Source organism: Foetidibacter luteolus, from assembly GCF_009650435.1.
Classification (GTDB): domain Bacteria; phylum Bacteroidota; class Bacteroidia; order Chitinophagales; family Chitinophagaceae; genus Foetidibacter; species Foetidibacter luteolus.
This window is the reverse complement of the sequence record NZ_VVIP01000081.1, coordinates 1-57,671: the sequence shown is the minus strand read 5'-3', so window position 1 is coordinate 57,671 and position 57,671 is coordinate 1. Positions and strand designations below refer to the sequence as shown.

Here is a 57,671-nt window from a genome sequence, read left to right as displayed (position 1 = left end):
CCCCAGTAATTGCGGTGGACATCAGAATAAAAGCATACCTCGTTGTGAAATGAATAAAAGTTGGCAATGAACGTAAGCCTGTTTCCATAAGTGTTGGTGCCGGGATAATTAAATGCCAGGTCTGCATTGGACTGGTTGTAATACATTAAGCCGGAGAGGGCACTATCCGTAGGCAAAAGCTGAAGGCTGTCAGCCGAATAACTAAACAGCCATTTTCCGGAAAGGCTGTTGGTTTGCGCCATCTTTTTAATATCCACTATGTTATAAAACCTGCTTCCGTTATGCGGCAGGTAAATATTAAAAGTGGCATCTAAAACGGCCCATTGCTGCTGTTCACGCAGGTACACTTCGTTTAAAAGGTGAATGCCGTATTTCCAGTTACCGTCCGGGCCAAAGTAGTATACAACGCGGTTGGGCAGGCCGGCCAGCGTGCAGAAAAAGCTGGTAATTTGATTATAGTTGCCACAGTCCAGCCTGGCTTTATTTTGCAGGGATAGCTGTACCTGCTCCCAGGCAGTGGCGCTGTAATGTTCCCCCGGTTTTGTACCGGCATTGTTATTGGGCAGGGATGCTACCAGCCTGGCTATTTCCTTTGCCTTTTCAAGGTCAGTAGCGGCATGGGCAATACTTGTTTTGGCCGTAAGCAATTGTAAGCCTTGTTGCTGCGCTTGTTTACTGTAAGCCTGCAGGCCTTTTTGCCATAAGGTTAACGGCGAGGTTTCAATACCCGGGCCGGGTAAGTTGCAATACAGTAACTCGTTTATGTAAAAAGAGTCTGCGCTGTAATGAATATCATGGTCAATTTTTAGCTGTATTGGCAGGCTGCAGCAATTTTCACCTAACGGTTGCAGGCTGTATGTATGCAACCTGCGTTGCAAGGGCAGCACAATACTGCTTGCCCTGGGTGTTACCAGTACAGCAGCGCCACTGTCAACCGTAAGCCTGTATTGTTTTACCGGCAGCGGCACAGAGAAAGTAAGCTCCACAGAATCGTTGGTAAAGAACAGGTTATGCAGGTACAGGGATGAATCCATCACATACAGTTCGCTGTAGGTTTTATAGGGGTGATATTTATACCCGTTATTGCGGTTGAGAATAATGTACAGGTTTGCCGCCAGCAGCAGCGCCAGTAAAAACCAGTATGCATAGCGTTTTTTTGCCAAGATGGTCGGTTATGCCAGGCAATATAACAAGAAGCAGCAAAAGATTGTACAAGGGTTAGCTGCAGCTAAACATAATACCCGCTTAAATGCCGCCATGAAAAACAGAAAGTACAAGTGAGTGACACAACAGCCGATGCCATGAAAAACCAAACGCCGGTAACCAAAAAATAAAAAGCCGAAGGCAAAAGTTGCTACAGCAACAAAGCTGCCAGCAGGTAATCTGCGAACAGGATAAGTATGCAGCTTACCACAACCGATATGGTGCTGGCCCGGCCTATTTCAAGGGCGCCACCCTTAACGTGGTAGCCGTAATAAGAAGGTATGCTGCTTACAATAAAAGCGAAAGTATAAGCCTTGGTTAAGGCTACGGTAATGTTGTAAGTATTAAGGTTTTGGCGCAGGCCAATATCATAGATATCGTTGGCCAGAATACCTGCCGCCTGGCCGGCAAAACGGCCACCCCAAATGGCCAGTACGGCTGAAATAACGATGAGGCAGGGTATTACCAACAAGGCGCCGATAATTTTTGGGGCTACAAGGTATGCCCTGGTATTAATGCCCATTATCTCCAACGCATCTATTTGCTCGCTGATGCGCATATTGCCCAATTCGCTGGCTATTTTACTGCCTACTACGCCGGCCAATACAATGCTTAATACGGTAGGTGAAAGTTCGAGTATTACACTGTCACGCACAATTTGCGCTACGGTTTGCATGGGCACAAGCGGGCTTACTAACTGGTAAGCCGTTTGTACGGTGGTTACCGCCCCGAGAAATAATGATATGATAACCACGATAGGCAGGGAGCCAATGCCTATTTCCGAGCATTGGTGCATAAACTCCTTCCAATACATTTTACCATTTTCGGGCCGGGTAAACATTCGTTTAAGCATCAACAGGTACAAGCCCAAATGCCTTAAAAACCGTCCAATCATGTGTTTATTTTTTCTTTTTCTTTAACCGTTTCCACCAGGCAGACTGTTGTACTGCCATATCTGTATTATTGTTCTGGCACTTTAACTGTGCATCAACAACTGCAATAATAGCCATATTAACGATACTGCGTACAGAACTGCCCAACTGTAATACATGAACGGGCTTCTTAAGCCCCAGCAGCACAGGGCCAATGGCATCGGCGCCGCCAATGTCTTTCAGTAAATTATAGGCTACGTTGCCCGCCGCCAGGTTGGGGAATATCAGGGTATTTACATCCTCATCCACCAGGTCGCTAAAGGGATAGTTGTCCTTCATCACTTTCTGGTCAAATGCCAGCCATGCCTGCATTTCGCCATCTACCACCAGGGATGGGTTGCGCTGTTTAACAATGCGTGTAGCTTCTGCAACCAGCCGTGCTTCAGGGCTGTCGCTGCTGCCAAAGTTGCTGTAGCTAAGCATGGCAATACGCGGCACCAGGTTAAAGTTGCGCACCTCTTTGGCCGTCATTAAAGTTATTTCGGCCAGCTCTTCGGCAGTGGGGTTAAAGTTTACGGTGGTATCGGCCATAAACAGCGGGCCTTTTTTGGTAAGCAGCAGGTACATGCCCGCTATCTTTTTTACCCCTTCCTCTGTGCCAATGCACTGCAATGCCGGGCGAATGGTTTCCACGTAGTTCTTGGTAAGGCCCGATATCATCGCATCCGCATCGCCGGTTTCTACCATCATGCAGCCAAAATGGTTGCGTTCACGCATTATTTTTTTGCTTTCATAATAGTTAAGCCCCTTACGCTGCCGTTTTTTGAAGAAAAGCTCGCTGTAAAGGCTTAGTTTCTGGTCAACATCCTTGTCTTTACTTTCGGGGTCTATAATCGGCAGGTCGCTAATGTCAATAAAGTTTTCTTCCGCTATCCGCTTAATCTTTTTCTCTTCGCCCAGCAGTATGGGGTAAGCAATGCCCTCCTCATAAGTTATAGCAGCAGCCTTTATAATTTTAAGGCTGTCTGCCTCAGCAAACACAATCCGCTTGGGGTCTTTCCTGGCGGTACTGCTCAATACACGCATAATCTGGTTATCCAGTCCCAGCCTTTTATTAAGTTCTACCTGGTAAGCATCCCAGTTGGTAATGTTTTTTTGTGCCACGCCACTTTCCATAGCGGCTTTGGCAACAGCGGGGGCCACGGTTTCCAGCAGGCGGGGGTCCAGCGGTTTGGGTATAATGTACTCGGGGCCAAATGCCATGTTGCGCTGGTTATAGGCCATGTTCACAATATCCGGCACAGGTGTTTTAGCCAGGCCGGCCAGGGCTTTAACGGCAGCCAGTTTCATTTCTTCGTTTATCTGCCGGGCACGTACATCCAGCGCACCGCGAAAAATGTAGGGAAACCCTAGCACATTGTTCACCTGGTTGGGGTAATCGCTGCGGCCCGTAGCCATAATAATATCCTTGCGTGCTGCCGTAGCTGCATCGTAGGTAATCTCAGGGTCGGGGTTGGCCATAGCAAATGCAATGGGGTTTTTAGCCATGCTTTTAATCATTTCCGGCGTAACCACGTTACCAACGCTGAGGCCCAAAAAAACATCCGCACCTTTCATGGCTTCTTCCAGCGTAATTCCACCATTTTTAACAGCGAACAACTTTTTTGTTTCATCAAGGTCTGTGCGGCCCTGGTGCAACACGCCGTCTTTATCAAACAGCGTAAAATTGGCATGTTTAGCGCCCAGTTCAGCATATAGTTTCACGCAGGCCATGGCAGCGGCGCCGGCGCCGTTTACCACTATTTTTACCTTGTCAATCTTCTTTTTTTGAATTTCCAGTGCGTTCAACAGGGCTGCGCCACTTATAATGGCGGTACCATGCTGGTCATCGTGCATTACAGGTATATTACACTTTTCTCTCAGGGCCTGTTCAATGTAAAAGCATTCAGGGGCTTTAATGTCTTCCAGGTTAATGCCGCCAAAAGTTGGCTCCAGCGACTTTACAATTTCCACAAACTTCTGCGGGTCTTTTTCGTTTATCTCAATATCAAACACATCAATATCCGCGAAAATTTTAAACAATACCCCCTTCCCCTCCATTACGGGTTTGCTGGCTTCGGCGCCAATGTCGCCCAGTCCAAGTACAGCGGTACCATTGCTTATTACGGCTACCAGGTTGCCCTTGGCAGTGTATTTATATACATCTTCTTTATGCAGGGCAATATCCTTACAGGGTTCCGCTACGCCGGGGCTGTAGGCCAGCGATAAGTCGCGTTGCGTTTTAGCTTCTTTGGTAGGTATAACTTCAATTTTTCCGGGCCTGCCAGAGGCGTGGTATTCCAGTGCTTCTTCTCTTCTTAGTTTCTTGGCCATAGTATATGTGGTGTTCTTCCTTTAAGGTTTTAAAACTGTTTGCTTACACAGTTCAAAACTTAGCCGGGGCGCAAAAATACCCCGCTTTTGTGCAGCACAAAAGAAATACATTTTTTGGTACTGCCAGGTGCATTAAGTAGCCACTATTGCATACATTTTGGCATTTGCGGTGTTTTGGGGTTGCCGGTAATAGATTTCACGCAAAGCCGCAAAGACGCAAAGACAGCCTTAGTACCCGCCTGATGGACTATAAAACGAATTGTTACGGGTTGAAAGGTTTGCGCCACAACTCTAAACATTGACCCAACAAACACGCAAAGTCCCGGCTGTAAACCAGTTAGTTATCTTTGGTACAGGTAACCTGTTTCAGACGTCTTACCAATAACTTGGGATAACGGCACTGGAGCATTTGGAACAAAGCAGGTAACACGATGCAAATGTTGCTGCACAGTGCTGAGTAGAATTACCAGCCGTACAAGAGTGCGACGCAACGGCTGCCTCATAGTAGTTCACACTGCCGGGCCCATAAAAATTCTAATTAACCCGGGGTGTTGACTTAAGAAAAATACATTGCATGTTCAACAGAAAACCTATTTATAGCTAATCATGAAAAAGATCAATTGGTCAATCTTTCTTTTTGCTGCCGGTATGGTGCAGGCCAATGCCCAGCAGGCTCAAAACTTACGGGAAAAAACTTCCTTCCAGGTAAGCGCACCTTATAACCCCGCTTACGACGTACGCAGCGACATTGCTATTGTTTACGGTGTTGACAGCAGCTTTGAAACCCGCGTTAAAGACTGGCGGGGTAAGGGCTACAACGTGCAGTTTATGACGGGTATTGCCTGGGGCGAATACAAGGATTATTTTAAAGGCCGGTGGGATGGTATTAACCATATTGACGAGGAAAGCCAGGTGGAAAGGAATGGTAAAAGTATTGGGCACGGCGTTGATATTCCTTACCTGGTGCCTACGGAATCTTTTGTACGTTACTTTAAAACAGTGGTTAAACGTGCCATAGATGCAGGCGTTACCGCGGTGTATCTGGAAGAGCCGGAGTTTTGGGCAAGGGCGGGTTACAGCACGGCCTTTAAAAGAGAATGGCAAAAATACTATGGTACGTCCTGGCAGGCACAGCATGAATCGCCGGAAGCTACTTACCTGTCATCCAAGCTCAAGTATCATTTATACCATAATGCACTGAAGGAAGTGTTTAGTTATATACACGCTTACAGCGACAGTATTGGCCGTAAAGTGCAATGCTACGTGCCAACACATTCGCTGCTTAATTATTCATCGTGGAATATTGTTAGCCCGGAAGCCAGCCTTGCATCTCTGGAAGGTATGAGCGGCTATATAGCCCAGGTTTGGACAGGCACAGCAAGAGAACCTAATTTTTACAATGGCCTTGAAAAAGAACGCGTTTTTGAAACGGCTTTTCTTGAGTATGGCAGCATGCTATCTATGACGGCCCCCACCAAACGCCGCATGTATTTTTTGACTGACCCTATTGAAGACTGGCCGCGTACCTGGGATGATTACAAGCGCAATTACCAGGCTACTTTTACAGCCAAACTACTATACCCTTCTGTTACGCACTTTGAAGTGATGCCCTGGCCCAACAGGATTTACCAGGGCAAGTTTAAACTGGAGAACAGTGATGAGCGGCAGCCCATTTCCCCTGCTTATGCTACTCAAATGCAGGTAATGGTAAACGCCCTTAATAAAATGCCGGGCAGCACTACAGGCATTAATGGCAGCAAAGGCATTGGTGTGCTGGTGGGCAACTCCATGATGTTTCAGCGCTTTCCCACACACAACAGTTACGAAGACCCGCAGCTATCTAATTTTTACGGCATGATATTACCGCTGTTAAAGCTGGGCATACCGGTGGAAACAGTACACATGGAAAACCTGGCTTTTGAAGAAACACTTAAACATATTAAGGTGCTGGTGATGAGCTATGCGGGTATGAAGCCACTATCGCAGGAGGTAAATGAGCACCTGGCAAAATGGGTAAAGAATGGCGGCGTGCTTTTATATTATGGAACCGATAGTGATCCTTTTCAACAGGTGAAGGAATGGTGGAATACGCAAGGCAACAGCTACACTACGCCATCGCAACATTTGCTAAAACTGCTGAATGTAAATACTGCTGAAACCGGCAGCGGCCAGGCTATTGGCAAAGGTTGGTTTTACCTGGTGCGCAAAGACCCCAAAGAACTTGTGCTAAAACCCGATATGTCTGCAGCGTTTACCAGCATTGTGGCAGAAGGCTACGAGAAAAAAGCGCATGCGGGCAAGCTGCAAACGGGTAATTATTTCCTGGTGCGGCGCGGCCCTTATGTGGTGGCTTCGGTAATGGAGGAAAGTGTTAGCGCTGAGCCTTTGGCATTAAAGGGGAATTTTATTGACCTATTTGATCCTTTGCTGCCGTTAATAAAACAAAAGAGCATTCATGTTGGAGAACAGGGTTTTCTGTTTGATATCAACCAGGTTGCCGACAAAAAGAAGCCCCAGGTACTGGCTGCAGCCAGCCGTGAATCTGACGAAAAAATAAGCCAGGGCAGCTATTCCTTTATTACCAAAAGCCCGGAAGCCACCAATAATGTAATGCGCATATTACTGCCTGCAAAGCCTGTTGATATTAAGCTTGCGGATAGTAACGGCGTGCCTGTTACCGGGATGCAACAAGCATGGGATGAGGCCACTAAAACTTTGCTGCTGCAATTTAAAAACAGGAGTGAAGGGGTGCAGGTGAACATTCGGTGGAAATAAGAAGAACAGCAGGTATGTTTTGGTAACGGGCGACAGGATTTCATGGCATCGCCTGTTGCGTCGCATTACGTTCATCGTCCGGTTCATTGGGCGGCTTTTCAGACCCGGGTAGGTTGTCGGAACCGGGATTTTATTCTGATTTCGCTGATTGACCTGAGATTACGGGCGATACTGGTTTAATCATAACTATAAAAATTGGCTTCCCTATTTACTTTTATTATTCTGCTGGTCAGGCCACATTTTATTTTTATGAAGCTCGATAATTTTTTCTTTTAAGAGGGTCTCTATTTCATTTATTATGGTATCATCAAGAAGGTCTGGAATTATGCCGCGATATTCTTTTGCAACTTCATACGTATATTCTGAAATAGTTTTTTGTCCATCCGCAGCAATAAAAATTTTTTGAGGCCATGGATCCATCGTAATAACCCGTGGTGAATTAGGGTCACTTACAAAAATGGTCGAACTGTTCACCCATCCCCATGACGCAATACGGCGAAAGTAGTAATGCTGGTAATCATAGCTTTTGAGTCTTTCAAAAGGCGGGATTCGTTTATTTCGCTTAAAAAAACTGAACATACATTGATTTAAATGTAACCTGTGAATGAAAAGTTTAATGTTTCCGGAACCGAATTTTAAGAAAGTAAAATTATTGCTTTGCAATCGAGAGAGCTTAGTTTACAGGCACTTTACTCTTTAAGCCGCAAAAATTTTGCTGCGTTATTATAGAGTATATCGGCTTTGTCTTTTTCGGTGAGGAAGGTAAGGCTGTTGAGAAAAACAATCGACTTTTCGATAGCGTAGGGCCAGGTCATTTGATCAGAACCGAACATTACCCTGTTGAGGTATCCGGCGTGTTTGGCATTCTTCAGAAAATCGGTTATGTATCTCTGCGTATTGGGCTCAACCCATAACATTACGGCGATATCCGTATATAGTTGCGGATAGTAGGCCATAAGGCGGATGCCGTGTTCCGGCCAATCTTCTCCGCCGGCATGCATCATATAAATTCTAAGCTTAGGGTATTTTACCAGCACATCTTCAATCAAATAAGGATCGCCTAATTTAAGCCTTGCTTTGGGCGCCCATGAGTAAGTGCCGCCGGGGTCGCCACCGCCGGTATGCACTGCTACCGGGATATCATATTTTTCGCAAATGCGCAGGTAAGGCTGCCAGACAGAATCACTTAACGTTGTTCCGCTGTAATAGGCGCCGATTTCTCCAAATATTTCAATCTTTTTATCCTTCACCATTTTTTCAAACTTAACACTGTCCAGGCCATAATCATCGGGAGAAAAAATCAGGATTCCCCTGATAATCCTTTCGCTACTATCTTTTGCTACCCAGTTTTCCACGCTTTCAGGACTGCCGCTTACCACTGCTTTTACAATATTCCATTTCTTAAATGCGGCAAAAGTTTCCTGGCGATGAGTGTCAGCATTGGGAGATCCTTTTTTGCCGTAATAATCACTTGCTGGTTCCCGTTCGCCAAAATCGCTATTGCTGTACGAGTGAACATGCATGTCGATAATCTTAACCTGCGATTGTGCCGGCAAAAAATAATGAAGCAATACCAGCAACAGGATGAGGTGTTGAGTCATTGAGATTATTTATAAAGCTAAAGTTGCATTGTATACACTCTAATATAAAAATGTTTGGAAGAGTTTGCAAGGGCTTGTGGAATTGAGTATGTGTTATGAATACAAAATGCAATATGGGCGTGGTACATTTTTTTTACAAGGAAAGTTTCCGGTGCCAAAGGCGGCAGAAACAATGGCTATAAGGTGGGAAAAGCCGCCATGAAAAACCAACCGATGAAGTGCTTGCGACGCAACCGGGCCGCCATGAAATACTGCTGCCGGTATCCAAATAAAATAATAAAGCCCCGGCTTATTGCCGGGGCTTTATCATTACTTATTAATACTTCTATTTCTTTACAGAAAAGGCATATACGGTGGTGGTTTGGTAGTTTTTGCCGGGCTCCAGCACTGCCGTTGGAAAAGAAGGCGTATTGGGCGAGTTGGGGTAATGCTGTGTTTCCAGGCAAAAGGCGGTGCGGTAATCATCTTTTGTGCCATTGCCAAGTGTGTGGCTGCCATTCATAAAATTACCGCCGTAAAACTGTACACCAGGTTCGGTGGTTGAAACAGTCATTACTATGCCGCTTTGATCAGCCGTTACTTCAGCGGCTTTTGTAAGCACACCGGGTTTACTGTTATTAATGACAAAATTGTGGTCATATCCTTTGCCATACTTCATTTGAATATTGGCAGTATCGTTAATTCTTGAGCCGATGGTTTGCGCCGTGCGGAAATCCAGCGGCGTGTTAGCCACGGTCTCTATTTTTCCAAACGGTATCAGGGTAGAATCTACCGGTGTGCAGTTATCCGCGTTCAACTGCAACAGGTGGTTGTTGATGGTGCCGCTGCCCTGGCCGTTAAGGTTAAAGTAAGAGTGGTTGGTAAGGTTAAATACTGTTTTTTTGTCTGTACTGATGTCGTAATCAATTTTAAGCTCTTCGGCTGATGTTAATGTATAAGTAACTTTTGCCGTAAGTGCACCGGGGTAACCTTCTTCACCGTCTGGCGAAACGTAGGTAAGTACCAGCGAAGAATCGTTAGGTTGTTCTGCATCCCAAACAACACGGGAAAAACCTTTGGTGCCGCCGTGCAGGTGGTTGGGGCCGTTGTTGGTTACCAGCGAGTACTCCTTGCCATCCAGCTTAAACTTTCCTTTGGCAATGCGGTTGCCATAACGGCCCACTACAGCGCCAAAATAAGTATCGCCTCCATCGGCGTAAGACTGTACGTTATCATAACCCAACACTACATTGGTAGGTTTACCATCTTTATCCGGTACGGTTAAAGTAACCACCCTTGCACCGTAATTGGTAATGGTGGCTTCAATGTTTTTATTCTTCAGCGTAAACAGTTTGGTTTGCTTGCCATCTATGGTTTGTTCAAAGGCTTTCGCATCTATGGTTTTTGTGCCCGCTGCTGCAGTGGAATCCTTTTCGGCTGCTTCGCCTGTTTGGCCGCTGTCGCCACAAGATGTTAGCGATAATACCGTTACCGAAAATAAAACTGCTGATAAAAATTTCATACGGCTGTTTTGTTTTAAATGTTTGGAAGTGTTTTACTGTTGGTATAAAAGTCTAAAATACAATTATTGGCGAAATGCAAATCAATTTGTTTTGCCGGTTGTTACAGTAACGAGCTGCCGTTTTCAATTTTTGATATGTACACTTTAACATCGTTATGCATGGCGTTAGAATAGGCTTTGCTTACTTCCTGCACCAGTTCGTCTATTTTATCCTCCTGCACCAGGTTAATGGTACAGCCGCCAAAGCCGCCCCCCATCATACGGGCGCCCAATACGGCAGGGTTATCCTGCACCTGTGCAACTAAAAAGTCAAGCTCTGTACAACTAACTTCATACAGTTTGCTAAGGCCATAATGCGTTTCAAACATTTTCTTTCCAAAGGCTGCCATATCGCCATTTTCCAGGTCTTCACAGGCCTGCAGCAGCCTGTTATTCTCTTCCACCACATAACGGCAGCGCTGGTACACCAACATGTCTTCCGGCAATACATATTTTTCCAGCATGGGCATGGTAACATCCCGCAGGCTAAGTACTTCGTTATGGTGCTGCTGCACCATGGCCACACCGGTTTCGCATTGTTTGCGCCGTACATTGTATTCAGATGAGCCCAGCGAGTGTTTTACATTACTGTCGAACAGCACTACTTTAAAGCCATCCATGTTAAATGGTTCATAAGCATATTCCAGGCTGCGGCAATCCAGTCTTATCACATGGTTAAGCCTGCCGAACATGCTGGCAAACTGGTCCATAATTCCGCACTGCACACCAGCGAATTCATGCTCGGCTTTTTGAGACATTTTTACCAGCGTTAACTTATCCAGTTTGCTTTGCAGCAAGGCATCCAGCGCCAGTGCCGTAGCGCACTCCACCGCGGCGGAGGAAGACAGGCCGGCTCCAATGGGTATATCGGCGGTAAGCGCCGCATCGAACCCGGGCACCTGGTAGCCTTTTTCTTTAAATTGCTGCACAACGCCGAGTATATAGTTGGGCCAGGAATATTTTGTTTTGCCTATGTTTTCCGTTGTGGTGGTGTAAGCGGCTCCAAGGTCTATGGAGTGAAGGTGTATTTCATTATCGCTCCTTGGCGTAATGGTTATAAAGGCCGCTTTGTCAATAGCAGCGGGCAAAACATACCCCTCGTTATAATCCGTATGTTCGCCAATTAAGTTAATGCGGCCGGGTGAACGTGCTATAATAGTGCCTTCCCTAATAAAAGGCGCAAGAGCAGGCGGTATATCATATTTTGTTGTAATGCCGGTTGACTGGTCAGCTTGTATTAACACGTTGATTGAACTTGATAAATGTGAAACTAATAATTATTTCCCGGTGAGCGATTTTATCAAAGCAATTTCTTTCTCTGAAAAAGCCGAGCCGTCTTTCCTGAATATCTCGTGAAACCATACTTTAGGTTCGCTGCCATCTGGTATCGGCGTATCCCAGGCATACATGGTATTGGTTTTTCCTGCTACAAGGCCCCAGTTAATGGCGGCAATGTTTTCTTTTTTGAGTATCGGCATAATGTTATCAAAACGGCTGTTGCGTGTGCGGGCCATGTATTCTGTGCATATCAGGGGGCGGTTGTACTTCTTAAGGGTATCAATAGCCGCCTGGTGGCCTTTTTCGTCATCGTAGTTATGGTAGGTAATAACATCAGAGTTGGCTAACTGGTACACGTTCAGGTCCGTAAGTTCTTTGCTCCAAACACCGGCAGAAAGCGGTTGGTCTGGGTTAACTGTCCTGGCCCAGGTAAATGTTTTTTCCAGCAGGGGCATGCTTTTATTCTTGTAACCGCTGTTGCCGGGTTCGTTGTACAGGTCCCACAGAAGAATGCGCTTATCGCTCTTAAAGGTTGTCAGCACGTCTTTCACGTATTCTTCCAGTTTTATTATAAGGGTCGTATCATCGTAGAGCAGTTTTCCCGGGTCCCTTATCCAGCCGGAATTGTGTACGCCTGGTTTAGGTTCCGGTTGTTTGCCGGCTTTATAGTTTTCGTTCCATACGTCATCAAAAAAAACGAACATGGTAGCAATATGATGCCTGTCAGCAATGTCCAGGTATGTTTTCATGCGGTTCTTAAAGCCCTCCTTGTCCTGCTCCCATGCCAGGTGGTGCAGAAACACCCGCATCAGGTTAAGGCCAATACCTTCCGCATAGCCAAGTTCCCGGTTAATGGTGGCGGTATCAAAAGTTTCTGCCTGCCAGAATTCCAACTGGTTAATAGCCGTGCTGGGTGTAAAATTGCAACCAGCCATCCAGCCTTTGCCTTTGTACCAGTTGTTGGCTTGTTCCACAGTCCATACGGCACGGGGTTCAGTTGTAGCGGAAGAGTCTTTTTGTCCTGCTTCTTTTGTTTCGTTTGCACCTCCGGCACAAGACATCAGCACCACCGGTAAAATCCATGCGAAGAATCGTTTTTTCATTATTGTATGTTTAAAAAAGTTTTTTACAAAAAGAGGAGCCTGCTCTTTGCCATGAATGGCTAAACAGTACTCCTGTTAATTACTGCTTATGAAAACTATTTGCTTAAGAAAAGAAATTTAATGTAAGGCCTGGCCGTTTTTCTCACTATAAAGACGCTTAAAACCATTCCCGGTACTAATCTGCCCTACCCCCGCCTCTTTAAGGCTTTATGCTATTTAATAGGGGTGCCACTCGGGTCTCGTCTCGGGCAGAACTGCGTTCGCAACCTTCGTCAAAGGCAACATTTTGTTGCTTTAACTCGGTTGTGTTATTGCTCCGCACAATACTTTCCACAGTGTCCCCACCGCCTCGATCCATCACCCATTAGTAATGTACACTCAACTGGAAATCCCGCATATTTACGGATGCCTTGGGTAAGACAGGTTTAAACCCGGGCAGTACTATTATGCAATATGCAAACGTTTACATAAACAAATATAACTGGAAGGGTGGAAAGACAAAAAAGCTTTTAAATACGCTTTGCAACTGGCAGTCTTATCAGAAGCAGGCCGGCGAATAAAAGTACTTCGCAGATCCTGCTTTATCTACAGCAGCTTGCAAAAATCAGCTTGTTACACTTTCGGGTGAGGGATTGCAGCGGTTACCCCGGTGAGGCCATCGCAGCAGGGCTTTTGTGCCGGAGTAATAGCGGAAAGCCCGACCCCTTGCGTAGCTTGGGGGCACCCCCTGAAACAAGTACGATGGGTGAAGTACAAAGTACCTTTAGTATGTTAGATGTTTGATGCGGGATGTACGATGTAATTGTCATTTGATACACAATTGCCAGTATTACTTACAACAGGCTGCGAAAAAAAGTACTTCTTACTTCGTAAATCGTACGTTACTTAAAAGTGTCAGAAAAAAAATTTCAGTGGGAGTAAGGGATAGCGTTCAACTGTACGAATAAATAGTATGCAGATATCGGAAAAGCTGATAGAGGACTTTTTGAACGGCGATTGCTCTGAAGAAGAACGGCAGTTGGTGGCGGCCTGGCTGCGGGAAAACCCTGCAAGGCTGGAGCACTACCTTACGGAAAAAAGCTGGGATGAGTTTAAGCCGGTGGAACAGGATGCGGAATTATCTGCAAGAATGCTGAAGAACATTGATGCGGCCATAGATAAAAAAGTGGTGCGGTTACCGGTTCGTAAATGGTTGGCGGCGGCATCGGTTATAGTAGCAGCAGGCGTATCCATACTGTATTTTTCCGCCAACAACAAAACCCCTGCACCACTGGCAGGCAAAAGGGCGGACGTGCCGGCAGTGACGCCGGTGCTGGCAACGGTGAGGAATGCAGACGCTTTACCGAAAGAAATATCCTTGCCAGACGGAAGCGTGGTAACACTTACGGCAGGCAGCAGCATATCCTATCAAAAACCTTTTGTTAATAACCGCCGGGAAATTTATCTGGATGGCGAGGCTAAGTTTAACGTGGCCAAAGACCCGGCAAGGCCATTTACCGTACACGCTAAAAGTATTAGTACAACTGCGCTTGGCACCGTATTTACTGTGAACGGAAAGCATATGGATTTTATATCGGTAAAGCTGTTTGAAGGTAAGGTGGTAGTAAGCAACAGCAATAAAGCCGCTAATATGAAGGATGTTTACCTTACACCGGGCCAGCAACTTACTTTTAACAACCAAAGCTTTTCAGTTGCCATTCAACCCATCAGAATACCTACGCCTGTACAAAAATCCACACAGGCGGTAAAACCCGTACCTGTTGCGATTTTGCAATTTGACAATAAACCGCTGGAGGAGATTTTTACAACGCTGGAGAACACTTATAATGTAACCATACATTTTAAAAGTGAAGAACTGGCTGACATGAACTTTACCGGAATACACAAAACCAAATCAGAAACGCTTGAGGACTTTTTGAACACGATTGCAACGCTTAATGATTTAACTGTAAACAAAACTAAACGCGGCTATACTATCATCCGCACAAAGTAAACACTGATTACAAGGTTGTAAAAAAGCATGTTCAACAAAAACACATTTGTTGAAGGGCTAAATAATTGTCTGAATCTTTTAATTATACTAACACAAACAGCTTATGCAAAGAGTATTACTTTGCCTGTTGGTATTGTTTGTTACCGCCAGTTACGCAGGCGCACAGAATAATACCAACAAGGCCACGGGCATTGTTAAAAATGAAACCGGTGAAATTTTGCAAGGGGTAAGTGTAACCCTGCAAAATACAGCTTCGGGATTCTCCAAAAACACTGTTACCAACGACAAAGGCATTTTCAGTTTCAGCGATTTAGCCGCAGGTCCGGGCTACCGCTTTATCTTCAGTTACGTTGGCTACGCTACAGACACTTCGGGCGGCTATGAGCTAAAGGAAAACGGCCGGATTTCAATAAGTGTTACGTTAAAGCCGGCCAATGCCATGCTTGAAAAAGTAGTGGTGATTGGGTATGGTTCCATGAAGAAAAAAGATTTATCGGCAGCGGTATCTACCGTGCCTGACATGGCGCAGATAAAAGAGCGCCCTGTAACGGATGCCGTAAGCATGATACAAGGTAAAGTTCCCGGTGTTACGGTGGTAAGCAATGGCGGGCACCCAAACCAGTCCCCCACCCTGTTTATACGCGGCACAGGATCCCGCAATGGCGATGCTCCCTTATTTGTAGTGGACGGCGTGCCCGGCGCCCCCTATAACCCGGCTGACGTAGAATCTGTAACAATATTGAAAGATGCCGCTTCTGCTGCCATCTACGGCGCATTTTCCGGTGCGGCGGGCGTAGTACTTATTACAACACGCCAGGCTGGCAAAGGGCAGCCGAGTATTGAGTATGCCGCTTTTGCCGGCGCAAAAACTGCCTGGAGGCTGCCACAATCTTTAACTGCTGCGGATGAAGCCAAAGTATCTAACCTGGCTTTTGCCAATGCCGGTTTATCGCCGCTGGATGGATGGGACGCCGCCAAAAACCCTTATGCCCAGGTAACCCGTACAGACTGGGTGAACTCCATTTTCAGAACTGGTCTTATACAACGGCATAACATTACACTAAACGCCGGAACGGATAAATTCTCCACCCTTTTCCAGGGCAGGTACGAAGAAAACCAGGGCACGCTGTTAAACACGTATGCCAAGAATATGTCGCTGCGTTTTAATGCGGCCTACCAGTTTAACCCCAATATAAGATTCAGGCAGGAACTCTTCTTTAACAACAATGATAACCGCGGTACAGAAACAGAAAGCGGTTACACCGGCACTATCCTGTCTTCTATATACATGCCACGCTCTGCAACTGTGTATTATGAAGATGGCAGTTTTGGCGGGGTTGGGCCAAGAACCTCGGACTATCTGGGTATTCATGGCGATGTAGTAAACCCCGTAGCTACCTTACTGCGCAACCAGCCGTACAACAAATCCCAGGACATACAATCCGTATCAGAATTACGGATCACCAATATGGTTAAGGGGCTTTCGTTTCTTACCAGGTTTTCTTACAGGCAAGGCCAGTCCCTGTACAAAAATTTTCAGCCGAGAAGAACAGAGCCCGGCAAGCCCAACGACCAGAATATACTGTCTTATTCAACCAATAAAACATACAACTGGATTTGGGAGAACACACTTAACTACAGCCTTAACATAGCCAGGCACAGCATAGGCGCCATGGTATCTACAACAGCGCAGGAAAACTCTGGAAAAGGCTTTAGCGCCTCCGCAAAAACCTTTGACAATGAAGCTACCTGGGCACAGTTCTTTGTTAATGCCGGCAACTTTACCGATATACGCCCCACCGATTGGGACTGGAAGGACAAGAACTTATCTTATGTAGGCAGGATTACCTATAGCTGGGCAGACCGATATTTTGTAACCGGCAGCTACCGTTATGATAATGCCGGCAGGCTGGCCGCTGGTCACCGTACCATCGGCGTGCCTGGTGTTACCGCAGCCTGGAAAATAAGCTCGGAACCATTTTTTAACATGCAGTCGGTTGACCTGCTTAAGATAAGGGCAAGCTGGGGCCGCATCGGCAACCTTAGCTCCATACCGGTAAACTATGGTTACCCGCTGCTTAATTCTGATAATACTTACCAGGTTGGTTACGGCGCTCCCCAAACCCCGGCTGTATATGTTGGCAGTTTCAACAATCCCAAACTTACATGGGAAACTGCCGAGCAAAAAGATATCGGTTTGGACGTGAGCCTGATCAAAGATAAATTGTCTTTTACTTTTGATTATTTTGATAAGCTTACCTATAACCTGATCACCACACAAACCGCCAACTGGCCCAACACATACGGCTTTGGTGCGCCGCTGATAAACCAGGGCAAAATAAAAAATACAGGCTTTGAGTTTTCTGCCACCTGGCAGGATAAAACCGGCAACGTTAACTACCAGTTAAGCGGCAACTTTGCTACCCTTAAAAACCGGGTAGCCTACATAGATGAAAACCCAGCTTCTTACTGGCCCGATGGCAGCACATGGAGGGGCACACTTTCTCCATACCGGTCTACTGTTGGGCAGCCCTATCTTTCTTACTGGCTTATAAAAACAGCAGGCATTTTTCAAAGCGATGCGGATGCCCAGAACTATGTAGGAAAAGATGGCGCCAGAATTCAGCCAAATGCCAAAGCCGGAGACCTGAAATTTGTTGATGAGAACAATGATGGCAAGATTGATGACAACGACAGGGTGTATATGGGCAACTCCTTTCCAAAACTTACTTACGGTTTTACCGCCAATGTAAGCTGGAAACGTTTTGACCTCAGCATGTTCTGGCAGGGCGTTTCAGGCGTTAAACTGTTTCATGCATTTAAAGAGTCTACCCTCAATGCGTCTGAGCAGGGCTACAACAGGTGGGATAAAATACTGGATGCCTGGTCTCCCACCAACACCGGCTCTGATATTCCCATCATTTCTGCAAGCGATGCCAATAAAAACTTTCAAACACCTTCCGACTGGTACCTTGAAAGCGGAAGCTACCTGCGCCTTAAAAGCCTGGTTATCGGTTACAATTTCCCCACTTTTCTTAATAACAAAACACTGCGTGTTTACATAAGTGGCGATAACCTTATCACCATTACAAAATATTCGGGTATGGACCCCGAAGTTGGCGGGATTGGTTTTGATGGCGGACAGTTCCCCATTTCAAGGGTGTTTGCCGCCGGTGTAAAACTTACTTTATAATTCTTAAAATATTCTCTGATGAAACAGGTGAAATCTTTCTATATATTATTGCTGGCCGGGCTTTGGTTCAGTTCCTGCAAAAAAGACTGGGTTGATACCAAGCCAAACGGAACGCCTACCGCTGCCTACCAATGGAATGGGGCAGACATGGTAACCAAATCCATTGCAGCACTGTATGTACCGTTACGGTACGAGTCAACATGGGGCAGGAACCTTTTCTGGATGCAAAACGCCAGCGACGACCTGATTGTGGGCAGGTCTAAAGCCGATGCTGAAAACATTAAAAATTTTATCTGCACCGGCCGCGAAGGTTACATGACCGGTGGCTGGACTGACCTCTATTTTATGGTTAATAAGGCCAACCAGGCAATAGCCGGCCTTGCAACCGCCACCAACATAACAGACGAACTAAAGAACCGCTCACTGGGCGAGGCGTATTTTGTAAGAGGTTTTGCCCATTTTTGGATAGCTTACCTGTGGGGCCACAAAGACCTGGGCGTACCTTATGATGGTGTAGAAAATGCAGAGTTTGGCTACCGCATCCCTCCTCAACTGGCATCTGTTACTGACAACTACGCCATCATTGCCGGCGATTTCCAGAAAGCCGCAGACCTGCTTCCTTTATTCAGCACCTATGGCGCTGCAGACCAGGGCCGTGCCCATAAGGCAGCGGCATTAGGATACCTGGTTAAAACCTATGCTTACTGGGCTCAATTTGACAACAGCAAATGGGCGCTCATTCCTGAGATATGCGACAAAATAAAAAATGAATGTGGCAGGGCTCTAATAACAGGCCAGGCTACCCCAGCGGAAAATTATAAAGCTGTTTTCAAAATAGACAATAACTGGAGTTCAGAATACATCTGGTCTGTTACTTCCGGCACACAGGGCGGTTCTGAATTTATGGGCGTTGTTTTAGAAAATAAAGGCTGGGGCATCTACAACGGCTGGGGCTACTTTCAGCCAACAGAAGAGCTGTATGAAGAGTATGAAGCCAATGACCCCCGCCGCGAAGCCACCATCCTGAAATTTGGAGATAAGTTTACGTTCTTTGGAGTAGAAAGAAGCTACTACTCCACCAACAGCCTTTCCGGTTTCCAGATTAACAAATACATGGAGCCTTACACTTACGGCAGCAACTCCGAGGCTGGCTCCAACCAAATGATTAACCAGAATGGCGATTACCCCACCACCATGCTTAACCTGCCCCTGATGCGTTATGCGGAAATCCTGCTTTTTAAAGCAGAAGCGTTGATACAGCAGGGCAAAAACGGCGAAGCCGCTGCACCGTTAAACGAAGTAAGGGCGAGGGTTGGCCTTAAAGCTATTGCAAGCCCTACACTAAACGACCTTAAACATGAACGCCGCTGCGAGCTGGCCTGCGAATGGACAGACCGTTTTGCAGACCTGAAAAGATGGGGCGATTACGCTAAAATTAATGCGCCGCTGCATGGCCGCATTCACGACAACAAAACCGATCCTTCATCCGGTTACACACTTCAAACCGTTTGGCCGGCACGCAGTTTCGATGCCGCTAAACACATGGCCTGGCCCATCAGCCCAGACGTTATTTCGGCCAGCAATAATGTTTACAGGCAAACACCGGGTTGGTAATTTTTATACAACACTTTACAACAGGCCCCGCTGCAAAAGCGGGGCCTGTTTTTGTATCCCTGTGCATTTATTTTTGTTCAAAAAAAAATTTGGATACCAGCTACATCTTTTTATAGCAGCATCGTTGCGTCGCAATCCGTTCATCGTTCGGTTCATTGTAGAGACGCGATGCATTGCGTCTCTACCGGGTGAGGGATTGCAGCGGTTACCCCGGTGAGGCCATCGCAGCAGTGCCTTGTGCCGGAGTAATAGCGGAAAGCCCGACCCCTTGCCCAGCTTGGGGGCACCCCCAAAAGCCAAGTACGAAGTTTGAAGTACGAAGTACCTTTTCTATGTAAGATGTTAAATGTAGGGTGTACAGAGTATGATGCAGAACCAAGAATTGTCCGAAAGTACCTGGTAAGTTCTCTCCTACCCGCCATTTACCACTACCCGCTTGCCCGGTTTATGGATGTTGCTTCTCCATAATCTCGAAACTTCTTATAACAGATTCACCACTTTCATCCACAATGGTTAACACATGTTTGCCGGGAACAGGGTTTACAGCTATTTGATGAAATTGTACGGTTTCACCAATGAATTCATCATCAAGGTGCCAAAAAAGTTTGCCTTTGCTGTTACGATGGGTGGCAGTAAAAACTGTTTTGCCTTTTTCGCCGGAAAGATCTACCGGCACATACAACCTGGCCCCTTCTCCGGGATAAACAATGTCTAAAGGTTTCATGGTTTCGTTGGCACAGCCAGGCATAAAAGGGGGTAAGGTTTTGTATTCCGCATGCTTTTGTTTGTAATAGTATTCAATAGTTGGTGGCAGCACAAACCACGGCTGGTGAATCATGGCTGCCGGCGATTCGCAGTTTTCCGTTACGCGATAAGCACCCGATCTATCGAGGTGTACAACCCTGTGGTAAGGACATAGAGGGGCATTTTTTGCATTCTCTGACACTATCATGGTGTAGGCGACGGGGCAATCGGCACCAGCTTTATAGCCTGACTGCCTGCATACCTGTACCGCCGCAAAACCTGTGGCAGGCTCGTTAAACCATTTGGCCGAAGGTAACAGCCGGAATATTTCGAACATTACCGGCGCCGCGGTATTGATGCCTGTTAAGCCGGGCCGGCCTTCGCCACTGGTATTGCCAACCCACACCACCACGCAGTATTTGCTGGTAAAGCCTATGGCCCACCCATCCCTGAAGCCAAAACTGGTACCCGTTTTCCAGGCAATGCGTTGTGCGGAGGAGAACAAACCCCAGAGCCCTTCTTCGCCCGGCCGCATAACCTCATTCATCGCCATAAAAGTGTGGTAAAGAGAGGGGTAATCAAACAGTGCGTTTGCCGGCCGCCGGTTACTGATTTCCGTTTGCCGTACTATGCCATCTTCAGCCTGTTGTTTTTTATTAATGTATTGCGGCATGTGCCAGTCTGCGCTGTTCCATAATCCTTTATTCTGCTTTTCATGCAGGTACATCCTGGCCATGCTGCTGTACACACCGGCCAGCTCAAAAGGAGATATTTCGCAGCCGCCGAGTATCAGGCTCATACCGTAGTAATGAGCAGGTTTGCTTAACGTGCTTAAGCCACATTGCTTTAGTACTTCATAAAAACGCTGGTATTTGTACTGCTGTAACATTTTTACGGCAGGTATGTTTAGGCTCCTGGCCAGCGCCCGGTTGGCGGGCACGGCGCCATCGTAACCCAGGTCAAAATTCTCCGGCATGTAGCCGTTAATCTGCGTTGGTATGTCTGGCACCAACTGATTGGGCAAAAACTTACCTTCTGTTAGCAGCGCCGCATACAGTAAAGGCTTTAAGGTGCTGCCCGGACTGCGTTTGCTGGCCAGTACATCTACATGGCTTTCTATGGATGAATCTCCGGGCTGGTACACATTACCCACATAAGCCAGCACATTACCAGTCTCTATATCCAGTACCATAGCCGCGGCATTGTTTACCTGGTTGGCCTTTAACTGGCGGTGGTGCTGCAGTATAATGTCGTTTACCTGCCGCTGTATGCCAATATCAATGGTTGTGGTTATGCCTGTGCTTGCCAGGTCTTCATCATCTTTTTTAAAACTGCTGTAATCTTTTTTAAACCTTTCCAGCAAATGCGGCGCTAACTGCGGCAAAGGTTTAGGGGCGCCGGGCAGGGGTTCCAGTTTAGCCAGCTCGCAAACAGAGGCATCAATGGTTTTATTGGCCTGTAGTTTATCCAGAAGCTCATTTCGCTTACGCAAAAGTTCGGCAGTGTTTTTACCGGGGTGCACCAGCGAAGGCGCATTGGGCAATACTGCCAGGGCAGCCATTTCGCCCCAGCTTAACTGTTGCGGGCCACGGCCGTAATAGCGCCAGGCCGCTGCATCCAGCCCCACCACGTTGCTGCCAAATGGCGCATTGGATGCATAAAGCGCCAGTATGGATTTTTTCCTGTAACTGCATTCCAGTCTCACAGCCAACACAGCCTCAATCATTTTATTCCAGATGTTGCGGCTTTTGCTGCCCCGGCTCATCCTTATAACCTGCATGGTTAACGTACTGCCGCCGCTTACAACCGTTTTATTACGTATATTTTGCCATACAGCCCTGCCCATGGCCATCGGGTCAACACCGGGGTGATAAAAAAAACGCTTGTCTTCAAAAGTGGTAATGCATTTGGCAAACTTGTCAGGCACCTGCCTGTTGTAAGGAAAACGCCATTGGCCATCCCTTGCAATAGAGGCGTTTAACAGGTTGCCATCTTTATCGGTAATAACAAAACTGGTGGGCGTTTCAAACAAATGGCGAGGGAGGGATAACCAGAAAATTATCAGCAAAACAATAAACAAGCCCCATTTTATTTTTGATTTAAGGGACAGATGGGTGAAGTAGCGGGCGATATTAGAAGCTGCTTTTTTCAAAACGGAATGCGTGTGCATCTTTGGGTGGTTAGGATAAACAAGCACGTTTAAAAATACAGTTGAAATTTACTACGGCAACGTTAAAATCACTCTTGCTGTAAAAACAGCTTTCCTGCATTACTTTTTGTAGAGCTCTATTTTCCTGCCGTCGGGGTCGCTTATTACAGCCATATAACCAAAATCCGTTTCACAAGGTTCTGATGCAAATACAACCTGGTTGCTTTGCAAAGTTTTTATGACTGTGTCAAAATTATCAATACCAAAGCCAAGCCTTAGGCTGCCATCCGCACCATCCTGGTTTTTCTGCAAAGGATACACTTCAAAAACAGTATTATCTACAATAGCCGAATAATGATACGGTGAATTTCCATGTTTGTGATAAGAAAACACAAACCCAAGCAGGCTGTAAAACGAGGCCACAGCGGAGGGGTTGCCTGTACGAATAACGATTAGTTTTAGCTCCATTCGGTTTGGTTTTCGGGATTTATTTTTTCAATCAAGAATCTCCGCAAGTGATTTTTGAGCTTTGTAGAAAGCCCCGTTCTTACCTCTCTCAAAACTAAAAACCCCGCTTATGCAGCGGGGCCTGTTTTTTGACATAGCAATCGAAGAGGACCGTTATTTAAATCCAATGTTACCAGAGGATGAAAAAGTTGTTAAATGTATATAAATAAATTAAACGACTACCGGTTGCGAAATAAAAATTTCATTAGAAACGCCACGGGCATATTTCTCAAAATTGCTGATGAACATCTTTGCCAGCATATTGGCCTGGTTATCATAGGCTTGCCGGCTGGGCCAGGTATTGGCCGGGTTTAACAATTCTGCCGGAACGCCAGGACATTGGGCGGGCATTTCAAACCCAAAAACGGGGTGTTTAATGAAATTTTTATCTTCAAGCTGGCCTTTCAGTGCCGCAGAAATCATGGCACGGGTATAGCACAACTTAATCCTGCTACCGGTTCCGTAGACGCCGCCCGTCCAGCCGGTGTTGATTAGCCATACATTTACGGCATGCTGCCGCATCTTATCGCCCAGCATTTGTGCATATTTACCTGGGTGCAAAGGCATAAAAGGCGCACCAAAGCAGGCGCTGAAGGTTGCTTTAGGCTCTTTTACCCCAGCCTCGGTACCGGCAACCCTTGCGGTATAACCGCTGATAAAGTGGTACATGGCCTGGCCGGGTGTTAACCTGCTTATAGGCGGCAACACGCCATACGCATCGCAGGTAAGGTAAAAAATGTTCTGGGGCATGCCGCCGCTGGCGGGCTCAATGCTGTTAGGTATAAAATGCAGCGGGTAGCTAACACGTGTATTTTCGGTTATTATCCTGCTGCTAAAATCAATCTCGGGGCTGTTGTTATAAAAACCCACGTTTTCTACCAGTGCGCCGGGGCGTACGGCGTTAAAAATATCTGGTTCCCTGTCCCCGCTCAAGTCAATGCACTTTGCATAGCAGCCGCCTTCAAAATTAAAAACCCCTTCATCGTTCCAGCCATGTTCGTCATCGCCAATAAGGTAACGTCCAGGATCAGCGCTGAGAGTAGTTTTACCAGTACCGCTTAGCCCGAAGAATATGGCTACATCGCCATCTTTACCCATATTGGCACTGCAATGCATACTAAGCACATTATCATTATGGGGCATTAAAAAATTAAGGATGGTAAAAACACCCTTTTTCATTTCGCCGGTATAACCGGTGCCTCCAACAAGCACAGTTTTATGCTTAAAGGAAATAACAGCAAAGTTGTGCTGGCGGGTACCGTGTGTGGCGGGGCACGCATTAAAACCGGGCGCTTGTATAATATGCCATTCGGGTTTAAAGTTTTCCAGTTCCTCTTCCGTTGGGCGCAGGAACATATTATAAGCAAATAAGTTGCTCCAGGGGTTTTCATTTACCACCCGTATATTAAGGCGGTAATCCGGGTGGTCGCAGGCATAGGCGTCCCTTATCCACACTTCTTCCCTGGCGTCCAGGTAGTCCAGCAGGTCAGACTTTAAGCGGTGAAAATATTTTTCTTCAATGGGCTGGTTAAAATTGTTCCAGTCTATAGCGTCAGCAGTTATCTCATCCTTCACTATAAATTTGTCCTGCGGGCTGCGGCCGGTAAACTCCCCGGTATTAATGCAAAGGGCGCCTGTACTGTTTAAAACACCTTCTTTGCGTCGCAGGGTTTGGCGGGTAAGTTCTCCAGGGCTTAACTGGTAATGTATCATGTCAAAGGTTGAAAGACCGAGCTGTATCAGCTCTTCGGGTGGGAACATAGTATCTGTATACGGCATAGCAAGAAGTAGTTTAGAGGGCAAAATTAAGCCTCGAATACTTACTAATGTTAGTTTATAATTCGGAAAAAATAGATTCTCTTTCCTCAAACCGGGCAATTATTAGATAATTGGCAAAGCATGCCGTATAAATTTTACCGGCTGCAATTCTTTTATGCTAAACGCTGAATTATTTAAAAAAATACAGACTTTTTACAGGGCGCCTGCGCCTGAAGGGCGCACCGGGCTATCCGTTACAACTCCGCCACAAAGCCACGGCACAAAACCTTCAGCGGGGTTTTCACTGCTATCCCTGGCGCGGTGGTGACACAGCGTAATTATTTACGTAAAGGCTGCCGTGCATAGCTATTACTTCCGGCGCCGCAGGCGGCATAAACGGTTATAGTATCTACAGGCTGCCATTATTATGTCGTAGGCACTACCTGTTTGTAGAATAAAAAATATGGAATGGTATGCCCCGTAGGGGCTACCCCGATGTGTTTAAAAAGGGCAGCCCTTACGGGGCAATAAAATCCGTGGGTTTCAATTAAGCTACAAACATTTAGCCTCTACGAGGCATATTGTGGTATCTATTCAAACAGGCTGCTATTATTGTGCCGTAGGCACTACCTGTTTGTAGAATAAAAAGATATGGAATGGTATGCCCCATAGGGGCTACCCTGGTGTGTTTAAAAAGGGCAGCCCTTACAGGGCAATAAAATCCGTGGGCTTCATTTTAAGCTACAAACATTAAGCCTCTACGGGGCATATTGTAGTATCTACAGGATAAAAATGTTCAATAGCCCGAAAGGCTGAATGTAAATAGCCCGGATAAAACTCCGGAGTTGGCATTTGATAATGGCCTGCCAACCCAATGCGGTTGAACAATGCTATTGCACATTTTTATACTGCTTGTGGTATGGCAATTGCACTACAGCCTGCCTGCAAAAGCAGCGGCCTGTTACACCTGCGGGTGAGGGATTGAAGCGGTTACCCCGGTGAGGCCATGGCAGCACGGCTTTTGCGCCGGAGTAATAGCGGAAAGCCCGACCCCTTGCGATAGCTTGGGGGCACCCCCTGAACCTTTAATAAACTAAGGGCAGCAGCTTAACCCAAACCATATTGGGCGCAGCCGCCGCCCAAGGTTGTAAAGGCTTTAAATTAAAAAAGCCCGGAATGCCCGTATTTGGTGGCATTCCCTTACCTTTGCGCTCCAAAATTTATTTTTAAACCTAAAACAGGGAAAATGAACAATTACGAATTGATGGTGATTTTTACCCCTGTGCTTTCTGAAGACGAGTTTAAAGCGGCTCAGAAAAAGTACACCGACTTTATAGTTGAAAACGGTGGAACTGTAGTGCACAGCAATCCCTGGGGACTAAAATCACTGGCGTATCCTGTACAGAAAAAAACCACAGGTATTTACTGGGTTTTAGAGTACACAGCGCCATCCAGCTTCAATGAGAAACTGAAGATTCAGATTCTCCGTGACGACAACATTATGCGTCACATGGCTACAGCACTCGACAAATACGCCGTTGAGTACAATGCAAAAAAGAGAAGTGGCGTACCTACCGGAACCGAAAAAGCGGAGATTTAAACCATGGCAAAAGCAAATGAAATTAAATACCTGACCGCGATTAAAACGGAAAAGCCCAAGAAGAAATTCTGCCGCTTTAAAAAATACGGTATCAGGTACGTAGATTACAAAGACACTGAATTTTTGAAAAAATTTGTGAACGAGCAGGGCAAACTGTTACCCCGCCGTTTAACAGGTAACTCCTTAAAATACCAGCGCAAAGTAAGCGATGCCGTTAAAAAAGCACGCCAGATGGCTTTGTTGCCGTATGTAACGGATTTATTGAAGTAGAAATTAGTGAATAGCGAGTGGTGAGTGGGAAAACACCCCACTCGCCTTTTATCACTGGCTACTCCCCTCTTATTAGTAACCATCCCTAATCCTGCTGCATGGCGGGAGACAGTCACAATCTAAGATTGGGCGCCGGGAACTAAAACAAACAACATGCAGGTAATATTAATTCAGGATGTAGATAACCTGGGTCTGAAAAACGAACTGGTTCCGGTACGTAACGGTTATGCCCGTAACTATCTTATTCCACAGAAATTCGCGGTAGAAGCCAATCCTTCTAACCTGAAACAACTGGAAGAAAAACTGAAAGTTAAGGCTAAGAAAGAAGCCGCTATGCTGGCTGAAATTAAGAGCGTAATTGCAGTACTGAAAGAGTCTGCCATTAAAATTGGCGCTAAGACCGGTACCAGCGGTAAAATTTTTGGCAGCGTTACATCTTTACAAATTGCACGTGCCATCCGCGACCAGAAAGGTTATGAGATTGACCGCAAGCGCATTTCTATTGTAGATGAAGTGAAAGAACTGGGCACTTACAAAGCTTCTATTGATTTTGGCGGTGGCAACACTACCGAAATTGAATTTGAAGTAGTAGGCGAATAAGTTTCTACCACTTTAAAATAGCAAAGCCACCTTTTACGGGTGGCTTTTTTGTTGTTGCCTGGAACAAAAGAAATTTTTACCGTATCTAAACGTTTTATACCATACATATAACTTCCCTTCTCATTTTCATTTTGTTATCGGAATAATTATACCTTAGGTTTATCACCCCTTTTTGATAAATTAAACAAAGCATGCAAAACGTACTACAGCTTAACGGGATCACTAAATACTACGGCAATATCCTGGCCCTCAACAATGTTTCCTTCGGCGTGCCTGCAGGCAGCGTGTTTGGTATCCTGGGGCCCAACGGGAGTGGCAAAACAACCATGCTGGGTATTGTGATGAACATACTGCGGGCCAGCTCCGGCAGCTTTGAATTTTACGGACAGCCTTCTTCAGCCGAAATGCGCAAGAAAATTGGCACGCTGTTGGAAACGCCTAACTTTTACCATTACCTGTCTGCTGATAAAAACCTGCGCATTGCCGCTGAAATTAAAGGCAAAGGATTTGACCAGGTTGATGATGTACTGAAAAAAGTAAACCTGTACGAAAGAAAAAGCAGCAAGTTCAGCACCTATTCCCTGGGTATGAAACAACGCCTGGCCATTGCATCCTGCCTGCTGGGCAACCCTGATGTATTGATATTTGACGAACCCACCAATGGCCTTGACCCGGTTGGCATAGCAGAAATAAGAGACCTGATTAAACGCCTGGCTACTGAAGGAAAAACGATTATTATGGCCAGCCACCTGCTGGATGAAGTGGAGAAAGTTTGCACCCATGTAGCCATACTAAAAAGGGGCAACCTGCTTACTGCCGGTAAGGTAAGCGAGGTACTGGTAAATGAAGATATTGTAGAGGTTGGCGCCGCTAACATGGATGGGCTGGAAACAGCGTTACAATCACTTAACGGTTACACCTCCCTTACCAAAACAGATACTGTTATACAGTTGCATTACGGCGGCATTGCTGGCAGCCTTGAAAACATTAACCGCCATTGTTTTGATAACGGCATTGTGCTTAACCACCTGCAGTTAAAAAAGAAAAGCCTGGAAGCCATGTTTCTTGAACTTACCGGTAATTAATAACCATCCAACCACATTATATGTTACACCTGCTTAAAATAGAATGGCTTAAAGTAAAAAACTACAAAGCTTTCTGGATTTTTCTTGGCCTTTACCTCGTTGGCCTGTTTAGCATTAACTACATACTACATTATTTTCAGGACGAGATACATAAAGAAGGCATACCGTTTGAATTACTGCCTTACCATTACCCGAAGATTTATCAAACCATTGCTTGGGTAAGCAGTTGGCTTATGTACTTTCCGGGAATGCTGATGATACTGATAATCTCCAATGAATATACATTTAAAACACACCGGCAAAATATTATTGACGGCTACGAAAGAAGACAATTTATTATTGCCAAAATACTGTTCGGTTTAGTGCTTGCATTACTCACAACAATATTCTGCCTTATTATAGCAATTATCTACGGTGTTTCTTCCAATGGATACTTTTCAGCAGATGGCATCCATTTTATAGGTTATTGCTTTATACAGGCCTGTTGCTATTTATTTTTCGCCATGATACTCGCTGTGCTACTACGCAGAAGTGGATTAGCATTAGCTATTTTCTTTTTATACGGAATTATTTTTGAACAACTGCTGGGCCTTTGGATTGATAACAAATTGCTTGACAGCCATAGTTTCTTTTATTACATGCCGCTTGAAGCCAGCGATGTACTGATTCCTGACACTGTATTTAAGAATATTCTTTATAAAGAGTCTCCTTCAGAAATAACATTGCTTATTGTATGCCTTTTGTACATTGGCCTTTACTGCTTTTTTGCAATACGCAAATTTGAAAAAGATGATTTGTAATCTTTACCTCCGTTAGTTAATTAGCTGTTGAAGGATATATTGTTCTGCTTGTTATAAACAGTATGCGTAGAGATTGGCATTCCCCTGCCCGGTATAGCGGTGCAGTACAAATGTTCTCCCGTAATAACGGCACTGCTTTTACACGCCAGATTGCGCAACCGGCATTGATAGTCTCTTAGCCAAGTAGATAATATTATTCTATTTATTGCGCAGCAATTCATTTAATGCCGCTTCTAAGGATGGATACAAAAAACGGAAGCCCGTGGCCCTTATTTTACTATCGCTTACAGTGGCGCTTTTTAATACTTCTATGCTCATTTCGCCCAGTATTAGCTTTAACACAAAAGAGGGAACATAAATGGGTATAAAACGTTTGCCCCGCATGGTACGGGCTGTTTGCAAGGTTAGCTCTTTGTTGGTAACCGGTGTGGGGGCAACAGCATTGTAGGCGCCGCTTACTTGTTCATTTTGTAAGGCGTACAGGTACATGCGGCAAATGTCGTCAATATGTATCCAGCTCATCACCTGGTCGCCACCACCCAGTATTCCGGCTATACCAAATTTTAAAGGTTTCTTAAACTCTGCCAAAGCGCCACCATCGTTGCTCAGTACAAGGCCCGTTCTCATTTTTACCAGCCTTATGCCCGATGATTGCACTGGCTCTATACTCTGCTCCCACAGCCGGCACGTCTCACCCAGGAAATCTTTGTCGGGTTCTGCTTCCTCGGTAAAACCTTTAACGCGGCTGGCATCATTATCTCCGCCATACCAGCCAATGCCGGAAGCACTAACCGTTGCCTTTACGTGGTGCTGGTTTTCCTGTAAGGTTTTTACCAGCAATTCGCTGCTTTTAACACGGCTGTCAACTATTTCCTGCTTTCTTTTGGCAGACCATCTTTCATCAGCTACGCCGGCACCCGCCAGGTGGATAATATAGTCACTTTTCATGACAGCATCTTTATCTATCAAGCCCCGGCTTACATCCCACTCCGCATACGTAATGTTGGGTGTTGCATGCCCTGGTTTCTTCCTGGTTAAAATAATTATGCTGTACCCCTTTTGCAATAAAAGGTGCGATAAATGCCTGCCTATTAACCCTGTGCCGCCAGTTACAAGAACGGTTGCCATAGCTGTTGTTTTTTCCTTTAACAAATATCAATATAAAAGGTTACACCCCTGTGCGAATTTAAAAGGCCTATGGAAAGGCCGGGCTGTCGCATTGCACAATGCAGGAAACTACAGAGGCGTCCCAAAGCTACGCAAATGGGCCGGGCAGAACTGCGTCCGCAACCATCACAAAAGCAACTGAATGTTGCTTTTGCTCGCTTGTACTCCAGCACAAGCAGCGCCGGCCCTCCACCTTCAGGGGGAGTTGGAGGGGGTTTCTTCACCTGGTAGCCGCTTCAATCCCTCACCCGCCGGTGTAACCGGTTGTTTCTTATGCCGGCAATTATAACAATAGAAAAGGGGGCCGGCGGCCCCCTGTGTTCTTTTCTTGTTATCGGTGTGTTTTTTTAAGGTTATAAAGTTTTCTATGGTTAGGGTTGTTATATATTGATGTATAGTTTTTCTGCATTTTTTCCTTTACCTACCAGGCTGCCATTGTACCTTTCAACTATGCTTCCCTTAGATTCGTAAACCAGGGTATACGTTACTATCAATTGCTCCTTTTTATCAAATACATTGCTGATGCGTACTTCCTGAGACAAAGCATTACTGCAATCGGGAAGTTCTTTTAATTCCATCGCATCAAAGGATTTTTGCCAAACGATACTTTCCTTTTTGCCACGTACTTTATAAACAGTTACATGCAGTTTTGCAACAGACTCATCGTAAATTTTTGAGTTGTAATTGCTGCCGGCATATACTGCCAGGCTGATGTCTTTTGTAACAGGTTTTTCGGGGTTGATTAGTTCGCCGACCTGTTGCTGGTAAGATGCCGCTATAACCAGGGCGAACATCACCGATAACCATAACAAGTGCTTTTTCATAATTGTTTATTTTCTTTTGATAAGGCAAAGTTCGTGACGGCCTGCGTTAATGAATACTAAACGACTGATGAGTGGTTAAAGCGTTTGTATGATTGGTTATTAGAAATGATAATCCCCTGAAACCCTTACTGGGGTTGAATTACAGGAAAAATAAGAGTGTACGGTAGCGATACAGTTTATCGTAAAATTGTACCATTCCGCACAGTAAAACACGCAATTCACTAAGTATGGGTTTTTTATAACCGTGCGCCATGTTTATATTTGGCCTTGTTGTGATTTATCACAGAACCTTCTCTTTTTTTCACAGCATGTAAACCCGCCCGGGTATATTTCCGTAATTAATCTTCAGCAAACCTTTCATAAAATGTCAACCAACGAGTACCATTTTATTACCCGCTGGCGGGTGGCCGCCACCTGCCGTGAAGTATATGATATTTTAAGTGCAGCCGAAAATCTACCACGCTGGTGGCCTTCCGTTTACCTGGATGTAACTGTTACAGATAAAGGCGATGAAAACAGTATTGGCAAAAAAGCCAGCCTTTACACAAAGGGTTGGCTGCCTTATACCCTGCGCTGGAATTTTGAAGTATATGAATGCCATAAATACACCGGGTTTTCTATTAAAGCTTTCGGAGATTTTGAAGGCCGTGGCATCTGGCATTTTGAACAGGATGGGGATTATTGCAATATCATCTTCGACTGGAAGCTGGAAGCAGAAAAACCTTTGCTAAAGCGATTCTCATTTTTAATGAAACCAATTTTCTCCGCCAACCATCGGTGGGCTATGGCACAGGGCGAAAAAAGCCTTTTGCTGGAGCTGCGCAGAACCCGCGGAGAGGAAAATGTTCCGCCTCCGCCGCCGCCTACCTTTGCGCATAACTTAAAAAAACAGGATGCACGGTTTAGCAGAAAACGCCAGTAACCAGCAACCAGCATCCTGCATCTTACAACCCCCACCCGTTCAAACCTCTTTTTTGCCCAATCGCTTCCAGCCGTTACTTTCGCTGCTTAAAATAAGGCAACAGCTATGAATATTCTCCTTTTGGGGTCCGGCGGCAGGGAGCATGCACTGGCGTGGAAAATGACGCAGAGTAAACAGTGTTCCCAACTCTACATAGCCCCGGGCAATGCGGGTACCAGCCGGCATGGAATTAATGTAAGCATAGGCGTGAACGACTTTGAAGCGCAAAAAAACTTTTGCCTGGCCAATAATATAACCCTGGTAGTAGTTGGCCCGGAGGAGCCGCTTGTAAAAGGTGTGTATGATTTTTACAAACAGGATGAAGCGTTGAAGCATATCATCGTTATTGGCCCTTCCGCCTATGGCGCCCAACTGGAAGGCAGCAAAGCTTTTTCCAAAAAGTTCATGCAGCGACACAACATTCCAACAGCCGCTTATGCGGAGTTTGATGAAACCAATTTTGAAGATGGGCGGAAGTATATACAACAACACAGCCTTCCCATTGTGCTGAAAGCCGATGGACTCGCTGCCGGCAAAGGTGTGGTTATCTGTTACTCCCGTGATGAAGCGCTGAAGGTTTTTGAAGAAATGATTGTACACAAACAGTTTGGGGATGCCTCTGCCAAAGTGGTGATAGAACAGTTTTTAAGCGGTATAGAAGTAAGCGTTTTTGTTCTTACCAATGGTAAAGATTATAAGATCATCGGCCACGCTAAAGACTACAAGCGCATTGGCGAAGGTGATACCGGCCCTAATACCGGTGGCATGGGTTGTGTAAGCCCCGTACCTTTTGTAACGCCGGGCTTTTTGGCCAAAGTGGAAGAAACCATTATTAAACCTACTGTTGATGGCTTGCATAAAGAAGGGGTTGTTTACAATGGCTTTATCTTTTTTGGACTGATAAAAGTGGAAAACGAGCCTTATGTAATTGAGTACAACTGCCGCATGGGCGATCCCGAAACTGAAGTGGTAATGCCGCTGCTGCAGAATGACCTGGTAGCACTTTTCCTGGCATTAGATAATGATACGTTAAAAAATACCACCATTGATTTTGATACAAGAGCTTGTTGTACTGTTGTAGCGGTTAGCGGCGGCTATCCTGGAGATTATGAGAAGAACAAAACAATTACCGGGCTGGCTTCATCGTTTGAGGAAGACACCCTTGTTTTTCATGCAGGCACCCTACAGCAAAACGAAGCAGTAGTTACGAATGGCGGAAGGGTATTAGCTGTAAGCGCTTATGGAAAGGATATACAGCAGGCTGTTACCACTTCTAAAAAGGCTTTGGAACAAATCAGTTTTGAGGGCATGTATTTCAGGCGTGATATTGGCTATGAGTTTGAATAGCAGGCACCGCATTATATGAAAAAACTTATTTCATACATTCTTTCTTTTCTTTCGGTGGCGGCATTGCATGCGCAGGATAATGAGGCAGCCCGTTTTTTGGAAAGGGCCAAAACCGAAATGAAGCGTAACCGTTTTGATTTTGCGCCTGATTACACCCAGGCCGTTAGCCTGTTACAAAAAGTGGTAGCGGTTGATTCATTAAACGCCGAAGCCTGGTATTACTACGGCTATGCGCTGGACAGGATGAACTCTTTTGACGGCGAAACCATGCTGGATGTTGAACTAAGGCAAACCACCAGGGCCAGCCTGGCATTTGAAAAATGCATTGCACTAAGCAACGACGTTTACAAGGGCGAAATACTGTTGCTTGATCCGCATACAAAGATTTTGTCTGTTTGGGGTACTCAGGCTTACCGATACCTCTACGAAAACAAAAGAGATTCAGCGGAATGGTGCATGAGGCAGGCTTTTCAACGGGGCGGCATTAACAAAACAGTGGTACAGTATTTTACGCAGGTGCTGGATGAGTGTACACCCGGCGCTTACCTGTTTACCAATGGAGACATGTACCTGTATTACCTGCTGTACCTTCAAATGGTTGACCGTTACCGTGTTGACATTCGCTACATTGACCTTAACCTGCTCAATACCCGCTGGTACCCGGGATGGCTGCAAACAAAAGGCCTGCTGCAGGTTTCCTTATCGGCTGATGACCTGCAAAAGGTAGCGGCCGATAAATGGGTGGCGCAAAAGGTTACGGTTATTAACAGGAACGAAAAATATACCGATACGGCCATTACCTGGAACCTGCCCCCTACTTACGCCAACAAGTTTTTATTGCGCAGCGACAGGATTATCCTTAACCTGCTGCAGCAAAACAAGTTTGACAGGGATGTGTTCTTTGCAGGCGATGTACCCAGCAATATGCGCCTGTTCCTGGATGATTACCTGCAATCCAAAGGGCTTACATCAAAAGTGGTTACGCTGGCAAAAACAGATAACACGAACGAACTTGAAATAAGGCTGAAAAAATTGCAGCATATTTATCCTGATTCCAAATCCTACCTGAACAACCGTGACAATATCCAATTGCTGAACAATTACCGGTTTGCGTACACCACGGCGGCCTTTATTGCATCGCAAAATAATCAGCCGCAAAAAGCGTTAGAGTTCATTGAATCGGCAGAGCGCAAGTACACCGAAGAAGTGCTTCCATTTTTTGCTGAAGAAACCAAAACATGGTTTTTGCAGTTAAAGCAAAAAGCGCTGAATGGGGAGAAGCTGTAAAGCAAGTACGGGTTATGAAGTACAAAGTACTTATTGAAACAGCTTTCATTCTTAGTTAGTTTCTCAATCAACAGGTAAAGAAAAGTACTTCGTACTTTTTTGTTTTGAGTTAGTGTGAGACGAACAGCATTGCTACTATCATCGCCTGTTGTGTCACTCACTTGTACGTTCTGTTCTTTACGCGGCATTGTGCAGCAGGTTGTATATTACGGCACAGCCTGCAGGTGTTTGCAGACAGAACTTAGGTGAACCATTGAAATCAGCCGAAAATCGTGAGACGGATGTTCGCTGCCCAACGAACCGGACGATGAAAGGATTGCGACGCAACGATGCCGCCATGAAAAACCGGACGCTGGTATCATAGTCGTGAATGGTGAATCGTGAGTGGTGAGTGGGGAATCGTGAATGAAACCAGAGCCAGCAAACCTGTAACCGGCTACCGGTAACTGGTAACTGGTAACTGGTGACCAGAAACCGGCAACTTGCAACCTGAAACCGGAAACCACCCTAAAACCTGTAAAAAATGTGAAATCACCGCTTTGTTTATTCAGTTTAATTACATGAATTTTGCAGGCATTTAAAATAATTTTAAGGAAACCGAGATAATGGGACTGTTTAACTTTTTTACACAGGAAATAGCAATGGACCTGGGTACCGCAAATACCCTGATTATACATAACGATGAGATAGTTGTTAACGAACCTTCTATAGTAGCGTTAAACCGCAACAACCCCAAAGAGGTGCTTGCGGTGGGCAAAAGGGCACTGCTGATGCACGAAAAAACGCATGAAAGCATACGCACTGTACGCCCCCTGAAAGACGGTGTTATTGCCGACTTTAACGCGGCGGAACTGATGATACGGGAAATGATCAAGATGATCTACTCTAAAAAGCCCATCTTTCCGCCAAGCTGGCGTATGATGATCTGCATACCCAGCAGCATTACCGAAGTAGAAAAACGTGCCGTACGCGACAGTGCTGAACAGGCCGGCGCCAAGGAAGTGTACCTGATACATGAGCCCATGGCTGCTGCCCTGGGTATTGGCATTGATGTGGAAGAACCCGTGGGCAACATGATTATTGATATAGGCGGCGGCACCACCGGCATTACGGTAATAGCCCTTGCCGGTATTGTTTGCGACCAAAGCATTCGTATTGCCGGCGACGAATTTACCGCCGATATTATGGAAGCCCTGCGCCGCTATCACAGCCTGCTGATTGGTGAGAGGACTGCCGAACAGATAAAAATACAGATTGGCGCGGCCATGAAAGACCTGGAAACACCGCCCGACGATATACCGGTTAACGGCCGCGACCTGGTTACAGGCATACCCAAACAGATTATGGTAAGCTTCCAGGAAATTGCCGAAGCGTTGGATAAAAGCATCTTTAAAATTGAAGAAGCCATTCTTAAAGCCCTGGAAACCACCCCGCCGGAACTGGCTGCAGATATTTACCGCCGCGGCCTTTACCTTACCGGCGGAGGCGCTTTGTTAAGAGGCCTTGATAAAAGATTAAGCCAAAAAATTAAATTGCCCGTACACATAGCCGACGACCCGCTGAAAAGCGTGGTACGCGGCACAGGTATTGCACTCAAGAATTACCAACGTTATCCGTTTGTAATGCGATAAATAATAGTTGCTTGTTGCCGGTTGCCAGTAACTGGTTACCGGTAACCGGCAACTGGTAACTTTGCCTTCATGCGAAATATCATTCTCTTTATCCGGCGTTTCTTTACCTTTTTCATGTTCCTTGTATTGCAGGGGATAAGCTGGGCTATACTGGTAAAATACAGCAAAAGTCACCAGGCTGTTTTTGCGGAGGCGGCCAACGAGGTTACTGGTAAGGTTAGTAAGCAATACAATACGGTAGAATATTATTTTGAATTGAAGAAAACCAACGAGCAGCTTGTTGCCGAAATTAAGCGATTGTATGACGAGCGGCGCAGCAGTTTTGAAGGCGCTGACAGCAGCACCCAGGTAAAACTTGATTCTATGCTGCGGGATTCTACCCACAAAGGCTTTCGCCGATTTACCTACCTGCCAGCCAAAGTGGTAAACAATTCTGTTACCAACGAAAATAACTACATCACCTTATACCGCGGCAGGCTGCAGGGCGTACACCCCGATATGGCCGTAGTTGGCCCCGATGGCATTGTGGGCAGGGTGATACTGGCGTCAGACAATTACAGCCGTGTAATGAGCCTGTTAAACCATAAATCCAACGTAAATGCTATGCTGAAGAAGGGTTATGTAAGCGGCATCGTGGAGTGGGATGGCAAAGACCCTTCTTACGTAACACTGCGCAACATACCTAAAAGCGCCGATGTTAAACGTGGCGATACGGTATTAACCAGCAATATCTCAGAACAGTTAAGTTACCCGCCCGGTATTATGGTAGGCACGGTTACCAATGTTGCCGCCGATAATGCCGCCAGTAATTTCTTCACCATCAGGGTAAAAACATCCACCAATTTTTATTCGCTGCAGTATGCTTATGTTGTGCAGGATGCATCCTGGGCAGAGCAAAAAAAGCTGGAAGCGCAAACCCCTAAGAATTAATGAGCAGCTTAGTAAAAAATATTATCCGCTTTGTGTTGTTTATACTGGTACAGGCTTTTGTGCTGGATAAAGTGCCGCAGTTGCACCAGTATGTTAAGCCCTGGCTGTATTTTTTATTTGTGCTGTGGCTGCCTTTTAATTTATCACGCATCAGCATCATGATCATTGCCTTTATGTTCGGCCTGTGCATGGATTACTTCAGCGGCTGGCCGGGCTTGCATGCGGCCCCCTGTGTGCTGATAGCCTATGTAAGGCCATTTCTGTTAAACGTGTTATTGCCGCAGGAAAAAACGGAGTTCAGCTATGCTGAGCCGAGCATCAAAAGCCTTGGCTTTGCACCCTACAGCGTGTATGTACTCATCCTTACCTTTCTGCACCATGCTTACCTGGTGCTGCTGGAAGCGCTCAGTCTGCAGAGTGGGGAGTTCCTGTACTTCATTGGCAAAGTAACCGCCGCTACTGCTATCAGTATGTTGCTTATTTATCTTTCAGAATTACTTTTTCAGCGCAAAGCCAGGTACAGAACTAATGCTGCCTAATATTGCTGCACAGTTTTTTCACTGTTCCGGGAAAGCAATAATATAAGCATCCGGGTCGGTAACATAAAATTCCTTTCCATAAGGCATGTGCCGCAATGGCTGAATAATGATGCCAGCAGATCTGCCGGAGATTTCGTCATACATGTCTTCAATTCCATCAACAGAAAAAACAATATCCAGGTCTTCGTTGTTTCTTTTGCTTTGCCGTTCTTCAGAAAAAGGATTGCCGGTTTTAAGGTGGATGGAAAAGTAATATAAGAACCGCAAGCTAACTTTTGAGATAGCGGATCTAACGGGTAACTTACCGATAAAAGATGTTATGGACTTTTATTAACCATAAATAAAATTGGGTATTTAACTGTCTATTACCGAATGAATCCGATTAAAAATGAACTACAACATCTCATTCTCAGAAATGGAGAAGCTGGCAAAACAAGCACTCTCAAAAAAACACAAAACTTCCTTAGAGGATATGCGAAAGCAGGCTTCGGATTTAAAGAACCGGAGTAACTCAAAGCTGAAGAAGAAACAAGCCTGATAGAATTTGCTGTTCAAGAAAATCTTATTTATGAAGGCGAGGTTTAGGGGGACAACTTCATAAGTGCAGGCACCGAACAAAGGGTGTATTCACTGGATGGCTACCATGTAATAAAACTGAACGACAGTATATTTTATGCGTTTTGGCTGGACTATTTTAACAGTCTCATTATTCATAATTACTTTTTCCCATCAACACGGTACGATTTTCTTGGTTTCAAAGCAATCAACGGCAAACTCTTTGCCGTAGTGAAACAAGTTTTCATTACCGCCACGGAAGCAACGGATTTGCAACATGTAAAGAAGTTTTTGGCATTTAATCATTTTGCACACAAACGAAACAACGATTACTACAATGAGGACTTAGGAATAATTTCAGAAGACCTCCACGACGAAAACGTATTATCAAACAATGGCGTTTTGTTTTTCATAGATACAGTGTTTTACCTGACAAAAGATTTTTATTCTAATAGTTGAGTTTCATCCTAAAATTCACATCTCGCCTGCCAAAAACGTAGTTGCAGGCATGGGTAGAATACTGGACTCTATACACAATCCCCTACCCGGGTCAGAAAAGCCGCATAGAGAACAGAACGTACAAGTGAGTGACACAACGAAGCTTCATAGCAGCACTTCACCCTGGTACATGAAATTGATTTTATGTTGCCGCCGCAGGCGGAAATGGCAAACTGGCGCCAGCGCTTATCTTTGCCGCATGCATTACGTATCAGCAGAAGGATTAACCAAGAGTTACGGCATTACCGCTTTATTCAGGAATATTTCTTTTAACATTAACGAGGGCGATAAAATAGCATTGATTGCCCGCAATGGCGTGGGCAAAAGCACATTGCTGCGCATACTGACGGGCAGGGAAACGCCGGACGAAGGAAAACTCTGGATTAACAAGGATGTAACCGTGGCGCTTTTTGAACAAGACCCGCGTTTTGATGAAAGCAAAACCGTACTGGAAAATATTTTCTCCTCCTCTCACCCCGTTATGCAGGCCATACAGGCTTACGAGGCCGCCGAAGAAAGCGGCGACGGCATTGCGTTGGCCGCTGCCATTACACGCATGGATGAACTGGGCGCCTGGAACTTTGAGGCCAAAGTAAAACAGGTATTGGGCAAGCTGAACATTCACCATTTACAAAATATCATAAATACGTTAAGCGGGGGCCAGCGCAAACGTGTGGCTTTGGCCAAAACATTAATTGATATTGGCTTTGATCACAAGCATACCCTGCTGATGATGGACGAACCTACCAACCACCTGGATGTGGAAATGATTGAGTGGATGGAGCATTACCTTAACCAGGAAAACGTTACCCTTTTACTGGTAACGCACGACCGCTATTTTCTGGATGCGGTTTGCGATGAGATATGGGAACTGGAACGGGAGAACATGTTTGTTTACAAGGGCGATTACGAAAATTACATGGAGAAAAAAGCAGCCCGTATTGAAAATAGCCTGGCCAGTATTGACAAAGCAAAAAACGAATACCGCAAGGAGCTGGAATGGATGCGCAAGCAACCGAAGGCAAGAACTACCAAGAGCAAGTCGAGGCAAGACAATTTTTATGAAGTGGAAGCCAAAGCCAAACAAAAAATTGAAGATGCCCAACTGCAACTGCAGGTTAAAATGAACCGCCTTGGCGGCAAAGTGGCAGAGATGAAAAAGGTGTACAAAAGCTATGGCGAAAAGCCTATTTTAAAAGGTTTTGACTACACGTTTAACAAGGGCGAACGTGCCGGCATAATCGGCAAAAACGGGGTTGGCAAAAGTACTTTTTTAAACATACTGCAGGGCATTGAAAATGCAGACAGCGGTAAGGTAAACATTGGCGATACGGTGGTGTTCGGCTATTTCTCCCAGCAGGGGCTGGAAATAAAAGACAACATGCGTGTAATTGAATATGTAAAAACCTTTGCAGAAAGTTTTCCGCTGGCAAAGGGCGGCAGCCTTAGTGCCTCGCAGTTTTTAGAGCTCTTCCTTTTCCCCGGGGAAAAGCAGTACACCTATCTTACTTCGCTAAGTGGTGGCGAAAAAAAGAGGCTGCAATTGCTTACCATACTTTTTCGCAACCCCAACTTTTTAATACTGGATGAGCCTACCAACGACCTTGACCTGCCCACGCTGGCTGTGCTCGAAAACTTTTTAAGCGAATACCAGGGTTGTGTATTAATAGTTTCTCACGACCGCTATTTTATGGACCGCCTGGTTGACCACCTTTTTGTTTTTGAAGGCGAAGGAACCGTAAGGGACTTTCCGGGTAACTACACACAGTACCGGATATGGCAAAAAGACGAAGAAAGCAAAAAGCAAACAGAAGAAATTAAGGTAGCCACAAAGCCGGTGCAGGATAATGCTGGGCCTGCCGCCGCGGCAAAAAAGAAACTTTCTTTTAAAGAAAAACGTGAGTTTGAGCAACTGGAAAAAGAGATTCCCGCATTGGAAGAAGAAAAGAAATTGATTGCCGAAAAAATGAGCGGCAGCATTGGCTATGATGAAATGACAAAGCTGAGCGAACGCATTACGGCCATAACTACAGAACTGGAAGATAAAGAAATGCGCTGGCTGGAGTTGAGCGAAATGGCATAAGCCATTAGGAATTTTTATGGGCCCGGCAGCAGGATTACCATGAGGCTTTACTTGCGTCGCACTCTTGTACGCTTTGTCCGCTATGCGGCTTTTCCCGCAGGATAGTTTTGTTGCCGCATCTATGAGACTTTGAAGATCGGCCGGAAACAAAAGGCGCCCCTTCAAGCCACTAACCTGGCTTTGATAATCGCCGCAAGCCACCAAACCTGCAACCGGCGGCCCTTTACTTCTCCCTAAACTGCCTGGGCGATACACCGGCGTATTTGCTGAAGAACCTGGAAAAATAAGCGGGGTCTTCAAAATTTAGCCGGTAAGCAATTTCAGAAACGCTGTAATCTGTATGCTTCAGGTATTTTTCAGCTTCCAGTATCAGGAAATCGTGTATTACATGCAGGGCCGATTTACCCACGGTAGATTGGCAAATGCGGTTAAGGTGTACGCTGGTAATGTTCAACTCCTGTGCATATTGTTTTACCGGCTTCATAGGGGTGTAAGATTGCTTTACCATTTTCTGAAAGCTGGCAAAATATCGTATCTCCCTTTTTTCCGGCAAAGCAATTTTTTCTGATGTACCGCTATTGCTGATAAGGCGGTAAACCAGCCCAAGCAACAGGTTAAAATAGCCGTGCAGCACAAGTTTTTTCTCAGGCAGTTCTTCTTTCATTTCCCGGCAAAGGCTGTTGACAAAATGAATGATTGCCATAAAAGAGGGCATGTCCTGCAGTTCAGATACAACACGGGTTACGTTCAGTTCCAGCAAAGCCTGTGGCGAGTTACTGAAAAAATTTTCCAGCACGGAGGTAGAAAGCGTAAGCACTTTCCCTTTCAGCCCGGCAAACTCGTGCATGCCATGCACCGTATTTTCAGGAATGGTTATAATGGCAGGGCTCACCACCAAACGTTTTTCGCCTTCTACCACCAGTTCCAGCTTACCTTCTTCAATTAAAAAAACCTGGAAAAGTGTGGTATGTATATGCTCTTTTACAATACCGTCCCGGTCGTCGGAGTAGGCGCCCATTGGCTCGCAATGCATAAAATCGGGCAGCAAAAAATCCTGTCTTCCATACAGGCCATAGCGCAGGGGTTTGCTTTTCAGGGAAGTCATAAGCAGGTGTTTTGGCAAGCGTTGTCGTGTTTATAAATGGTTATAGTGTGGGCCTGAAAATATGGTGACTATCATATCCAGTGCCGGGTATTTTTCTCAGAATGTTTCAATTGTCCAAAGAATATTCCGAATATCCAAATGTAGAAAAAAAATCAAATTTAATTTTAGTTTAACAAACAGGGGATGGTACCCAACAGAAGAAATGTATAAAAAAAGTTGATTTTCAGAGCCAAACGCCTTATTTAACTTCTTCGGAAACCTGGAAAAAACTTTACATACAAAATGCCAAACCCGGTTTGCAGAATGATTGCTTAATGCTAAAACACAAATAATTAATAGTCACATAAGAAAATCAGGTCAAATGCTCTAAATGGCCAGCCACCTGCCCAGGCAGTTATTGGTTTGCCAAGACCTGTTGCTTATAAACAAAACAGTTTACCGCCACATTTAAAGTTTAAAGATTGCAATTGCTGAGCTGCACTGTAAATGCGGGAGCCTGTATCTGATTTTCTCCAAACCTGTAGCTTAAAAGAATTGTGTGCACAACAAGGCAGTAATGCTGCTGTTGCTATGTATTACATAGCAAAATACTTGTCGCACTTACAAAGAAAAAAGTGGGTGTAAAGCTGCCTTAAAACCAAAAAATGCAAAAAACATAGCCTCCCCACGGAGGGTTCAAATAGCTATTTTTTTATAACCAATTCCAACTGCGTTGTTGTATGAAGCAAAAATTTCTAACCCGCAAGGCGAAGCTATTACCCCTTATGCTTGCTTGCCTCATGTTAAGTACTGTTGCCCTGGCGCAAAAGAAAATAACCGGAAAGGTTACACATGCGTCTGACAACCAACCCATACCAGGGGCTACTATTACTGCCCTCGGTACCAAGATAGCCACTGTTGCCGAAGCAGATGGCTCATTTTCCATTACTGTTCCACCCGATGTAAAGTCACTTGTGGTTTCATTCATCGGCTTTGAAGAAGTGGTAGTGGATGTAACCAATACTACTTCAGTAACGGTAGCTATGAAAGAAAGGGCCGGCGGCCTTAGCGAAGTAGTGATCACAGGCTACTCTTCCCAGCGCAAAAAAGACATCATTGGCGCTGTAGCGGTAGTAGATGTGGCCGAATTAAAATCTACGCCTGCCGCCAACCTCGGTGCCCAGTTGCAGGGCCGTGCTACCGGCGTTACGGTAAGCGGCAGTGGCGCCCCGGGCTCTCCTGCCGTGGTGCGTATCCGTGGTTTTCAATCAGGCGGCAGTAACGAGCCGTTGTATGTAATTGATGGGGTGCCTACTTCCGACCCGTCTAATGTTAACCCCCAGGATGTGGCTTCCATGCAGATATTGAAGGATGGTACTTCATCTGCTATCTATGGTACACGTGCCGCCAATGGCGTGGTAATCATTACCACCAAACAGGGCAGGGCAGGCAGAACGGAAGTAAATTATGAAGGTTATGTTGGCGTACAGTCTGTTACCAATAACATGATACCCAAAATGTTGGATAACCAGGAGTACGTTCAGTACCTTAACAGGAGCGGCGCAGGCAGCCATCCTGTTTTTGGTGCTCCCGGCAGTTTTAGTGTACCGGATTACATTGTGGTCAGCAGCGATTTTAAAGGCGGTGTTTCTGCCAGTGACCCCAGGGCAAACCCCGATTTATACTCGTTAAGCCCGCTGTACCAGATTTTAAAAACCAGTCCATCAGGTACCGATTGGTTTAAAGAAATATTGCAGAAAGGGTTGATGCAAAGCCACCAGGTGACTGCGTCCGGCGGTAATGAAAGGGCCACCTACTCCCTGGGTATGAACTATTTTGACCAGCAGGGTACCATTGTAAAAACCAATTTCAGGCGTTACCTGGTACGTTTCAATACGTCTTTTAAACCTACCCCATGGCTTCGTTTAGGAGAAAACGCACAGCTTAGCTACCAAACAAGGCTTGGCGGCGAACAAAGGGGCGAAGGCGGCGCATGGTCTTGGGCTTACCGCATGGTGCCTTACATTCCGGTTTATGATATTAAGGGTGGTTTTGGCGGTAACGGTGTTGGCCAGTCGGGCAACGGTTCTAACCCGGTTGCTAACCTTATAAGGGACCAGGATGATAAGAATATTACCACCCGCCTGTTTGGTAACGTATTTGCGGAACTGCAGCCGGTAAAATGGGCCACATTAAAGACTTCTTTTGGTGCAGACATCTTTGACAACTTTGGCAAAGACATATCAAGGAAAACTTATGAAAGGTCAGAAAACCAGGGCACTACCCAATTAACGGAAAGGACTATCAATGGTATTGACTGGACCTGGACCAACACACTTACTTTTCAAAAAACCATAGCCGACGACCATGATATTAAGTTGCTGCTTGGTACCGAAGCCATCAGAAGATATTACAAAGAAATAACCGCATTTGGCCAGAATTTCGATTTGGATAATGCTGACTTTATCTCCCTCAGTAATGCAGGCACTGCCGCTGGCGACAGGAATGTTAGCCAGGTAAGGGAAGATGTAGTAACTATTTTTTCCCAGTTCGGGCGTTTGGATTACTCTTTCAGAAGCAAATACCTGCTTAATGCAACTTTAAGAAGGGATGAAGCTTCTGTATTCGGCATTGCCAACAGGGCCGGCTATTTTCCCTCCGTTGGTTTCGGCTGGAGGTTATCAGAAGAAACTTTCATGAAATCCATAAGCTGGATTACCGACTTTAAAATAAGGGGCGGTTATGGCCAGGTAGGAAATATATCCAACAACGGCGCCTTTAATCCTTACTCAACTTTCCGCACAGGCCCCGGTTTTGGCAACTACGACCTTAATGGAACAAACACATCGGCCCTGCTGGGTTACCGGCAAGGCACCCTGGGCAATGACTCCACAAAATGGGAAACCACCGTTTCCAAGAATATCGGTTTCGACCTTACCATACTCAACGGTAAATGGGCATTCGATTTCAACGTTTACCAGAACGATACCAAGGACCTGTTGATACCCCGTAACAGGATTAACACAGAACCTACTGTAACACAGCCAAACGAAAACATAGGCACGATGCGCAATACAGGTATTGAGTTCTCTGTAACCAACAGGGGCAATATTACCGGCGATCTTTCTTACGATGTACAGGTAAACTTCTCCCGCTATAAAAACGAGGTAGTGAAGCTTAACGATGCGGGCAATCCCTTTTACTACGGGCTTGACAGGTTCTCCAACGCCATTAAAATTGACAAAGGCTTACCTATTTCAACCTACTGGGGTTACCAGGTAATTGGCTTTTACAATACAGAAGATGATGTAGCGAAAGGCACAAAATTAGCAGGACAGTCTGCCAAAGTGGGTACCTGGCGTTATCTTGACAGGAACGGGGATGGTAACATCAATGCGGACGATGCAGGTGTTATCGGCAACCCGCACCCCAAATTTCAAATGGGCTTTAACATAGGGCTTAACTACAAGCTATTCGATTTCAGTGCCTTCTTCTACTGGAACTATGGCAACGATATCTACAACTATACCAAGTGGTACACCGACATGCGGGGTTTTGTGGGCGGTGTTAGCGACAGGGTTTTGTACGACTCCTGGACCAGCAGCAACACCAACGCCAAACTGCCTTTGCTGCAGGAAGGTTTTAACGTCCCCGGTGGCTTTGTAACAAACGAATCCAACTCATACTATGTTGAAAAGGGTTCTTATTTCCGGGCCAGGAACCTCCAGTTGGGCTACACCATACCGGCCAACGTTATGAACAAAATAAAGTTGCAAAAGGCCAGGCTTTACATACAGGCACAAAACCTGTTTACCATTACCAATTATACCGGGGCCGACCCAGACCTTAACGTACAGCGTGCCCAGCGTAATGCAGGCAGCGCAGGGGATTATGTTTTAGGTGTTGACCAAAGCGGCTTCCCTAACCCCAAACAATTTTTATTTGGCCTTAATGTTACTTTCTGATTTTTAAAAAGCTATGATTATGAAACTTAAAAATATAATTTACCTGTTGTTGTGCATTGCCGCGGTATCCGTTGTTGCTGCATGCAAGGAGTTTCTTAACCCGCCTTTAAGGGGTGTTTACGACCTAAGCCAGCTTACCAACAAAAAAGGCGTTAATGGCCTGCTGGTTAATGCCTATGCCACGCTGGATGGCCGCGAAGGCGCCATATCCGAAGGCGCCAGCAACTGGGAGTGGGGCAGCATGGCTGGTGGCGATGCTTACAAGGGCACAGAGTTTACTGACCGTGTGGATGATAACCCCGTTATGCGTTTTGAACTTACGCCTGCCAATGTGTTGGTTTTGGCCAAATGGGATGGTACTTACGATGGCATTGGCCAGGCCAATAATGTATTGAAAGTGCTGGCAAATGTTACAGACATGACCGACGCTGAAAAAATACAGGTGGAAGCCGAGGCAAGGTTCATAAGGGCTCACCACCATTTTGAAGCCAAAAAAATGTGGAACAACGTGCCGTTTATTGATGAGAACACCACTGACCATAAAGGTGGCACCAACACAGAAGATATATGGCCTAAAATTGAAGCTGACTTTAAATTCGCTTACGATAACCTGGATGAAACAAAACAATACCGGGGCAGTGCAAACAAATGGGCTGCCGCCTCCTTCCTGGCAAAAGCTTATATGTTTCAAAAAAAATATGCAGATGCCAAAGCCTTGTTTACTACCATCATAGCCAGCGGTAAAAACTCCCAGGGCGTTAAATATGCCTTAACTGATAACTATCACGACAACTTCAGGGTAAATAAAGAGAATAATTCAGAAACCATATTTGCCATACAGTCTTCTTACGGCGATGGCTCCACCACCAATGCCAACTACGATAACATTCTTAACTATCCTCATGGCGGGGGCAGCAAACCCGGTGGTTGCTGTGGTTTCTTCCAGCCTTCGCAAAACATGGTCAATTCTTTTAAAACAGATGCAACCGGCCTGCCGATGCCCGATACATACAATGCCGCCAATGTTACATCGGATGAAGCCTTCCTTTCCAACGACGCTTCTTTTGTGATGTACACCGGTAATCTTGACCCGCGGCTTGACTGGACAGTAGGCAGAAGGGGTGTTCCTTATTTCGACTGGGGTAACCATCCCGGCAGGGACTGGATCCGCGATGTTACTTACGGCGGTCCCTACAGCCCCAAGAAAAATACTTATTACAAGGCCGATGAAGGCAGCACTGCCGGCAAGGTTGGCTGGGGCTACAGCTCCAACGCCTTAAATTACACCATTATGCGCTACGCGGATGTACTGCTGATGGCGGCCGAAGCCGAAATTGAAACCAACAACCTGGAAATGGCCAGAACTTACATTAACATGGTGAGGGAACGTGCCGGCAAGTACGCCCCATCCAATGCAGGTCCTTATTTTGATGCCGCTTCCGCTGCTTCTTATGCCACGTACAAAGTAGGTTTATATACAACCGCATTTGCCAGCCAGGATGCAGCCCGCAAAGCCGTTAGGTTCGAAAGAAAGCTGGAACTGGGTATGGAAGGCATACGCTTTTTCGACCTGGTGCGCTGGGGCATTGCGGCTACAGAAATAAACGCCTACCTTACTGTAGAAGCAGTAAGGCGGCCAACTACACTTAAAGATGCAAAATTTACCGCGGGCAAGCACGAATATTACCCCATTCCTTCCGCGGTAATCACCAACATTCCCGGTATAGAGCAAAACCCGGGTTACTGATATAATAAGCAGAATAAGCAGGTTTCATGAGAAAACAAATAAGGCGTTTGTGGCTATCAACCCAAACGCCTTATCTTATGCCTGCAAATGCAGGCATAAGCAGAAGAATGATTATGGGCCCGGCAGTATTACTGCTATGAGGCATCGTTGCGTCGCACTCTTGTACGCTTTGCCCGTTATGCAGCATGGTGCAGCAGCATAACGGTTAGCAAACCCTTTATAAGCTTATCCTTTCCCTATCGGCGGGCATTGCAGAACAAACACATACCAGAGCGGGTCAATACTGTCAGTATGCATAGATTATAACAACCGGAAAAGTGTTGGAAAAGAAACAATGAGAAACACAGAATAGCAAGCACCCGGCCTGCCGGCAAACAAAGTATAGCTACTAAACTATCAGGTAAAAATAGCTGATGCCACAACTTATCCGCCTGGGCTGTTGCCCGGAAGAAATACCATCGGCGAAGGGCAGCCGGATGGAAGCGGAAACCCCGCTGAAGGCTTTGTGCGAAAGCTGTTGCGGCGGAGTTGCAGCGGACAGCCGGAACAAAAGCACAGAAATATTCCTACAACTGACGGCCCCAAATAAATCAATTAAAAAAATTGACTAACCAATAAGAAAATATGATGAAAAAAGTTGCCACACTCCTGCTGCTTGTATTTGCCACTCAACTTTTTGTGCAAGCCCAGCTATTAACCGGCGAAACAACCGCCGTTACGGAAACTAATTCGGGTAAGTTAAGAGGCTACATTAATAACGGCATATTTACCTATAAGGGTATACCTTACGCACAGGCTAATCGTTTTGAAGCACCTCAAAAACCAGCAGCCTGGCAGGATGTGCGCAGCTCTATGACGTATGGACCAGTGGCCCCTTTGATTGACCCAACTACCGCTGTACAAGACGAAAGTGAATTTGTTTTTAATCATAACTGGGGCTATACCAACGAAAACTGCCTGGTATTAAATGTGTGGACGCCCGGTATTAACGATGGCAAAAAGAGACCGGTAATGTTTTGGATACATGGCGGCGGTTTTACTGCGGGCTCATCGCAGGAGCTTCCTTCTTACGACGGCGAAAACCTGGCTAAAAAAGGAGATGTGGTAGTGGTTTCCATCAACCACCGGCTTAACATACTGGGCTTTCTTGACTTATCCGCCTATGGCGATAAATACAAACATTCCGCCAACAACAGCATGCTGGATATTAAAGCAGCGCTGGAATGGGTACGGGACAACATAGCCAGTTTTGGCGGTGATGCAGGTAATGTTACCATTTTCGGGCAATCGGGCGGTGGCGCGAAAGTAAACACGCTCATGGCCATGCCCTCGGCAAAAGGGCTGTTTCACAAAGCCATCAACCAGAGCGGATCGTTCAGGGGCGCCATGCTGGATAAAACCACTACACAATCTATCAGCGCCGAAGTATTAAAGCAGCTTAACCTGCAGCCAGACCAGGCTGACAGCCTGCAGAAGGTACCCTTTGCGCAGTTGAGCCAGGCCGGTAAAAAGGCACTGGCTGTGGTAGCAGAAAAATTAAAGGCCGAAGGCAAACCAATTCCTGGCTTTGGATTAAGCTGGGGCCCCAGTGTGGATGGAGAAGACCTGCCTTACCAGCTATTTTCAAAAGAAGCTTTTGAATTGTCTAAAAACATACCGCTGCTTATAGGCACGGTTAAGAATGAGTTTATGCCATCGCTGGGCGCAGGCCTAAGCAATGCGCCTCTGAAAAAGATAAATGAGTTTATTACCAACCGCTACAAGGATAAAGCCAACGCGTATATAGCAGCCGTAAAAAAAGCTTATCCCAACGATACCAAGCCCAGCGACCTGCTGGATGTAGATGTGCTCTTCAGGCCGGGCGCCGTATACCAGGCCAATGAAAAATCATCCATTAGCGGTGGTGCACCGGTGTACATGTACCTGTTTACCTGGCAATCGCCGGTGCTGGATGGAAAGTACAAAGCGATGCACTGCATGGAGCTGGGTTTTGCCTTCAATAATATTCACCGTTGTGCAGAAATGACGGGCGGTACCAAAGAAGCTTATGCCCTTGCTGATAAAGTAAGCAGCGCATGGATAAACTTTGCCAAAAAAGGTAACCCCAACAACAGCGGTTTGCCTGAATGGCCTGCCTACAACAGCGGCAACACTGCCACCATGCATTTTGACAATACCTGCGCTGTTAAACCTCAATTAGACAAGGAATTGTTTGAGTTGGTTGCGCCAAGATAAACAAGCAAACTTTACCCGTTACAGATAGCCAATATAAACCGTATCCATTTACAGCAATGGTGGCCTAATTAGATTAGATTTGAAATTGCAGAGGATATATACAGCAGTATGGGTAAGTTAAAGCTTGTTATCATGGTTATAATTGTTGCCCTGGCAGCATCTGGCATTGTTATCTCCTGCGGGGATTATCCCAGGAACCAGTCTCACCCGGAAATTTCCAATGCCAGCATACGCAAAGGGGCGCAACTGGCAGCCCAATATTGCCAAAGCTGCCATTTGCTGCCCAGTCCGGCACTGCTGGATACAAAGACATGGGAAGACGGCGTATTGCCCGCTATGGGCCCCTTCCTCGGCATTTTCAGGCACCTTTACCATAAGTATCCCAGCGGCAAAAACGATCCCAACCTGGATGCTGGTTTTTATCCTTCGCAACCGGCGCTAAAACCGGAGGATTGGCAGCATATTATCAACTACTATATTGCCACCTCGCCTGATAGCCTGGCGCTGCCCGGCCGTGAAACAATTACAGAGAGCGTTCCAGGTTTTACCGCTACAGCTTCTACGTTACAGGTAGCCAGCCCTACCAGCTCTTACATTAAAATTGACACGGCTACCCACCAACTGCTGCTGGCCGATTTATTTAAACAGCGCCTGTACAGGTTTAACAGCAACCTGCAACTGATGGACTCGGTAACCACAGGAAGTGCTATTGTAGATGCGGAACCGGGTAAAAAAAGCATGCTCTTGTGCAACATCGGCGAATTAAACCCCAATAATAAAAAACTGGGTACAGCAGGTTACCTGGCAATTACACCCGGCAGCAGGCTTACAGCAGATACCACTACTTTTCTGCGCGGCCTGGCAAGGCCGGTACAGGTAACCGCAGCGGACTTTAACCACGACAGCATTGCAGATTACCTGGTTTGCGAATTTGGCTTTTTGCAGGGCAGCCTATCTATATACAATGGCAAAGCCGGCAATACCTTTACCAAACAGGTATTACGGCCGTTCCCCGGCGCCACCAAAGCCTACCTGCAGGATTACAATAATGATGGGTTAACGGATATATGGACCTTATTCGGGCAGGGCGACGAAGGGATTTTTCTTTTTACCAACAAAGGTAATGGCGCTTTTGAACAAAGGCAGGTGCTGCGGTTTCCACCTTCGTACGGCTCTACCTTTTTTGAGATGGTTGACTTTAATAAAGACGGTTACCAGGATATTGTTTATACCTGCGGCGACAATGCAGATTACTCCCAGGTATTCAAGCCCTACCACGGTATTTATGTGTTTCTGAATGACGGCAACAACAACTTCAGCCAGCATTATTTTCATCACATGAATGGCTGCTACAAGGCGCTGGCAAGGGATTACGATAATGATGGCGATATGGATATTGCCGCCATCTCTTTTTTTGCCGATTACTCCCGCCAGCCGGATGAAGGCTTTTTATACCTGCAAAACACGGGCGGCAACAACTTTAAGCCGTTTACTTTACCCACCGGACACACAGGCCGGTGGCTTACCCTTGATGCCGGTGACCTTGACGGCGATGGGAAAACTGACCTTGCATTGGGCAACTTTACTTATGGCCCGGTCATGTTCCCCACAACCGTGGATTGGACAAAAGGCGCCAGTTTTGTTTTTCTTAAGAATGTAGGTAATCAGTAAGCAGCGCAGCGCTACTAAGGCGAGTGGGTAGTGGTCAATGGTAAGTGGGAGGCACATCGTACCTCCCACATCTAAAAGTTTACAAAATTGCACTAAGCTTTCTATTGCAGGTTATCTAAACCCAAGCAATTCCACATCAAAAATAAGGGTACTGTTAGGGCCAATTTGTGCACTTACCTGCCTGTCTCCGTAACCCAGTTGGGGCGGTATAAAAAACCTGAACTTGCTGCCTACGGGCATCAGTTGCAGGCCTTCCGTCCAACCCTTGATAACCATGTTTAAAGGAAAGGAAGCAGGTTGGCCGCGTTGCACGGAACTGTCGAAAACGGTGCCATCAATAAGTGTACCGTGGTAGTGGCAGGTAACAGTATGCGTAGGCCAGGGTTTTTCACCTTCACCCAGGGTAAGCACTTTGTATTGCAGTCCGCTGGGCAGTTCTGTAACGCCTTCTTCATTTTTATTGGCAGAAAGAAAATCATTTCCGGCTTTAAGGTTAGCCGCGGATTTTTCAGACCGCAACTCAGCTAATTTATCAGCTACACTCATATTATTAAATTTTGGCGAAGATAGCTATTGGCCGGTTGTTTCGTGAATGTTGAGTAGTGAGTGGTGAATGGGGAGTGGGGAGTGGTTAATGTCCTTCTATCTCAACATCGTACATCCCACATCGTACATCTTACATATTTAAGTACTTCGTACTTCAAACTTCGTACTTGGGGGTGTCCCCAAGCTGCGCAAGGGGCCGGGCAGAACTTCGTTCGCAACCTTCGTCAAAGCAACATTTAGTTGCTTTTCCTCGGTTGTGCTCATACTCCGGCACAAAAGCCCTGCTGCGATGGCCTCACCGGGGTAACCGCTTCAATCCCTCACCCGAAAGCCGGCAACCCAACGTCATTAAGTTAAAAAGAAAGACTTTGTTCTCTGCGCCGTAGGCGCTGCATGTTTGTAGAAATAGCATACAACAAGGGAATTATGCCGCATAGCGGCTACCCTTAAGCGACGATTGGGTAGCCACTACGTGGCATCCGTTCATTTAAATGATTTTGTTTCTACAAACAGGAAAGGAAACGAATGTCAGGTTGAACTTGTCGAAACCGGGGTTATGCAAGCCGCTTTTTCACCAATCCGCCTTCGATTCCGAAGTTTCGGAACTCAGGCTGACAGCTTAACTTAATGACATTGGCCGGCAGCCGGTTAACAGTTGCAAGTTGCCGGATGCAAGTCTGTTGATTGGGCAAGTTGATGAGCTTACATTGAGATGATAAGGTGCAAGGGCCATGCAGCGGCGGGGACGCAAACATTCAACTTTGAACAAGCGAACATTAAACAATCAAAGCCCCGTCGGGGCGGCATATTGGTATATTCGATAAGATGCGATTTACAATGAGCGCCGCAGGTGCGGTATGTTAAGCGGCATATTGCTTAACCGCATGATGGATGGCAATAAAACTTTGGCTAAAGCCATGTCTCCCGCAGCCATTAACCCAAGCCTTAAGGCTTGGGTTAATGAAAAAGGAGCGGCCCGGCTTTAGCCAAAGCTTAAAAAGTTTAATGGCGCCCCCGGGGGCAAAAACTTCTGCCAGGGCCTGAAAAGCCGCCCAATGAACGGAACGTACACGCTGTTGCGACGCAACAGGCGATGCCATGAAATACCGCAGCCGGGTTCAAAAAAAAGGGGCTGTCTAAAAAGTATTGAGCAGCCTCTTTGTATTCGGATACCTGACAGAGTCAGTTTTCGTTTATGCAATTTTCAAAGCCTTCATTTTACTTTTGAGACAGCCTCTAACGCTTATCCCATTAACTATTAACAGCAAAGCCGGCATTTTACACTGCTCCTACTCCGCTTTTACCAGCTTTATGGTTTGTACTTTTCCGTTGATATTAATAACCTGCACAAAGTATAACCCTTTGGCCAAACCTTGTGTGTTAAGCCGGTAAGTAGCTGCTGCGATATTGCTGCCGTTTATTAAGCGCAGTATCCTGCCCTGCGCATCCAGCAGTTTAATGCTGCTTAACGCCGCACTGCTTTGCAGGGTTACAGCTTCGCTGCTGTGTACAGGGTTGGGGGTTAAACTTACTTTCCACGGGCCCGCAAAGTCCAGCTTTTTAACTGCACTGTAAACTATAATACCCTCATTGTTCATCAGCAGGCGGTAGTAGTTTGTACCTGGCTGTGGTTGGTTATCTGTAAAGTTGTAACTGTTGTTGCCAGTGCCAGCTTTGGCCGGCAGCCTGGTGATGGTTTGCCAGTTCCGGCTGTCAATGCTGCGCTGCAGTTCAAAATGTTCTTTGCCGGTTTCTTCGGCTGTAACCCATTGCAGCAGGGCTTTACCGTTTTGCCGGCTTGCTTCAAAGCTTACCAGCTTTACCGCCAGTACACCCAGCCCCCAGCTTACGGTATAGCTGGCGGGATCGCTCTGTACCCCGGCAGCATCGCGTACAGCATAGTTAAAACTGAAGCCACTGTTGCCGCTCTGGTTAAACGTAATGGTTAACAATGCCGGGTTGTAATTGGCTATCGTAACAGGGCCGGTTATCTGTACACCGTTGTAGGAAAGTATATTCCCATCCATAATACCCAAACCAATTACAACAAATGTGCTTGTTATGCCCAGGGCGCCATCTTCAGTATCTTCTGCATACAGCGACTGCATATTGCGGTAAGTGCCATCTAATGCATAAGTTCCACCGCGGGTGGGCACAGGGTTAATAAAGTAATTGAACATGGTTGCCTGTGGCTTAATATTAAGGCCGAAAGCTGTATTGATTATAGAGGTACTACCCAGGTTAACGGCAATAAGGCCATTGGCTGAACCATCCCCCGTTGTGCCATCTGTTCCATCGGCGGTATAAGCCCAACCCGCCGGCAGGCTGGCAGTAGCGCCCGTTGTGGTGCCGGGCACCCCCTGAACCGTACTGATAACCAGGTTATAACTGGTATTGCCCTCCACGCCGTTTGCACTGCCCAATGAATAAGAACCATTAGCCGCTACAGCTACACTGCCCACAACATTGCCTGTTACCGGGTCCACCAGGTTGGCATACAACTGTTCATTGCTTGGCGTACCTATGCCTGCACCATCAATGCTCCCGCCGTCAAAGTCGTGACGTACCGTACCGCTGATAACCAATCCATCCAGGTTAAGGGTAGCGGTACCGGTGTTACTGCTTTCCTGCCCGGCTTCATCAACCGCCTTAAAAGAAATGCTGATGCTGCTGGTACCGGTAGCGGTGGGGTCAACAGAAATGGTTTGGGCAGGATTGCCGCTGGCATCGGCAGGTATGGTAACACCATTAACCGGGAAGGTAGCACTTGTGTAGCTGGTACCGTTGATAACCATACTGGTTACGTTAGCAGGGAAGGATGTAATCCTGATAGCTGTTACAGCGCCGGGAGATGGGTCGCTGCTGGCCGTAGTATTGGTAAAAGCACTGGCATTTACTGTTACCTGCACCGTACCTCCCGGGTTAACGGTGGTTTGCGTACCGCTGCCCGCCGTGGGAGGCTCTTCAATACCAAACACCGCTGAAGAAACATTAGCCGATACATTACCAAGGGGCAATACACTATTGGCCGTACCATCGCTACCGGCTCCGGTGGCGTCGTATTCGCCCGTATTTACATAACCTGCCGGTAATGATACTACCGGCAAGGCTGACTGGCCGATTACCGGTGTGGTAGTTGTAAGGAACAAAGTGTATTTATTGCCAGGCGTACCGGCAACAAAAATATACGATCCATCTGCAGCTACGTTGATAACCTGTTCTACCTGCATAAGGGTACTGTCGTACACTACTATTTGTAGCGTACCTCCGGCGTTTGTTCCGGAACCGTTTACGGTATTGTCAGACAGGCCATTGGCATCGTTGTAAACAAAACCTGAAACGGTGTTATAAATAGTCGTATTTGCAGTGCTGCTATTGTTGCCGCTAACAGCATCGTTAATGCCAACAGGTGTTGTAATAGTCGCTGTATTGGCAATGGTTCCACCAGTGCCGGCGGTTCCACTAACAGTCAGGGTAACAGTTGCGCCGCTGGGCAGGGTGGGAATAGCCAGCGTACCTGCCTGCAGCGCGGCGATAGTGGGGCTAACAGGGCAGGCGGCGCCACCGGTTGTGCCAGTGCAGCTAACACTGCCTGCAGTGAAATTTGACACTGCCGGGTCGCTCACAGTGGCTCCATCGGCAGGTCCATTGCCGTTATTGGTAATAACGATGGTATAAGACTGCGGTTGCCCTGCAACTACAGTTGCCGAACCTGTTTTTATTACCTGTAGATCGGAGCAGCCCAGGTTATTCTGGTAGGTAACAGAGCCCCTGATGGCCACCCCCCTCGTAACCGTGCCGGATTGCGGATAAATAGTGCCATCACTGAAGGCGGTGTATTTGCCCTTGTAAGTTCTGCCATACTCCACATCCATAATGGCAGTATTGGTTGCGCCATTATTGATTGGCTGATCAATGAACTTGAGCAGGAAACCACCCTGGTTGCTGCCATTGCCGCTTGTACTTGTATTATTAACGGTACCAATCTGCAGTGTTTTAGATACCACACGGTAGCCTGCTGCCGATGGGTAATTGCCTATGGTAACATCAAATGTACCCACCTGGTCTATGGCGCCGCTTTGCAGGTTAGCAGATACCTGCGCATCCGGACCACCGCCGCTGCTAACTTCCTGCTGCTGGTTATTGGTGGGCCGCCCGTTATAAATAGAGCCCGTTATAAGCACGCCGGAGGCATTAGACGTGGCGGGGAAAATAGAAAAGCTGTTTGAAAAAGCACCGCCTGCTCCCAGCCCCATCCATTGGTGGTCCGTACCGTTGTAAGCGTTAAGGTCTGAGTAAACATAACTGATGGTAAAGCTATTGCCTATACCCGGTACGGCCGAGCCACTTGAAAGGTTATATACCAGGTTGATGGTGCCTCCGTTGGCCGAAATGGTATTGGCAGATACGGTATTACCATTGTTTAAAGTATAGGTGGTTTGAGACCCTGTACAAGCCGCATCCAGGATAGTGGTGGTAAGGGTTGAACTGTTGTTAGAGGGGTTGGCATCCACCAATCCGGCAGGCAGTGAAACAGTAACGGTATTGTTGATAGCGCTGCCGATAGCCCCTGTGGCTGTACCGGTAACAGTAAAGGTTACATCACTACCATTAGGCAGGGAAGGAATGGTAAGTGTTCCTGCCTGAAGTGCTGCAACTGTTACAGTGGCCGGGCATGCGGCTGAACCACTGGAACCGGTGCCGGCAGTGGTACAGGTAATGCTGCTTATGGAAATATTGGCCACCACGGGATCGCTAACCGTAACGTTCGTGACTGCTACCGGCCCGTAGTTAGACACCCTGATGGTATAGCTGACGGCGCCGCCGGAGTTTACTGTAACCGGCCCCATTTTTTGTACGCCCAGGTCAGTGGTTACCACGCTAACCTGGTAGTCTTCTACCTCGCCGGCGGTTTGCGTGCCATATACTCCTGTATTTGCCCCATCTGCAATTGAACGTTCATCTACGGTGGCGGTACTACCATTGTCTGCTAAAGTAGCTGCAGCCAGCCGCAGTCTCATGTAAATTTTATTGCCCGCAGTGGAGGAAGAGGTTTGTGCCGCTGTCCAGCTTAATATAACGCCCGTACCACTTGTTCCGGTTGGTACGTTAACACTTTGATATTCGCCCACTTCAAATCTACCATTGTTATTGAAATCTATCCAGCCATGCAATGTATACTGTGTGCCTGTTGTATTGGTAACTATTACACTTTGGGTGTAAATACCCCCGTCAGGCACGGCAGATGGCGGCGAGGTAAGCCCGTCTTCCTCAATACCATCACCATTGCTGCTATTGTTATCAGCCGGCGAGGTAACGCTGGCAGGAGTGAACTCAGCGTCACCAACAGAACCTATAAGCAGGGTGGCGGAAGGAATATTACGGGCCGGCAATGAGGTTGAAGAACTGTTGAGTTCGTAAGAAGCCGGGGCGTCGCCCATATCATAGCCGGGGTTTACCGTAACCCGGTAATCTTCTACCTCACCTGCGGCTTGTGTGCCGTATAAGCCTGTATTTGCACCATCCGCGATAGAACGTTCGTC

39 protein-coding genes (1 of these 39 running past the window's edge) are annotated in these 57,671 nt (G+C 46.3%); 22 read left to right on the top strand and 17 right to left on the bottom strand.

All coding sequences use genetic code 11. The features are described from left to right. From F0364_RS25480 to F0364_RS25470, 3 genes are all read right to left on the bottom strand, one after another. Positions 1-1,163, bottom strand: partial view of a transglutaminase domain-containing protein gene (locus F0364_RS25480; RefSeq protein ID WP_153800649.1) — the 5' portion only. It extends 106 nt beyond the left edge of the window; the window shows 1,163 of its 1,269 coding nt (coding positions 1-1,163); it begins with the start codon at positions 1,161-1,163; the stop codon falls past the left edge of the window. 191 nt (positions 1,164-1,354) lie between these two features. Further along, a complete protein-coding gene (locus tag F0364_RS25475; protein WP_153800648.1) occupies positions 1,355-2,098 on the bottom strand; it encodes an MlaE family ABC transporter permease in 744 nt (247 codons plus the stop codon). 4 nt (positions 2,099-2,102) lie between these two features. Next, positions 2,103-4,448, bottom strand: coding sequence for an NADP-dependent malic enzyme (locus F0364_RS25470; protein WP_153800647.1), 2,346 nt, complete (start codon positions 4,446-4,448; stop codon positions 2,103-2,105). A 606-nt stretch (positions 4,449-5,054) separates the two neighbouring features. On the opposite strand from F0364_RS25470, the gene F0364_RS25465 reads away from it, so the two are divergent. Further along, positions 5,055-7,223 carry a hypothetical protein gene (locus F0364_RS25465; protein WP_153800646.1) on the top strand — a complete coding sequence of 723 codons (2,169 nt, stop codon included), beginning with the start codon at positions 5,055-5,057 and terminating at the stop codon, positions 7,221-7,223. Positions 7,224-7,427: 204 nt separating this feature from the next. On the opposite strand, the gene F0364_RS25460 is transcribed toward F0364_RS25465, so the two are convergent. The 5 genes from F0364_RS25460 to F0364_RS25440 form a co-directional block, all read right to left on the bottom strand. Next, positions 7,428-7,802 carry a hypothetical protein gene (locus tag F0364_RS25460; RefSeq protein WP_153800645.1) on the bottom strand — a complete coding sequence of 125 codons (375 nt, stop codon included), beginning with the start codon at positions 7,800-7,802 and terminating at the stop codon, positions 7,428-7,430. A 110-nt stretch (positions 7,803-7,912) separates the two neighbouring features. Next, on the bottom strand, positions 7,913-8,824 hold the full coding sequence (locus tag F0364_RS25455) for an amidohydrolase family protein (protein ID WP_153800644.1): 912 nt from the start codon (positions 8,822-8,824) through the stop codon (positions 7,913-7,915). Between the two features lie 325 nt (positions 8,825-9,149). Continuing rightward, entirely contained in the window at positions 9,150-10,325 is a 1,176-nt protein-coding gene (locus tag F0364_RS25450) for an aldose epimerase family protein (RefSeq protein WP_153800643.1), read from the bottom strand. A gap of 101 nt (positions 10,326-10,426) precedes the next feature. Continuing rightward, on the bottom strand, positions 10,427-11,608 hold the full coding sequence (galK, locus tag F0364_RS25445; protein ID WP_235921280.1) for a galactokinase: 1,182 nt from the start codon (positions 11,606-11,608) through the stop codon (positions 10,427-10,429). A gap of 33 nt (positions 11,609-11,641) precedes the next feature. Beyond that, entirely contained in the window at positions 11,642-12,745 is a 1,104-nt protein-coding gene (locus F0364_RS25440) for a glycoside hydrolase family 2 TIM barrel-domain containing protein (protein ID WP_235921278.1), read from the bottom strand. Positions 12,746-13,697: 952 nt separating this feature from the next. Here F0364_RS25440 and F0364_RS25435 point away from each other — a divergent pair. From F0364_RS25435 to F0364_RS25425, 3 genes are all read left to right on the top strand, one after another. Next, positions 13,698-14,738, top strand: coding sequence for a FecR domain-containing protein (locus F0364_RS25435; protein WP_153800642.1), 1,041 nt, complete (start codon positions 13,698-13,700; stop codon positions 14,736-14,738). Between the two features lie 103 nt (positions 14,739-14,841). After that, the gene (locus F0364_RS25430) at positions 14,842-17,931 is read left to right on the top strand and encodes a SusC/RagA family TonB-linked outer membrane protein (RefSeq protein WP_153800641.1); all 3,090 of its coding nucleotides are present in this window, start codon (positions 14,842-14,844) and stop codon (positions 17,929-17,931) included. An 18-nt stretch (positions 17,932-17,949) separates the two neighbouring features. Then, positions 17,950-19,545 carry a RagB/SusD family nutrient uptake outer membrane protein gene (locus F0364_RS25425; RefSeq protein WP_153800640.1) on the top strand — a complete coding sequence of 532 codons (1,596 nt, stop codon included), beginning with the start codon at positions 17,950-17,952 and terminating at the stop codon, positions 19,543-19,545. A gap of 445 nt (positions 19,546-19,990) precedes the next feature. On the opposite strand, the gene pbpC is transcribed toward F0364_RS25425, so the two are convergent. The 3 genes from pbpC to pckA all read right to left on the bottom strand — a co-directional run bounded on the left by pbpC (position 19,991) and on the right by pckA (position 24,724). Continuing rightward, positions 19,991-22,459, bottom strand: coding sequence for a penicillin-binding protein 1C (gene pbpC / locus F0364_RS25420; protein ID WP_153800639.1), 2,469 nt, complete (start codon positions 22,457-22,459; stop codon positions 19,991-19,993). 99 nt (positions 22,460-22,558) lie between these two features. Beyond that, positions 22,559-22,906, bottom strand: coding sequence for a VOC family protein (locus tag F0364_RS25415; RefSeq protein WP_153800638.1), 348 nt, complete (start codon positions 22,904-22,906; stop codon positions 22,559-22,561). Between the two features lie 210 nt (positions 22,907-23,116). Next, positions 23,117-24,724, bottom strand: coding sequence for a phosphoenolpyruvate carboxykinase (ATP) (gene pckA, locus F0364_RS25410; protein ID WP_153800637.1), 1,608 nt, complete (start codon positions 24,722-24,724; stop codon positions 23,117-23,119). Positions 24,725-25,949: 1,225 nt separating this feature from the next. Here pckA and rpsF point away from each other — a divergent pair. The 5 genes from rpsF to F0364_RS25385 all read left to right on the top strand — a co-directional run bounded on the left by rpsF (position 25,950) and on the right by F0364_RS25385 (position 29,058). Continuing rightward, entirely contained in the window at positions 25,950-26,303 is a 354-nt protein-coding gene (gene rpsF, locus F0364_RS25405) for a 30S ribosomal protein S6 (RefSeq protein WP_153800636.1), read from the top strand. Positions 26,304-26,306: 3 nt separating this feature from the next. Continuing rightward, positions 26,307-26,573, top strand: a complete 267-nt coding sequence (gene rpsR, locus F0364_RS25400; RefSeq protein WP_153800635.1) for a 30S ribosomal protein S18 — start codon at positions 26,307-26,309, stop codon at positions 26,571-26,573. 153 nt (positions 26,574-26,726) lie between these two features. Further along, complete coding sequence (rplI, locus tag F0364_RS25395) at positions 26,727-27,173, top strand: 50S ribosomal protein L9 (protein WP_153800634.1); 447 nt, start codon at positions 26,727-26,729, stop codon at positions 27,171-27,173. A 191-nt stretch (positions 27,174-27,364) separates the two neighbouring features. Next, positions 27,365-28,258: an ABC transporter ATP-binding protein gene (locus tag F0364_RS25390; RefSeq protein WP_153800633.1), complete on the top strand. Its 894-nt coding sequence runs from the start codon at positions 27,365-27,367 to the stop codon at positions 28,256-28,258. 20 nt (positions 28,259-28,278) lie between these two features. Then, positions 28,279-29,058 (top strand): ABC transporter permease, encoded by a 780-nt coding sequence (locus F0364_RS25385; protein ID WP_153800632.1) that lies wholly within the window; start codon positions 28,279-28,281, stop codon positions 29,056-29,058. A gap of 198 nt (positions 29,059-29,256) precedes the next feature. Here the strand turns inward: F0364_RS25385 and F0364_RS25380 are convergent, their stop codons facing one another. Continuing rightward, complete coding sequence (locus tag F0364_RS25380; protein WP_153800631.1) at positions 29,257-30,186, bottom strand: TIGR01777 family oxidoreductase; 930 nt, start codon at positions 30,184-30,186, stop codon at positions 29,257-29,259. 419 nt (positions 30,187-30,605) lie between these two features. Then, a complete protein-coding gene (locus tag F0364_RS25375; protein WP_153800630.1) occupies positions 30,606-31,049 on the bottom strand; it encodes a hypothetical protein in 444 nt (147 codons plus the stop codon). A 364-nt stretch (positions 31,050-31,413) separates the two neighbouring features. On the opposite strand from F0364_RS25375, the gene F0364_RS25370 reads away from it, so the two are divergent. From F0364_RS25370 to F0364_RS25345, 6 genes are all read left to right on the top strand, one after another. Further along, positions 31,414-31,971 (top strand): SRPBCC family protein, encoded by a 558-nt coding sequence (locus F0364_RS25370; RefSeq protein WP_153800629.1) that lies wholly within the window; start codon positions 31,414-31,416, stop codon positions 31,969-31,971. A gap of 105 nt (positions 31,972-32,076) precedes the next feature. Beyond that, positions 32,077-33,357, top strand: a complete 1,281-nt coding sequence (gene purD, locus F0364_RS25365) for a phosphoribosylamine--glycine ligase (protein WP_153800628.1) — start codon at positions 32,077-32,079, stop codon at positions 33,355-33,357. 15 nt (positions 33,358-33,372) lie between these two features. Then, the gene (locus F0364_RS25360; protein WP_153800627.1) at positions 33,373-34,644 is read left to right on the top strand and encodes a hypothetical protein; all 1,272 of its coding nucleotides are present in this window, start codon (positions 33,373-33,375) and stop codon (positions 34,642-34,644) included. A 605-nt stretch (positions 34,645-35,249) separates the two neighbouring features. Then, positions 35,250-36,275: a rod shape-determining protein gene (locus F0364_RS25355; RefSeq protein WP_153800626.1), complete on the top strand. Its 1,026-nt coding sequence runs from the start codon at positions 35,250-35,252 to the stop codon at positions 36,273-36,275. A gap of 69 nt (positions 36,276-36,344) precedes the next feature. Beyond that, on the top strand, positions 36,345-37,205 hold the full coding sequence (gene mreC, locus F0364_RS25350; RefSeq protein ID WP_153800625.1) for a rod shape-determining protein MreC: 861 nt from the start codon (positions 36,345-36,347) through the stop codon (positions 37,203-37,205). Continuing rightward, positions 37,205-37,744, top strand: coding sequence for a rod shape-determining protein MreD (locus F0364_RS25345; RefSeq protein ID WP_153800624.1), 540 nt, complete (start codon positions 37,205-37,207; stop codon positions 37,742-37,744). The genes mreC and F0364_RS25345 overlap by 1 nt, the downstream gene beginning before the upstream one ends. An 18-nt stretch (positions 37,745-37,762) precedes the next feature. Here F0364_RS25345 and F0364_RS25340 read toward each other — a convergent pair whose 3' ends face one another. Continuing rightward, positions 37,763-38,011, bottom strand: a complete 249-nt coding sequence (locus F0364_RS25340) for a VOC family protein (protein ID WP_153800623.1) — start codon at positions 38,009-38,011, stop codon at positions 37,763-37,765. Between the two features lie 330 nt (positions 38,012-38,341). On the opposite strand from F0364_RS25340, the gene F0364_RS25335 reads away from it, so the two are divergent. Then, positions 38,342-38,758 (top strand): putative polyvalent protein kinase domain-containing protein, encoded by a 417-nt coding sequence (locus tag F0364_RS25335; RefSeq protein ID WP_262885418.1) that lies wholly within the window; start codon positions 38,342-38,344, stop codon positions 38,756-38,758. Between the two features lie 238 nt (positions 38,759-38,996). After that, positions 38,997-40,880, top strand: a complete 1,884-nt coding sequence (locus tag F0364_RS25330; protein WP_153800621.1) for an ABC-F family ATP-binding cassette domain-containing protein — start codon at positions 38,997-38,999, stop codon at positions 40,878-40,880. A gap of 223 nt (positions 40,881-41,103) precedes the next feature. On the opposite strand, the gene F0364_RS25325 is transcribed toward F0364_RS25330, so the two are convergent. Further along, positions 41,104-41,985 (bottom strand): helix-turn-helix domain-containing protein, encoded by an 882-nt coding sequence (locus F0364_RS25325; RefSeq protein ID WP_153800620.1) that lies wholly within the window; start codon positions 41,983-41,985, stop codon positions 41,104-41,106. Positions 41,986-42,764: 779 nt separating this feature from the next. Between F0364_RS25325 and F0364_RS25320 the strand changes: the two genes are divergently transcribed. The 5 genes from F0364_RS25320 to F0364_RS25300 all read left to right on the top strand — a co-directional run bounded on the left by F0364_RS25320 (position 42,765) and on the right by F0364_RS25300 (position 51,582). After that, a complete protein-coding gene (locus F0364_RS25320) occupies positions 42,765-45,929 on the top strand; it encodes a SusC/RagA family TonB-linked outer membrane protein (RefSeq protein ID WP_207632879.1) in 3,165 nt (1,054 codons plus the stop codon). Between the two features lie 19 nt (positions 45,930-45,948). Further along, positions 45,949-47,676: a RagB/SusD family nutrient uptake outer membrane protein gene (locus tag F0364_RS25315; protein ID WP_153800618.1), complete on the top strand. Its 1,728-nt coding sequence runs from the start codon at positions 45,949-45,951 to the stop codon at positions 47,674-47,676. A 413-nt stretch (positions 47,677-48,089) separates the two neighbouring features. Continuing rightward, positions 48,090-48,287 carry a hypothetical protein gene (locus F0364_RS25310; RefSeq protein ID WP_153800617.1) on the top strand — a complete coding sequence of 66 codons (198 nt, stop codon included), beginning with the start codon at positions 48,090-48,092 and terminating at the stop codon, positions 48,285-48,287. Between the two features lie 13 nt (positions 48,288-48,300). Next, on the top strand, positions 48,301-49,911 hold the full coding sequence (locus tag F0364_RS25305; protein WP_235921275.1) for a carboxylesterase/lipase family protein: 1,611 nt from the start codon (positions 48,301-48,303) through the stop codon (positions 49,909-49,911). A 132-nt stretch (positions 49,912-50,043) separates the two neighbouring features. Then, a complete protein-coding gene (locus F0364_RS25300; protein WP_235921269.1) occupies positions 50,044-51,582 on the top strand; it encodes an FG-GAP-like repeat-containing protein in 1,539 nt (512 codons plus the stop codon). Between the two features lie 111 nt (positions 51,583-51,693). On the opposite strand, the gene bamJ is transcribed toward F0364_RS25300, so the two are convergent. Together bamJ and F0364_RS25290 are read right to left on the bottom strand one after the other, a co-directional pair. Beyond that, positions 51,694-52,128, bottom strand: a complete 435-nt coding sequence (gene bamJ, locus F0364_RS25295) for a BamJ family beta-barrel-assembly machinery protein (protein ID WP_153800615.1) — start codon at positions 52,126-52,128, stop codon at positions 51,694-51,696. A 1,289-nt stretch (positions 52,129-53,417) separates the two neighbouring features. Continuing rightward, a partial coding sequence (locus tag F0364_RS25290; protein WP_153800614.1) for a GEVED domain-containing protein occupies positions 53,418-57,671 on the bottom strand: 4,254 nt, incomplete at its 5' end.

Coding starts and splice junctions, on each gene's coding strand:
- F0364_RS25320 (WP_207632879.1), top strand. CDS start 42,765: ATGTTAAGTACTGTTGCCCTGGCGCAAAAGAAAATAACCGGAAAGGTT.
- rpsF (WP_153800636.1), top strand. CDS start 25,950: ATGAACAATTACGAATTGATGGTGATTTTTACCCCTGTGCTTTCTGAA.
- rpsR (WP_153800635.1), top strand. CDS start 26,307: ATGGCAAAAGCAAATGAAATTAAATACCTGACCGCGATTAAAACGGAA.
- F0364_RS25470 (WP_153800647.1), bottom strand. CDS start 4,448: ATGGCCAAGAAACTAAGAAGAGAAGAAGCACTGGAATACCACGCCTCT.
- F0364_RS25425 (WP_153800640.1), top strand. CDS start 17,950: ATGAAACAGGTGAAATCTTTCTATATATTATTGCTGGCCGGGCTTTGG.
- F0364_RS25325 (WP_153800620.1), bottom strand. CDS start 41,985: ATGACTTCCCTGAAAAGCAAACCCCTGCGCTATGGCCTGTATGGAAGA.
- F0364_RS25390 (WP_153800633.1), top strand. CDS start 27,365: ATGCAAAACGTACTACAGCTTAACGGGATCACTAAATACTACGGCAAT.
- F0364_RS25370 (WP_153800629.1), top strand. CDS start 31,414: ATGTCAACCAACGAGTACCATTTTATTACCCGCTGGCGGGTGGCCGCC.
- F0364_RS25345 (WP_153800624.1), top strand. CDS start 37,205: ATGAGCAGCTTAGTAAAAAATATTATCCGCTTTGTGTTGTTTATACTG.
- F0364_RS25310 (WP_153800617.1), top strand. CDS start 48,090: ATGCCACAACTTATCCGCCTGGGCTGTTGCCCGGAAGAAATACCATCG.
- F0364_RS25465 (WP_153800646.1), top strand. CDS start 5,055: ATGAAAAAGATCAATTGGTCAATCTTTCTTTTTGCTGCCGGTATGGTG.
- pbpC (WP_153800639.1), bottom strand. CDS start 22,459: ATGCACACGCATTCCGTTTTGAAAAAAGCAGCTTCTAATATCGCCCGC.
- F0364_RS25305 (WP_235921275.1), top strand. CDS start 48,301: ATGATGAAAAAAGTTGCCACACTCCTGCTGCTTGTATTTGCCACTCAA.
- F0364_RS25375 (WP_153800630.1), bottom strand. CDS start 31,049: ATGAAAAAGCACTTGTTATGGTTATCGGTGATGTTCGCCCTGGTTATA.
- rplI (WP_153800634.1), top strand. CDS start 26,727: ATGCAGGTAATATTAATTCAGGATGTAGATAACCTGGGTCTGAAAAAC.
- F0364_RS25355 (WP_153800626.1), top strand. CDS start 35,250: ATGGGACTGTTTAACTTTTTTACACAGGAAATAGCAATGGACCTGGGT.
- F0364_RS25315 (WP_153800618.1), top strand. CDS start 45,949: ATGAAACTTAAAAATATAATTTACCTGTTGTTGTGCATTGCCGCGGTA.
- F0364_RS25430 (WP_153800641.1), top strand. CDS start 14,842: ATGCAAAGAGTATTACTTTGCCTGTTGGTATTGTTTGTTACCGCCAGT.
- F0364_RS25360 (WP_153800627.1), top strand. CDS start 33,373: ATGAAAAAACTTATTTCATACATTCTTTCTTTTCTTTCGGTGGCGGCA.
- F0364_RS25415 (WP_153800638.1), bottom strand. CDS start 22,906: ATGGAGCTAAAACTAATCGTTATTCGTACAGGCAACCCCTCCGCTGTG.
- F0364_RS25455 (WP_153800644.1), bottom strand. CDS start 8,824: ATGACTCAACACCTCATCCTGTTGCTGGTATTGCTTCATTATTTTTTG.
- F0364_RS25450 (WP_153800643.1), bottom strand. CDS start 10,325: ATGAAATTTTTATCAGCAGTTTTATTTTCGGTAACGGTATTATCGCTA.
- mreC (WP_153800625.1), top strand. CDS start 36,345: ATGCGAAATATCATTCTCTTTATCCGGCGTTTCTTTACCTTTTTCATG.
- bamJ (WP_153800615.1), bottom strand. CDS start 52,128: ATGAGTGTAGCTGATAAATTAGCTGAGTTGCGGTCTGAAAAATCCGCG.
- purD (WP_153800628.1), top strand. CDS start 32,077: ATGAATATTCTCCTTTTGGGGTCCGGCGGCAGGGAGCATGCACTGGCG.
- F0364_RS25435 (WP_153800642.1), top strand. CDS start 13,698: ATGCAGATATCGGAAAAGCTGATAGAGGACTTTTTGAACGGCGATTGC.
- F0364_RS25380 (WP_153800631.1), bottom strand. CDS start 30,186: ATGGCAACCGTTCTTGTAACTGGCGGCACAGGGTTAATAGGCAGGCAT.
- F0364_RS25385 (WP_153800632.1), top strand. CDS start 28,279: ATGTTACACCTGCTTAAAATAGAATGGCTTAAAGTAAAAAACTACAAA.
- F0364_RS25440 (WP_235921278.1), bottom strand. CDS start 12,745: ATGAAAAAACGATTCTTCGCATGGATTTTACCGGTGGTGCTGATGTCT.
- F0364_RS25300 (WP_235921269.1), top strand. CDS start 50,044: ATGGTTATAATTGTTGCCCTGGCAGCATCTGGCATTGTTATCTCCTGC.
- F0364_RS25460 (WP_153800645.1), bottom strand. CDS start 7,802: ATGTTCAGTTTTTTTAAGCGAAATAAACGAATCCCGCCTTTTGAAAGA.
- F0364_RS25475 (WP_153800648.1), bottom strand. CDS start 2,098: ATGATTGGACGGTTTTTAAGGCATTTGGGCTTGTACCTGTTGATGCTT.
- F0364_RS25330 (WP_153800621.1), top strand. CDS start 38,997: ATGCATTACGTATCAGCAGAAGGATTAACCAAGAGTTACGGCATTACC.
- pckA (WP_153800637.1), bottom strand. CDS start 24,724: ATGCCGTATACAGATACTATGTTCCCACCCGAAGAGCTGATACAGCTC.